Annotated in this window: 49 protein-coding genes, 3 tRNA genes, 2 rRNA genes and 1 other annotated feature (1 of these 55 running past the window's edge); of the genes, 51 read left to right on the forward strand and 3 right to left on the reverse strand. The window is 43.4% G+C overall.

What is annotated here, in order from left to right; genetic code table 11:
• The 3 genes from BO225_RS08450 to cls all read left to right on the forward strand — a co-directional run.
• A 23S ribosomal RNA gene (locus BO225_RS08450) occupies positions 1-86 on the forward strand; the annotation flags it as partial.
• A gap of 92 nt (positions 87-178) precedes the next feature.
• Positions 179-292 (forward strand): 5S ribosomal RNA (rrf, locus tag BO225_RS08455).
• A gap of 110 nt (positions 293-402) precedes the next feature.
• Complete coding sequence (gene cls / locus BO225_RS08460) at positions 403-1,938, forward strand: cardiolipin synthase (protein WP_076341801.1); 1,536 nt, start codon at positions 403-405, stop codon at positions 1,936-1,938.
• Between the two features lie 30 nt (positions 1,939-1,968).
• On the opposite strand, the gene BO225_RS08465 is transcribed toward cls, so the two are convergent.
• Complete coding sequence (locus BO225_RS08465) at positions 1,969-3,342, reverse strand: class II fumarate hydratase (RefSeq protein ID WP_076341802.1); 1,374 nt, start codon at positions 3,340-3,342, stop codon at positions 1,969-1,971.
• 91 nt (positions 3,343-3,433) lie between these two features.
• Between BO225_RS08465 and pulA the strand changes: the two genes are divergently transcribed.
• The 16 genes from pulA to holA all read left to right on the forward strand — a co-directional run bounded on the left by pulA (position 3,434) and on the right by holA (position 21,903).
• Positions 3,434-5,539 (forward strand): type I pullulanase, encoded by a 2,106-nt coding sequence (gene pulA, locus BO225_RS08470; protein WP_076341803.1) that lies wholly within the window; start codon positions 3,434-3,436, stop codon positions 5,537-5,539.
• 66 nt (positions 5,540-5,605) lie between these two features.
• Complete coding sequence (locus tag BO225_RS08475) at positions 5,606-7,117, forward strand: IMP dehydrogenase (protein ID WP_076341804.1); 1,512 nt, start codon at positions 5,606-5,608, stop codon at positions 7,115-7,117.
• 63 nt (positions 7,118-7,180) lie between these two features.
• Positions 7,181-8,266 (forward strand): MarR family transcriptional regulator, encoded by a 1,086-nt coding sequence (locus tag BO225_RS08480; protein WP_233120313.1) that lies wholly within the window; start codon positions 7,181-7,183, stop codon positions 8,264-8,266.
• Positions 8,253-9,467: an ATP cone domain-containing protein gene (locus BO225_RS08485; protein ID WP_076341806.1), complete on the forward strand. Its 1,215-nt coding sequence runs from the start codon at positions 8,253-8,255 to the stop codon at positions 9,465-9,467. The genes BO225_RS08480 and BO225_RS08485 overlap by 14 nt, the downstream gene beginning before the upstream one ends.
• A gap of 54 nt (positions 9,468-9,521) precedes the next feature.
• Positions 9,522-9,608: transfer RNA gene (locus BO225_RS08490), tRNA-Leu, on the forward strand.
• Between the two features lie 58 nt (positions 9,609-9,666).
• Positions 9,667-10,833, forward strand: coding sequence for a tRNA 2-thiouridine(34) synthase MnmA (gene mnmA / locus BO225_RS08495; protein WP_076341807.1), 1,167 nt, complete (start codon positions 9,667-9,669; stop codon positions 10,831-10,833).
• Complete coding sequence (recD2, locus tag BO225_RS08500; RefSeq protein WP_076341808.1) at positions 10,820-12,943, forward strand: SF1B family DNA helicase RecD2; 2,124 nt, start codon at positions 10,820-10,822, stop codon at positions 12,941-12,943. The genes mnmA and recD2 overlap by 14 nt, the downstream gene beginning before the upstream one ends.
• A gap of 31 nt (positions 12,944-12,974) precedes the next feature.
• Positions 12,975-13,163: a binding site (T-box leader), on the forward strand.
• 32 nt (positions 13,164-13,195) lie between these two features.
• Positions 13,196-15,823, forward strand: coding sequence for an alanine--tRNA ligase (gene alaS / locus BO225_RS08505; protein WP_076341809.1), 2,628 nt, complete (start codon positions 13,196-13,198; stop codon positions 15,821-15,823).
• A 98-nt stretch (positions 15,824-15,921) separates the two neighbouring features.
• A complete protein-coding gene (locus tag BO225_RS08510; protein WP_076341810.1) occupies positions 15,922-16,173 on the forward strand; it encodes an IreB family regulatory phosphoprotein in 252 nt (83 codons plus the stop codon).
• Positions 16,174-16,175: 2 nt separating this feature from the next.
• Positions 16,176-16,601, forward strand: coding sequence for a Holliday junction resolvase RuvX (ruvX, locus tag BO225_RS08515; RefSeq protein ID WP_076341811.1), 426 nt, complete (start codon positions 16,176-16,178; stop codon positions 16,599-16,601).
• A 28-nt stretch (positions 16,602-16,629) separates the two neighbouring features.
• Complete coding sequence (locus BO225_RS08520; RefSeq protein WP_076341812.1) at positions 16,630-16,881, forward strand: DUF1292 domain-containing protein; 252 nt, start codon at positions 16,630-16,632, stop codon at positions 16,879-16,881.
• Positions 16,874-17,965: an endolytic transglycosylase MltG gene (mltG, locus tag BO225_RS08525; protein ID WP_158023820.1), complete on the forward strand. Its 1,092-nt coding sequence runs from the start codon at positions 16,874-16,876 to the stop codon at positions 17,963-17,965. The genes BO225_RS08520 and mltG overlap by 8 nt, the downstream gene beginning before the upstream one ends.
• Positions 17,966-18,015: 50 nt before the next feature.
• Positions 18,016-18,489, forward strand: coding sequence for a transcription elongation factor GreA (gene greA, locus BO225_RS08530; protein WP_076341814.1), 474 nt, complete (start codon positions 18,016-18,018; stop codon positions 18,487-18,489).
• Between the two features lie 84 nt (positions 18,490-18,573).
• Complete coding sequence (locus BO225_RS08535) at positions 18,574-19,059, forward strand: ComEA family DNA-binding protein (RefSeq protein WP_083632160.1); 486 nt, start codon at positions 18,574-18,576, stop codon at positions 19,057-19,059.
• Entirely contained in the window at positions 19,056-20,909 is a 1,854-nt protein-coding gene (locus tag BO225_RS08540; protein ID WP_076341815.1) for a ComEC/Rec2 family competence protein, read from the forward strand. Before BO225_RS08535 ends, BO225_RS08540 begins: the two co-directional genes overlap by 4 nt.
• A gap of 31 nt (positions 20,910-20,940) precedes the next feature.
• Positions 20,941-21,903, forward strand: coding sequence for a DNA polymerase III subunit delta (gene holA, locus BO225_RS08545; RefSeq protein WP_158023821.1), 963 nt, complete (start codon positions 20,941-20,943; stop codon positions 21,901-21,903).
• Between the two features lie 67 nt (positions 21,904-21,970).
• On the opposite strand, the gene rpsT is transcribed toward holA, so the two are convergent.
• Complete coding sequence (gene rpsT / locus BO225_RS08550; protein ID WP_076341817.1) at positions 21,971-22,237, reverse strand: 30S ribosomal protein S20; 267 nt, start codon at positions 22,235-22,237, stop codon at positions 21,971-21,973.
• Between the two features lie 130 nt (positions 22,238-22,367).
• Between rpsT and fmt the strand changes: the two genes are divergently transcribed.
• The 23 genes from fmt to BO225_RS08665 all read left to right on the forward strand — a co-directional run bounded on the left by fmt (position 22,368) and on the right by BO225_RS08665 (position 47,564).
• Positions 22,368-23,300 carry a methionyl-tRNA formyltransferase gene (gene fmt, locus BO225_RS08555; protein WP_076341818.1) on the forward strand — a complete coding sequence of 311 codons (933 nt, stop codon included), beginning with the start codon at positions 22,368-22,370 and terminating at the stop codon, positions 23,298-23,300.
• Positions 23,301-23,308: 8 nt separating this feature from the next.
• Positions 23,309-25,111, forward strand: coding sequence for a translation elongation factor 4 (gene lepA, locus BO225_RS08560; RefSeq protein WP_076341819.1), 1,803 nt, complete (start codon positions 23,309-23,311; stop codon positions 25,109-25,111).
• Positions 25,111-26,208, forward strand: coding sequence for a radical SAM family heme chaperone HemW (gene hemW / locus BO225_RS08565; RefSeq protein WP_076341820.1), 1,098 nt, complete (start codon positions 25,111-25,113; stop codon positions 26,206-26,208). The genes lepA and hemW overlap by 1 nt, the downstream gene beginning before the upstream one ends.
• Before the next feature lie 86 nt (positions 26,209-26,294).
• A complete protein-coding gene (gene rpsO, locus BO225_RS08570; protein WP_076341821.1) occupies positions 26,295-26,561 on the forward strand; it encodes a 30S ribosomal protein S15 in 267 nt (88 codons plus the stop codon).
• Between the two features lie 72 nt (positions 26,562-26,633).
• The gene (pnp, locus tag BO225_RS08575) at positions 26,634-28,802 is read left to right on the forward strand and encodes a polyribonucleotide nucleotidyltransferase (protein ID WP_076341822.1); all 2,169 of its coding nucleotides are present in this window, start codon (positions 26,634-26,636) and stop codon (positions 28,800-28,802) included.
• A gap of 77 nt (positions 28,803-28,879) precedes the next feature.
• Complete coding sequence (gene pepV, locus BO225_RS08580; protein ID WP_076341823.1) at positions 28,880-30,268, forward strand: dipeptidase PepV; 1,389 nt, start codon at positions 28,880-28,882, stop codon at positions 30,266-30,268.
• Positions 30,269-30,273: 5 nt separating this feature from the next.
• Entirely contained in the window at positions 30,274-30,909 is a 636-nt protein-coding gene (gene trmB, locus BO225_RS08585; RefSeq protein ID WP_076341824.1) for a tRNA (guanosine(46)-N7)-methyltransferase TrmB, read from the forward strand.
• Positions 30,910-30,917: 8 nt separating this feature from the next.
• Positions 30,918-31,259 carry a thioredoxin family protein gene (locus BO225_RS08590; protein WP_076341825.1) on the forward strand — a complete coding sequence of 114 codons (342 nt, stop codon included), beginning with the start codon at positions 30,918-30,920 and terminating at the stop codon, positions 31,257-31,259.
• Complete coding sequence (locus tag BO225_RS08595; protein ID WP_076341826.1) at positions 31,253-31,921, forward strand: hypothetical protein; 669 nt, start codon at positions 31,253-31,255, stop codon at positions 31,919-31,921. The genes BO225_RS08590 and BO225_RS08595 overlap by 7 nt, the downstream gene beginning before the upstream one ends.
• Positions 31,921-33,255, forward strand: coding sequence for a UDP-N-acetylmuramate--L-alanine ligase (locus BO225_RS08600; RefSeq protein ID WP_076341827.1), 1,335 nt, complete (start codon positions 31,921-31,923; stop codon positions 33,253-33,255). Before BO225_RS08595 ends, BO225_RS08600 begins: the two co-directional genes overlap by 1 nt.
• A gap of 91 nt (positions 33,256-33,346) precedes the next feature.
• Positions 33,347-33,817, forward strand: coding sequence for a hypothetical protein (locus BO225_RS08605; RefSeq protein WP_076341828.1), 471 nt, complete (start codon positions 33,347-33,349; stop codon positions 33,815-33,817).
• Positions 33,801-34,499, forward strand: a complete 699-nt coding sequence (locus BO225_RS08610; protein WP_076341829.1) for a hypothetical protein — start codon at positions 33,801-33,803, stop codon at positions 34,497-34,499. The genes BO225_RS08605 and BO225_RS08610 overlap by 17 nt, the downstream gene beginning before the upstream one ends.
• A gap of 19 nt (positions 34,500-34,518) precedes the next feature.
• Positions 34,519-35,532: a LacI family DNA-binding transcriptional regulator gene (locus BO225_RS08615; RefSeq protein WP_076341830.1), complete on the forward strand. Its 1,014-nt coding sequence runs from the start codon at positions 34,519-34,521 to the stop codon at positions 35,530-35,532.
• A gap of 76 nt (positions 35,533-35,608) precedes the next feature.
• Positions 35,609-36,064 carry an rRNA maturation RNase YbeY gene (gene ybeY, locus BO225_RS08620; RefSeq protein ID WP_076341886.1) on the forward strand — a complete coding sequence of 152 codons (456 nt, stop codon included), beginning with the start codon at positions 35,609-35,611 and terminating at the stop codon, positions 36,062-36,064.
• On the forward strand, positions 36,045-36,413 hold the full coding sequence (locus BO225_RS08625; RefSeq protein ID WP_076341831.1) for a diacylglycerol kinase family protein: 369 nt from the start codon (positions 36,045-36,047) through the stop codon (positions 36,411-36,413). Before ybeY ends, BO225_RS08625 begins: the two co-directional genes overlap by 20 nt.
• The gene (gene era / locus BO225_RS08630; RefSeq protein ID WP_076341832.1) at positions 36,403-37,305 is read left to right on the forward strand and encodes a GTPase Era; all 903 of its coding nucleotides are present in this window, start codon (positions 36,403-36,405) and stop codon (positions 37,303-37,305) included. The genes BO225_RS08625 and era overlap by 11 nt, the downstream gene beginning before the upstream one ends.
• Positions 37,302-38,036: a DNA repair protein RecO gene (recO, locus tag BO225_RS08635; protein ID WP_076341833.1), complete on the forward strand. Its 735-nt coding sequence runs from the start codon at positions 37,302-37,304 to the stop codon at positions 38,034-38,036. Before era ends, recO begins: the two co-directional genes overlap by 4 nt.
• 85 nt (positions 38,037-38,121) lie before the next feature.
• A complete protein-coding gene (locus tag BO225_RS08640; protein ID WP_419185478.1) occupies positions 38,122-39,504 on the forward strand; it encodes a glycine--tRNA ligase in 1,383 nt (460 codons plus the stop codon).
• A 15-nt stretch (positions 39,505-39,519) separates the two neighbouring features.
• Positions 39,520-41,265, forward strand: a complete 1,746-nt coding sequence (gene dnaG, locus BO225_RS08645) for a DNA primase (protein ID WP_076341834.1) — start codon at positions 39,520-39,522, stop codon at positions 41,263-41,265.
• A gap of 4 nt (positions 41,266-41,269) precedes the next feature.
• Positions 41,270-42,508, forward strand: coding sequence for an RNA polymerase sigma factor RpoD (rpoD, locus tag BO225_RS08650; protein ID WP_076341835.1), 1,239 nt, complete (start codon positions 41,270-41,272; stop codon positions 42,506-42,508).
• Positions 42,505-43,152 carry a tRNA (adenine(22)-N(1))-methyltransferase gene (locus tag BO225_RS08655; RefSeq protein ID WP_076341836.1) on the forward strand — a complete coding sequence of 216 codons (648 nt, stop codon included), beginning with the start codon at positions 42,505-42,507 and terminating at the stop codon, positions 43,150-43,152. Before rpoD ends, BO225_RS08655 begins: the two co-directional genes overlap by 4 nt.
• 117 nt (positions 43,153-43,269) lie before the next feature.
• On the forward strand, positions 43,270-46,794 hold the full coding sequence (gene nifJ, locus BO225_RS08660; protein ID WP_076341837.1) for a pyruvate:ferredoxin (flavodoxin) oxidoreductase: 3,525 nt from the start codon (positions 43,270-43,272) through the stop codon (positions 46,792-46,794).
• A gap of 74 nt (positions 46,795-46,868) precedes the next feature.
• A complete protein-coding gene (locus tag BO225_RS08665; RefSeq protein WP_076341838.1) occupies positions 46,869-47,564 on the forward strand; it encodes an HAD family hydrolase in 696 nt (231 codons plus the stop codon).
• Here the strand turns inward: BO225_RS08665 and BO225_RS08670 are convergent.
• Positions 47,556-48,467: a helix-turn-helix domain-containing protein gene (locus BO225_RS08670; protein ID WP_076341839.1), complete on the reverse strand. Its 912-nt coding sequence runs from the start codon at positions 48,465-48,467 to the stop codon at positions 47,556-47,558. The genes BO225_RS08665 and BO225_RS08670 overlap by 9 nt on opposite strands.
• 143 nt (positions 48,468-48,610) lie before the next feature.
• Here BO225_RS08670 and BO225_RS08675 point away from each other — a divergent pair, with 143 nt between their 5' ends.
• From BO225_RS08675 to BO225_RS08715, 9 genes are all read left to right on the forward strand, one after another.
• Positions 48,611-50,377 (forward strand): Na/Pi cotransporter family protein, encoded by a 1,767-nt coding sequence (locus tag BO225_RS08675; protein ID WP_076341840.1) that lies wholly within the window; start codon positions 48,611-48,613, stop codon positions 50,375-50,377.
• A gap of 66 nt (positions 50,378-50,443) precedes the next feature.
• Complete coding sequence (locus BO225_RS08680; protein WP_076341841.1) at positions 50,444-51,316, forward strand: peptidase U32 family protein; 873 nt, start codon at positions 50,444-50,446, stop codon at positions 51,314-51,316.
• On the forward strand, positions 51,304-52,509 hold the full coding sequence (locus BO225_RS08685) for a peptidase U32 family protein (protein WP_076341842.1): 1,206 nt from the start codon (positions 51,304-51,306) through the stop codon (positions 52,507-52,509). The genes BO225_RS08680 and BO225_RS08685 overlap by 13 nt, the downstream gene beginning before the upstream one ends.
• A gap of 17 nt (positions 52,510-52,526) precedes the next feature.
• Positions 52,527-54,218 (forward strand): proline--tRNA ligase, encoded by a 1,692-nt coding sequence (locus BO225_RS08690; protein ID WP_076341843.1) that lies wholly within the window; start codon positions 52,527-52,529, stop codon positions 54,216-54,218.
• Between the two features lie 198 nt (positions 54,219-54,416).
• On the forward strand, positions 54,417-56,114 hold the full coding sequence (locus BO225_RS08695; RefSeq protein ID WP_076341844.1) for a hypothetical protein: 1,698 nt from the start codon (positions 54,417-54,419) through the stop codon (positions 56,112-56,114).
• Positions 56,115-56,204: 90 nt separating this feature from the next.
• Entirely contained in the window at positions 56,205-56,894 is a 690-nt protein-coding gene (locus BO225_RS08700; RefSeq protein ID WP_076341845.1) for a Bax inhibitor-1/YccA family protein, read from the forward strand.
• Positions 56,895-56,979: 85 nt separating this feature from the next.
• A tRNA-Cys gene (locus BO225_RS08705) sits at positions 56,980-57,053 on the forward strand.
• Between the two features lie 4 nt (positions 57,054-57,057).
• Positions 57,058-57,145 (forward strand) — tRNA-Leu (locus BO225_RS08710).
• 197 nt (positions 57,146-57,342) lie between these two features.
• Positions 57,343-57,671, forward strand: the 5' portion of a protein-coding gene (locus BO225_RS08715) for a hypothetical protein (RefSeq protein ID WP_076341846.1). Its footprint extends 289 nt past the window's final position; 329 of the gene's 618 nt are visible here — the first part of the coding sequence; its start codon is at positions 57,343-57,345; its stop codon lies beyond the right edge, outside the window.

The following is a 57,671-nucleotide window of genomic DNA, read 5'->3' on the forward strand; positions in this document are numbered from 1 at the left end:
TGAAGACGACAAGGTGGATAGGCCGGGAATGGAAGGGCAGCGATGTCCGGAGTGGACCGGTACTAATAGGCCGAGGACTTGATCAGAAAAGAGAAGAGAGGACGCCATGACTTGAAACAGACGAAAGGGTTGTGTCTGAAAGATTTTTCCGGTTTTGAGGGATCGATCGAGGAGAAGATCCGGTGGTGACAGAGAAGTGGAAATACCTGTTCCCGTCCCGAACACAGAAGTCAAGCACTCCATCGCCGAAGGTAGTTGGCTTAGCGCCTGCAAGAATAGGACGCTGCCGGTTCTAGAGAAGCTAGCAAGACAGACTTGCTGGCTTTTTTTTGTTATAAATATTCTAATTGTTTCTTAAGAATTGGAATGAAAAGAGTATGCTATAATTTCGACGAGGTAGTTATGAGAAGGATATTTAAACTCTTAAAACAAAAAGCATTTTATATCGTCGCATCCCTATTGATCCAGGTGATCTGTCTAGGTGTGATCGTGACCTATTTTTCAACCCGTTTTACATTTTTCTATGTGATCATGGTCATCTTAAGCATTATCATGGCCATCCACGTCATCAACCGTGACTCCGATTCGAGCTCCAAACTGCTCTGGGTCGCCTTGATCTTAGCGGTCCCTATTTTTGGAGGACTTATTTACTTGCTCTTTGGGAACCGCAAGATCCCTAAAGCACTTATGGCTCAAGATCGCCAAGCGTATTCCGATTATAAAAAATATGCCATGCAGAACATCCAGACGCTCGAACAAACAAATGGCGAAGACCATATATTGGACCGAATGATCTCGTTGGCATGGTCCAACGGCTATTTTCCAGTCTATGAAAACTGTAAGACAAAATACTTCGATACAGGGGAAATCATGTTCGAGTCGATCAAAAAAGATCTCAAAGAAGCGAAGAATTACATTTTCTTTGAAACCTTTATTTTAGATCAAGGCCATATGTGGGACACGATTTTGAATATCCTCCTTCAAAAAGTAGAAGAAGGAGTTGATGTGCGATTGATCTATGATGATTTTGGAACGATCACGCATCTTGAAAAAGATTATGAAAAATACTTAAACGAACGAGGAATCAAAACCTATACATTCAATAAGATCCGACCACAGCTGGCAGTCCAGATGAATAACCGCGACCATAGAAAAATGATCATCATCGACGGACTTAAGGCCTATACAGGAGGCATCAATATTGCCGATGAATATATCAACACAAAAGAACGCTTTGGGTATTGGAAAGATATGGGGATCCGCATCGAAGGAAAAGGCGTAGAAATGTTCACGATCGCTTTTTTACAGATCTGGAACTATCAATCCAATGAAAACACCCAATACGATTCCTTTTTATTGCCAGAAAAAGACTACGAAAAAATCAAGGGACAAGGCTACATCATCCCATTTTCAGATTCACCAACCGATGACAACAATACCGGCAAAAATATGCACCTGAATATGCTGAATATGGCCAACGACCTTTTCTGGATCACTACACCGTATTTGATCCTCGATACAGAAATGGTCAACGCCCTCACGCTTGCCGTGAACAACGGAGTGGATGTTCGAATTGTCGTACCAGGCATCCCCGATAAAAAACTCGTCTATGAAGTGACGAAAAGCAATTATGAATTGCTCATTAAAAAAGGTGTCAAAATTTACGAATACACTCCCGGATTTATCCATGGCAAGGTTTGCCTATCCGATCAGGAAAGTGCTTTAGTAGGAACTGTAAATATGGATTTCCGCTCCTACTACATCAATTACGAATGCGGGATCTGGCTCTATAAAACGAGCTGCATTCCGAACATCAAGCATGACTTGGAACAAATCTTTGAACAATCCCACCTTGTGACATTAAAAGAATGTCAAGAAACAAATCCGATCGTTCGCAATTTTCGAAATATTCTTAGAATCTTTTCACCACTCATGTAAAAGAGGAAAGCCACAGCTTTCCTCTTTTATCTATTCTTGGATCATTTTTTCTGGCACCACAAATTCATCAAATTGCTCTGCGCTCAAAAAACCAAGCTGCACGATCGCTTCTTTTAAAGTCAGATCTTTCTGGTAAGCATATTGAGCCGCCTGTGCCGCTTTTTTATAGCCGATCACTGGATTCAAACACGTGACAAGCATTAAAGAATCATGCACATTCGACTCCATTTTCTCTTGATTCGCCTTTAAACCTTGCAGTAGATGCTCACTAAAAGAAATCATCGCATCCGCTAATAAACGCGCGCTTTGATCTAAATTGTACGCGATCAAAGGCATATAGACATTCAACTCAAAATTTCCTTGACTCGCTGCGATCCCAACAGCGCCATCGTTTCCCATTACTTGAACACAAACCATGCTAAGCGCTTCGCACTGGGTAGGATTGACTTTCCCTGGCATGATCGAAGAACCTGGCTCATTGGCCGGGATCACGATTTCGCCGATCCCGCACCGAGGCCCGCAAGCAAGCCAGCGAATATCGTTGGCAATCTTTAGAAGATTGGCAGCCAAGCTTTTCAAAGCGCCCGAATAAAAAGCACACGCGTCTTTGCTTGTCAAAGCATGGAATTTATTTGGATCAGGAACAAAAGACTCTTTTAAAAACTCGCTCAAAAGATCATCCACCATTTGATCAAATCCTTTCGGACAATTGATCCCAGAGCCAACTGCGGTGGCCCCGCACGCTAATTCCCGTAAAAACGGGAGGACAGCTTCGAGTTGGGCTTTACTGTGTTCAAGCATCGACCGATAGCCGCTCAACTCTTGCGAAAAATAAAGGGGTGTCGCATCTTGAAGATGCGTTCTTCCAATCTTGATGATTCCTTTATTTTCATCTTCGAGCCGTCTAAAATCGCTGATCATTCGATCCAAGGCAGGAAACAATAGATTCTGGATCTCCATCACACACATGATATGGAGAGCTGCCGGAAACGTATCGTTCGAAGACTGAGAACAATTGACCACATCATTTTGGTGCAGGATCTCTTCATGGGCCCACTCATTGCCAAGCATCGTGATCACTTCATTCACATTCATATTGGTTTGGGTTCCCGAACCCGTCTGCCACACACTTAAAGGAAATTGATCAAGATAGTTGCCTTTGAGAACTTCATCACAAACATGCACGATCGCCTCTTTTTGAAAAGAAGAGATCAAGCCAAACTTTTCGTTCGCCAAAGCGCACGCCTTTTTTAAATACATAAAACTCATGATGAGATCCTTAGGCATCTTTTCTGAACCAATCTTAAAATTCTCTAAACTCCGCTGTGTTTGGGATTTCCAATATTTATCGCTTTCAACTTCGATTTCACCAAGAACATCGCTTTCAATTCTCGTTTTCTTCATATAAGTCTCCTTCTTTGAAGGTATTTTAGCATCTCTAGAAACAAAAATGAAAACTCCATGTTAAAATAAAAAAAGGAAGGCGGTTTTTTTTATGCGAATGAAAGACCCTTACGAGGCGTATATCGATACATACAACACGATAAACGTCTATATGTCAAAGAATTTTTACGATGGACAAAGCAAAAGCTTCCATCTTGAAGATCTAGAAGGAAATATGATCCCATTAAGCGTGCAGCAACGCTCGGATCTCTATAACGGATATACTCATTATCGACTCTCGATCGATCAGCCACTAACGATTGGCACCGAATATTATGTATACAGCGATTCTTGCCGGAAAACACCAGCCAAGTACGCTCACATCGTGAAAACAGCCGAATTTGCCCGCGAATTCACGAATATCACTGAACAGCTTGGCGCCCATTATACAAAAGATAAAACGACTTTTGCTTTATGGGCCCCGACAGCTGTAAGGATCGTGCTTTGCCTCTATGAAGGCGAGCAAACCAAAACCTATGAATTGAAACGTGAAAACCAAGGCATCTTTAAAGTCGAGGTCCAAGGCGACCTGCATGGAGTGCCTTATACTTTTTTAGTCCGCTGCAATGGGGCATGGACCCCGTGCATCGATCCTTATACGATGTTTTCTACGACGGATGGGCAAAAAAGTGTCGTGATCGACGAAACGACACTTGCTTTACCAGAAAAAGTAGAAATGGAACCCCAACAAAGCAATACAGACGCGATCATTTATGAAGTATCGATCCGCGACATGACAAGTCATAGCGATATTGGCGTCTCGCATCCCAAAAAATTTGTCGGCTTCATCGAAGAAAACGAGATCACGCGTCTAAAGAATACGGGATTCAGCTATATCAAAGATCTAGGCATCACGCATTTGCAGATCATGCCCGTCAATGATTTTGGAAGCGTCGACGAATTCCATCAAGACCTCTACTACAATTGGGGCTATGACCCGATGCAGTTTCGAGCGCTGGAAGGTAGCTATTCTCTTGATCCAGCCAACCCTGTATGTCGGATCCAGGAATTCGCGCGGCTCGTCAATACGTGCCATAAAAACGGGATCCGCGTCAACTTGGATGTTGTCTTTAATCATGTGTATGATAAACAACGCTTTGCTTTGGAAACACTTGTTCCAAATTATTATTTTTTGATGAATCAAAATGGCGAGTTTTCAAATGGGAGCGGCTGCGGGAACGATATCGATACCCAGCCGATCATGTCAAAACGATATTTCCTCAATACATGCCGCAAACTCATCCATACATTCGATATCGATGGGCTTCGATTCGATTTGATGGGGATCTTGGATATCAATTTTATGAATGAAGTCGCGCAGACTTGCCGCTCGATCAAACCCGGTTTTATGATCTATGGAGAAGGATGGAACATGCCAAGCTTCTTGCCAGAGAACCAAAGAGCGAGTCAGCAGAATCAAAGCCAGATGCCGAATATCGGTCATTTTTCTGATCGGTTCCGCGAAGTGATCCGAGGCTCCAACAGCGACTTGCACCAGCGAGGCTACGCCAGCGGAAATATCCAGAAGATCAATGAAGCGATGCAAGTCTTGGCCGCTAGTTGTCAAGATTTCGTCTTCAATTCGCCACAAAAAGTCGTGAATTTTGTCGAATGTCATGACAACCATACACTATGGGATAAAAACAGGGTCGCTTGCCAAGGGGAAGGAAGAGATCTAAGAGAGAAGCGGCAGATCTTAGCCAACGCGATGGTGTTGTTGGCGCAAGGAATCGCATTCATTCATTCCGGTCAAGAATTTGGTCGAACAAAAAACAACATCGGCAATTCATACAATCAGCCGGATGCCGTCAATAGCATCGACTATACTAGGCGGAATTTCCATCAAACGATCATGAAAGATACCAAAGAGTTGATCAAGATCCGCAAGGAACACCCTTCGTTCCGCTTGAAAACAAGCGAAGAGATCGCGAACAATGTCAGCTTCGAAATGATCGAAAACCAAGTGCTCGTTTATAAAACCAACAAAGACAACGATCGGAATTACGTATTTTTCAATCCGACCAGCAACAGCTTTCAATACTTTATGAACGAAAAAGGGAAAGTCATCTTCGATAATGGAAATTCGAACGATCCATACAATCAAAACTTGATCATCGCCCCTTACAGTGTATTGATCTACCATCTAGGACAAGAGTAAACGAAAGACTCGAGGTTGAATGCCAATTTCGGTGTGATATAATGTTAGAAAATATTTGGAGGAACTATGGCAAAATTTTTCAAAGAACCATCTAGAACATTTAGCGAATACTTGCTTGTGCCAGGCTATTCTGGACCCGATTGTACACCCGACAACGTCTCATTGAAAACGCCTTTGGTCAAATTCAAAAAAGGAGAAGAACCCGCTTTATCTTTAAATATTCCTATGGTTTCCGCTGTCATGCAGGCTGTCAGTGGCGAAGAAATGGCTTGCGCCCTTTCTAGAGAAGGGGGAGTCAGCTTTATTTATGGCTCGCAGCCAATTGAAAGCCAAGCGGAAATGGTCCGAAATGTAAAAGCGTCGAAAGCAGGATTTGTCGGCAGTGATTCAAACCTTTCTTTGGATAGCACGCTTGCCGATGTTCTCGCTTTGAAAAAGAAAACGGGTCACTCGACGATGGCCGTGACAGATACAGGAAAAAGAGATGGAAAGCTTGTGGGGTTGGTCACTTCGCGCGATTTCCGCGAATCTCGTATGGATAAGAACACCAAAGTCAAAGATTTCATGACCGCGTTCGACAAGCTGATCGTTGGAAAGGATGGCATCTCTCTTTCTGAAGCCAACGATATCATTTGGGAACATAAACTCAATCAGCTTCCTATCGTCGATGAGAATCAGCGCTTAAAAGCGTTCGTGTTCCGTAAAGACTATGATTCCCATAAAGAAAATCCAAATGAGCTTTTGGATGAAAACAAGCGCTATATCGTTGGAGCCGGAATCAATACAAGAGACTACGCTCAACGCGTTCCAGCCCTTGTGGAAGCAGGCGTCGATGTACTCGTGATCGACTCTTCCGAAGGTTATTCCTGCTGGCAAAAAGATACGATCCAATGGGTGCGCGAACATTATGGCGACAGTGTGAAGATCGGCGCAGGAAATGTCGTCGATGGCGATGGATTCCGCTTCTTGGCCGAGGCAGGTGCGGATTTTATCAAAGTCGGGATCGGTGGAGGCTCGATCTGCATCACCCGCGAACAAAAAGGAATCGGTCGTGGACAAGCGACAGCGACCCTCGATGTAGCTAACGCGCGCGATGAGTATTTCAAAAATACCGGAATCTATATTCCGATTTGTTCGGATGGCGGGATCGTACACGATTACCATATCACTCTCGCTTTAGCCTTCGGAGCCGATTTCGTTATGTTAGGTCGTTATTTTGCACGTTTTAAAGAAGCGCCAAACAAACGCGTGAGCATCAATGGAAACTATATGAAAGAGTATTGGGGCGAAGGTTCTGCCAGAGCGCGTAACTGGCAACGTTATGATGTTGGTGGAGAAGGAAAGATGTCTTTTGTCGAAGGTGTCGATTCGTTTGTACCTTACGCTGGGTCGCTTCGAGACAATGTCGCTTTGACCTTATCGAAGATCAAACATACGATGTGCAACTGCGGATGCTTGACGATACCAGAACTTCAACGAGATGCCAAAGTCACGCTCGTTTCTTCAACAAGTATCGTCGAAGGCGGGGCTCACGATGTGGTTGTCCGGGATGAAAATGTGGATGCTAAAGTTCAGTAAAAGAAGGGTCGCCTTCTTTTCTTTTTGATGATGAAACAAGAACACGCGCATAAAAGCGATATCATGATGGATATCAGCATCTTGTATCGAAACACCCAAAAGTATTTCGACCGCAAGCTCGAACCATTGAAACTGACATACGCCCAGCTTCCCGTTTTATTCGCAATTTATGAAGAAGAAGGGATCTCGATGCAGCGCATCGTCGAAAATGGCCAATACGATAAAGGGACCGTTACCAAGAACGTGCAAAAGCTCGAAAATCTAGGCTATATCAAAACTGTGCCCTCGAAAGTAGATAAACGTCTAAAGCATCTATATCCAACCAATGCGTGCGCGCAAATCATGCCGACCATATATCAAATGCGGGCTGATTGGTGGACTAAGGTCACAACAAGCATGGATAGAGAACAACTAGATGTTTTTCAAAACACATATTCTCTTTTGAGTGCCAATGTCAGCGCGTTTGCGGCTTGGAAACTCGATGAATTTCGATTTTATGATTTAGATCCTTTATGTGTTGGTCATGAACCAGGAAAACTGAGCGCTTGTCTCTATACAGCTGGATGTAATCTTCGTTGCCCAGATTGTCCAAGAAAAGATCTAGTCTATCTCAAAGAATCCAAAACACCTCTAAAAATGGAAAAAGTCAGCGCGTTTTTAGAGGAGAGAAAACACTTTTTATCAGCGCTTTGCATTCAAGGAGGCGAAGCGTGCTTGAATCCAGAACTCTCACATTTCTTTATCTATGTCAAACAGATGGGGTATACGATCATTTTAAAAACCAATGGAACGAAGCCAAAGGTTTTGAAGCAATGGATCGAAGAAAACGCAGTGGATAGAATCTGGTTCAACTTTAAAAGCCCCCCTCGACTCTACGCGAAAAAAACAGGGATGGACTTCTTTGACTTCTCGCTGATCGAACAAACATTGCAGATCCTGAAAACGATCCCGGATCGTACGGTCGTTGAAACAAGGCTTGCGCTTGATCTGTTTGAAGGCGGACTTGAAGAGATGGCGGGCTATCTTGATAAATCGTTCAAATGGATATGGCATGTTGATACATCGCTCCAAAACGAAACGATTCTCGTAGAAAAAGAGCGCTGTCAACACTATGTGAAAGAAATAGAGATCCGATATGCAAATACTTAAAGTCGAAAAAAGAGATGGGACGTTCGTCGATTTTGATCTAAAGAAGATCATCGCCGCAATCGAAAAAGCGTTTCAATCTCAAAACACGATCCAAGATCCTCAAATTATCGAACTTTTAGCTTTAAAAGTGAGCGCCGACTTCAAAAACAAGATCGAAGATGGCTATATTCAAGTCGAACAGATCCAAGATAGCGTGGAAAGCGTTTTAGCCCAAAGCGGATATGTGCAAGAAGCCAAAGCGTTCATCTTATATCGTGTTCAACGCACGAATGTCCGGAAACTTTCTTCTGAGAGAATCGAAGGCACATCGATGGATCTAGAAAGTTTGAAACAAAAGATCGTCGCCTCTTATGTGAGCCGTTTTTGGAGCAATGATATTTTTGATGCTTCCATACGAGAGGCTATGGAAAATAAAGCATTCGAATTTATCGATGACAACGATCTAAAGCTAGGCAAGCTGTCCCTTTCTTTAGGAAAACACTTCGCCACGGATTCGATCGAAACATGCATCGACTGGATCGCCTCCCTATCTAAAGAATGGTCCGCTATCGACTTGTATGATCTTGAATCGGTGATTCATTTAAATGATGATCTAAAGAACTTGCTGTTAGTACTAGAAAACCTAGATTGTTGTTTTTCGATCGTTCTCGAAGAAAAAGAATGGATCTCAAAAATAGAAGAGATCAGCGAACGGATCGAGTGGAGATGGAAAACGTCGAGAGAAGCCATTTGCGAAATCGGACAAACTACAAAAATGACGCCGATCTATTCGATCGATCAAGAAAAAGAAATCGTCTGTGCTTCTTTATGGTTGAAGGATACGAATCAAATCGAACTGGCTCAACGAGCTTTGATCACGAAAAAAGAAGTTTTTGAGCAGCTGTATCGAACCGGCTTTTATCCGAAAACGAAGCAATTGCTCAAGGATACCTTTGATCCCGTTTGTCAAATCTTTTCAGAAGAGATCCAGAACCAGCCTCTTCAAAACAAAAAGATCCATGTGATTTACCGCAAAGATTTCCATGAAAGCGATCTTTTTTTGATCCTACATTCCTTAGAGCAGATTCAGGTGCCTTCGATCTTGCGTTTTTATACGGATCTTGTCGATATCGATCCTGACGCTATCGAAGTTCTCCTTAAAAAAATTGGGGAAAGCGTGAATCAACCATTAAAATTTCAACTTTTTTTAAAAAAGTGTTGAAAATCGATTCTCTGTTTGCTATTATGAATAGGCAATCAACGAACAGAGATTCATGCCCGGGTGGTGAAATTGGTAGACGCAGTGGACTCAAAATCCACCGGTAGCGATACCGTACCGGTTCGAGTCCGGTCCTGGGCACCATTTGCAATCATCAAGCAGCCGAGCTGCTTGTTTTTTTTTATAAAATTAGGAGGAAAGCATGAAAGTCTTATTAGGGTTGAGCGGCGGGGTCGACTCTGCCATAGCTGCGTATCTTTTACAAAAGCAAGGATATGACGTAACTTGCTGTTTTATGCGAAATTGGGATAGTTTTGCCAACAACGATATTTTAGGGAATCCATTGATCCAATCGGATATTTGTCCTCAAGAACAAGACTATCTCGACGCCAAAGCGGTCGCAGAACATCTAGGCTTGACTTTAGATCGAGTCGATTTTATCGAAGACTACTGGAATAAAGTCTTTTTGACATTTTTAGAAGAATATAAAAAAGGAAGAACGCCCAATCCTGATATTTTATGCAATCAATACATTAAATTCGACGCTTTTTTCCAATACGCGATGGATCATGGGTACGATATGGTTGCTACCGGGCATTATGCGAGCACTCAACAAAAAGATGGCTTTACCTATCTTGCACGGGCAGCCGACACAAATAAAGATCAAACGTATTTTTTATGCCAAGTAGCGCCGGAAGCGATCGCTAAAACGCTCTTTCCCCTTGGCAATATCACAAAGTCGGAAGTCCGCAAGCTCGCCGAAGAGCTTGATCTAGAAAGCGTGATGAAGAAAAAAGACAGCACCGGGATCTGCTTTATTGGCGAGCGGAACTTTCGAGAATTCTTGAGCAACTATTTGCCATCCAAACCTGGAGAAATCATCGATATCAACACCGGAAAAATTGTCGGAGAACATATAGGTGTATTGTATTATACGATCGGACAGCGCAAAGGACTTCACATCGATCACGAAAAAGGCCCATGGTTCGTGATCGGCAAAGATGTAGAAACGAATCGTCTATTTGTCACGCACCATACGCAAAAACAATGGCTTTCTTCCGATCAAGCGCTTATCAAAAACATCAACTGGATCGTCGAGGATAAAACATCGATCCCGCAAGAGCTTACATGCAAGTTTCGATATCGCCAAAAAGATCAAGACGTAAAACTCAAGTGGATCACGAACGACAGCGTGCTGCTTTCTTACCCTCAAGGAATCGAGGGCGTCACGGAAGGGCAAGAAGCCGTCCTTTATGATGGCGAGCTGTGTCTTGGAGGAGGCGTGATCGATGTCGTATATAAAGAAGGGAAAATCCTTCACGATACGATCTTGCAGCGTTATGAGGAATTGAGACATGGGCGAGACTAAGCTCAAAGCGAAACTCGTTTCCATACGCTATACGAGTCCGGATCAAATGTTCATGGTCGGAACCTTTTTGCAATCCGATACGTATCATCGCTTTGTAGGGGCAGGGAAGCTTAGTGCGCCTGAAGTCGATTTTGAATATGAATTGATCGGGCACTTCGGGGAGCATCCTCGATATGGGACTCAATTCATGATCGAAGGAGCGCAAAAGATCCTTCCTACGCAAAAGGAAGCGATCATCGCTTTTCTTTCTTCTTCCCGTTTTCCGACGATCGGGAAGAAAAGCGCCGAAAAGATCTATGAGACGTTTGGCGAAGACACGCTCAGTCGACTAAGCGAAGATCCGAGTTTATTAAAGCAGCTGGATGGCTTCCCAAAAAAGAAGATCGAGATCATTGAAGAAGGCTTAGCGGCATTTGCTGGATTTTCAAAGACGTATTTGGAACTAGTAGAACTCGGACTTTCTGAACGGCAGATCCAGACGCTTGAAGAACAATACGACAATGTGCTAGATGTTCTTCAGGATGATCCTTTCACTCCATATTACGAAGTCTATGGTTTTGGATATAAAAGTTCAGAAAAAGTCGCCGATCACCTCAATATAGATCTTCGTGATTTTCGAAGGATCGACGCGAGGATCCATGAAGCGATCCAAAGCCACACGATGAAGAGCGGGGATACATTTATCGAGTATGCGCCGCTTCGAGCCATGTTTTCAGGGTTAAATCAAGAAGATTTTGAAGAATCGCTCCAACGGCTGATCGAAAAAGAACGCCTAGAGTACGATCGAGGCAAGTTTTATCCATATCATTTATTAAGCGAAGAAAAAACGATCGCCCGTTCGATCTTAGAACATCAATTCAAAGTGGAACCGATCGATGAGGCCATCCTCGAGGAAAAAATCGAAGAAGTCGAATTCGCCTACGCCATCGAATACGATCCAACGCAAAAAAAGGCGATCAAGGAATTTTTCAATCATTCTTTTATGATCTTGAATGGCGGACCAGGAACTGGGAAGACAACGATCGTCAAAGGGATCCTCGCGCTGCTGAAATCTTTATTTCCGAGCGCTATCGTGCAGTTATGCGCGCCGACAGGCAGAGCGAGCAAACGATTGTATCAATTGTCGCAAAACGACTCGAAAACGATCCACTCACTTCTGCAGTGGAATCTAGAAGATAATTCGTTCAAGAAAAATGAAAACGATCCTCTCGATATTGACTTTTTGATCGTCGATGAGACCTCAATGGTCGATACTCACGTATTTTCTCAGCTTTTACTCGCACTACCTTCGCATACGCGGATCTTGTTGATCGGAGACGAGGATCAGCTAGAAAGCGTTGGCCCGGGAAAAGTGTTCAATGACTTGATCGATTCCAAGCAGTTTCCTTTGATCCATCTCGAAAAGATCTTTCGACAGTCCAGCGGATCGGGAATCCCGCTCTTAGCTCAAAATATTAGAGAAGAAACAAGATGTCATTATGAAGATGGTGTCAAGTTTCAGGCATGCCGTTCATATGATGTGATGTCAATGATCACGCAATATCTTCAACGTATGAACCGCTTCGAAAGAGAAAAAGTGCAGATCATCGCGCCAAAATACAAAGGGAGCGCAGGCATAGACGCGATCAATCAAACTTTGCAGCTTCTTTTGAATCCACCTGCCCCCGATAAAAAAGAATGGAAGATCGGGACCTATTTGTTCCGGGAAAATGATAGGGTGATGCTTTTGAAAAACATGCCCGAAGACGATGTCTATAATGGAGATATGGGCGTGATCGTTCAAATTGAAAACAGTGTGATCAGTGTGGATTTTGGAGAACAGATCGTCGATTTTGATCAAGATATTTTATATTATTTGACACTCGCCTATTGTATCAGTGTTCATAAATCGCAAGGAAGCGAGTATTCGAATGTAATCTGTGTAGTCGCCGATCAAGCGAACTTCATGATGAATAAGCGCTTGCTGTATACCGCTATATCCCGGGCGAAAAAAGAACTTCTTCTTTTGGGAGATCAAAGGCTCTTTGAAGAAAAAGTGCGTCAAGCCAACACTTCGATTCGAAGGACTACCTTGCAAGAAAAGTTGGATCCAAAGCTTGCCCTGGATTGATTTTAGGATTCTTTTTTGTTAAGATACGAGTAGTTTGACAATGAAAAAGAGGAGTAGAAGATCAGATCTTTGCAGAGACAAGGTGGCTGGTGAAAACCTTGAAGATCTTTTTTTTGAAGGCTGCTTTGGAGTTGAACCGCTCTTCGCGTTATCGAAGAATCAAGCGCATTCTTTATTGAAGAATGAATTAGGATGGTACCGCGTGATCAACGTTCCTAAATTTAGGGACGTTTTTTTTATGGGAGGAGAACAATGAAACAATTAACAGGAAATCAAGTTCGACAAATGTTTTTGGATTATTTCGCGTCCAAAGGACATATGATCGAACCTGGCGCGAGCTTGATCCCAGACAATGATCCAACGCTTTTATGGATCAATGCTGGAGTCGCGGCTCTTAAAAAGTATTTTGATGGTTCGCAAAAACCACGCTGTAATCGGATCGCCAACGCGCAGAAAAGTATCCGCACCAACGATATTGAAAATGTCGGAAAAACAGCAAGACACCATACGTTTTTCGAAATGCTCGGAAACTTTTCGATCGGTGATTATTTCAAAGAAGAAGCGATCCCATTCGCTTGGGAATTTTTGACTAGCGAAGAATGGATGGGCATCGATAAAGATCGTCTTTATGTTTCTGTCTATACAGATGATGAAGACGCTTATCGGATCTGGACAGAAGTATGCAAAGTTGATCCTAGCCATATTCTGAAAACAGATGAGAACTTTTGGGAAATCGGAAAAGGTCCAGGAGGCCCGGATTCAGAAATATTCTTCGATCGTGGCGAAAAATACGATCCAGAACACTTAGGAGAACGGCTCTTTTTTGAAGAGCTAGAGAACGATCGTTATGTCGAAGTGTGGAATGTCGTATTCTCGCAATTCAACTGCGATCCTGCGATCGACCGCAAAGAATATAAAGAACTTCCACAAAAAAACATCGATACAGGGATGGGATTGGAACGTTTGGTCGCTCTTATACAAGATGGAGAGACGAACTTTGATACAGATCTTTTCTTGCCAATCATCCACGCAACCGAGAAATACGCCAAATACCCTTATGAAGGAGAATATAAAATGGCTTATCGGGTCATCGCCGATCACATCCGAACGATTGTATTCGCTTTAAGCGATGGCGCCAATTTCTCCAACAGCGGACGAGGCTATGTACTGCGCCGTGTGCTTAGAAGAGCGGCTCGTTATGGATTGAAGCTCGGGATCGATGAACCATTCCTCTATAAGCTTGTTCCCGTTGTCAACGAGGTAATGAAAGATTTCTATCCATATTTGCAAGAACATACTTCGATGAACGAGAAGCTCATCAAAAATGAAGAGGAAACATTTAAAAAGACATTGAAGGTGGGCCAATCGATGCTTGATGAAGAGATCAAGAACGCAAAAGATGGCAAACTTGGTGGAGATGTCGTCTTCACTTTGTACGATACATATGGCTTCCCATTCGAGTTGACACAAGAAATCGCCGAAGAAAACGGATTGACAATCTCGCGCCAAGAATTCGACGCCCACATGCAAGAACAAAAAGAAAGAGCGCGGAACGCACGAAATACGAAAGATTCATTCAACGCGCAAAACGAAGCTTTGATGAATTTTACGACACCTTCTGAATTTGTCGGTTATGATACGCTTGCTTGTCCTGGACAAGTGATTGCTCTATTCAAAGAAGGAGAAATGGTTGATTCCCTGCAAGGAGAAGGAGAAGTGATCTTTGATCAAACTTGCTTCTATGCAGAAAGCGGCGGACAAGTCGCGGATACAGGTGTGATCGAAAATGAAGAAGTCAAAGCGGATGTCGTCGATGTTCAAAAAACACGCAACTCGCAGCACTTATTGAAAGTTATTGTCCAAGAGGGGACATTGCATACGGGAGATATTCTCGAACAAAAAGTCGACGCGAAGCGCCGCATGAAGACGACAGCCAATCACTCCTGCACCCATTTGCTTCAAAGTGCTTTGAAAAAAGTGCTCGGCGAGCATATCCAGCAAGCTGGAAGCTTTGTCGGGCCTGATTATTTGCGCTTTGATTTCCGTCATTTTGAAAAGATCACACCAGAACAGCTTCATGAAGTCGAAGCGATCGTCAATAGCTATATCGAAAACGCATATCCAGTCACGAAAGAGATCATGGCGATCGAGGACGCGAAAAAATCGGGAGCTACCGCGCTATTCAACGAAAAATATGGAGATACGGTCCGCGTCGTAACAATGGGGGATGCTTCGAAAGAGTTTTGTGCTGGTACCCATGTCAACAACACTTCGGCTATTGGTGTCTGCAAGATCATTGGCGAAGAATCGATCGGTTCCGATTCGAGACGGATCAGCGCGAAGACAGGATTTGCCGCTTATCAAGAGTTTGCCAACGAGCACCAGCAATTAGAAACGATCGCGGACGCTTTAAAACAGAAGAGCATCAAAGAGATCGATCAAAAGGTGATCTCAACGATGGATTCATACAAGGAACTTCAAAAAGAAGCTGAAAAGATGAACAATCAAATCTTGTCTTTGAAATCCAACGAATGGATCAAAGATCAAGAAGAGATCAACGGCTTCCATGTATTGATCAAAGCGATCAAAAACCTAGATGGGAAAGAGATGAAAGAAATCGCGACCGATCTCAAAGGCAAGGACGCGAATTTGATTGTCTTCTTCTACGCGATCAACAACGATAAAGTCGTCTTTGTTTCTGGTGTCGGAAAAGAAGCGATCGCCAAAAAAGCGAATGCTGGCACGCTTGTCAAATCGGCGGCCCAGATCTGCAAAGGAAATGGTGGTGGAAAGCCGGATCTAGCACAAGCAGGTGGTAAAGACGCTTCCATGATTCAAGAAGCGATCGATTTTGTGAAAGCAAGTATTCAATCTTTATAGCCAAAGTGGCGAAAATGCCCAATTTTTTGCGAAATGAAAACACTTTTCTTTTTAAAATAGATAGTATACAATGACAATATGTTAGGAGTGTGATGGGAATGAGAGACGTTACAGCAACGATGACTTTCACGACCGAAGAGATTCGACGCGAAAATATCAAAACGATTTTGAAAGAGGTAAGCCAAGCTTTAGAAGAACGCGGCTACAATTCGGAGAATCAGATCGCTGGTTATTTGATCAGCAACGATCCTGCTTATATTTCTTCACATAAGAACGCGCGGAATCTGATCCAACGTATTGAACGTTACGAGATCATTGAAGAGCTCGTCCGCGCTTATCTGGAAAAGTAGAGATGGCGAAGATCATTGGTTTAGATCTTGGCAGTAAGACTTGCGGTATCGCGATCAGCGATGCTCTGCAAATGATCGCCCGCGCTTTGACGACCGTCCGTTTTGAATCGGATGATTATGAAGCGTGTTTGCAGGAAGTCTTGAAGATCTTGCAGGAACAGAAAGTAAAGGAAGTCGTCCTCGGCTTGCCAAAGCACATGAATGGCGATATTGGGGTCCGTGGACAGATCTCGATCGATTTTTCGAAAATGTTGGAAGAACACGGGATTCAAGTCAAATTGTGGGATGAGAGGCTAACGACTGTAAGCGCAGAGAGGTTGTTGATCCAAGGGGATGTTTCGCGTAAAAAGCGAAAGAAGATCATCGATCAAATGGCGGCAGTTCAGATCTTGCAAAGTTATTTAGATCATAAAGGCGGGGGATTTTAACTTCCGCTTTTTTTGAAAGGAGAATACAATGTTAGATTCAAATTGTTTATATGTAAAAGATGAAGAAGGAAACGAAGTCAAAATGACGATCTTGTTCACATTCGATGCGCCCGATGGAACGCAATACGTCGTTTTCCAAAGAGCGGACGATGAAGAAGGAGAAGTTTACGCTTCCCGTTACAACGATCAAGGCGAGCTTTTGCCAATCGAATCGGATGAAGAATGGGATATGGTCCAAGAGGTGATCAATACATTTATCGAGGATGAAGAGGATGCCTAAAAAAAGGCGGCGAGTGAAAGTCGGAAGGATCATTTTAGGGATCCTTATCCTGCTTCTCATTACGGCAGGAAGCCTCACCTTTTATGCCTATTCGGCTTTGCGGCCAATGGGTCAAGGCAATATCGAAAAAGAATTCGAGATCCAAGAAGGGGAAAGCTTGTCAACTGTTTTAGAAGATCTGCAAAAGGAAGACTTGATCAAAAACTCGACGATCGCCTCTTTATACGCGAAAATGAGCGGACATGAAACGCATTACGCTGGGACCTATTTATTAAAAGATAATATGTCGGTCCAAGAGATCTTAGCTTATATCGCCGATCCTTCTAATATCATGGCAGAAACGATCCACTTTACGATCCCGGAAGGAACATGGGCGAAAGAGATCGCGGCCAACCTAAGTCAAGTCATGCCGTATTCGCAAGAAGAAATCTTGCAATTATGGAACGATCCAGCTTATATTCAAGAGCTTTCCAAGACGTATTCATTTATTGATCCAAGCATTTTGGATAACGAGCAGCTCAAAGTGAAGCTCGAAGGGTACTTGTATCCAGAAACGTATTATTTGGATAAAGATATGAGCTTGGATGCGATCACGCGGGCGTTCTTGGATCAATTCAATATCGTGTATCAAGAAAATAAAGAAGCCTTTGAGCAGAGCGGCATGAGTGTCGAGCAAGTCGTAACGCTAGCGAGCATCATTCAATTTGAATCGGGCAGCGTGGAAGATATGAAGACGATTTCTGGCGTGTTCCATAATCGTCTACAACAGAATATGAAGCTAGAATCTTCGGTGACCGTTTGTTATGCGCTCTATGAAGATTTTAAGGACGCGAGCGATTGCGAAACCCAATACGATGTCGATTCGCCTTACAATACCTATCAAGTTGAGGGACTTCCGCCTGGACCGATCTTGAATCCTGGAAAAGAGGCGATCTTGGCCGCTCTTTCTCCTGAAGAGAACGACTACTTGTTCTTCGCGGCAGATATCCATAACGTAAAATCAAATCCAGGAAAAGTCTACTATTCGAAAACGTATGAAGAGCATGAACAGATCGTGAAAGATTTAAAGCTAGTGATTGAATAAGCGATTTGGAATTGCTATAATTTCAAAAGCAATCAAGGAGCTGATATATAATGGCAAATGAAAAGTTTTATGTGACCCAAGAAGGGTACGATGATTTAAAACGGGAACTTGATGAGCTCGTCCATACAGTTCGTCCTCAAGTGATCGTAGAACTACAAGAAGCGCGCGCGCAAGGCGACTTGTCCGAAAACGCCGACTATGACGCAGCCAGAGAACACCAAGCGCAAGTCGAAGCCCGTATTCATGAAGTCGAAGCGATTTTGAAGCAAGCGGAAATCATCGAAGAAGATGAAAGCGCCAAAGAAATCGTCCGCATCGGATCGGTCGTGACGCTTAAAGATCTTTCCGATGGGGAAGTGGCGACGTATACGATCGTCGGAACGACCGAAGCAGATCCTTTTGAAGGCAAGATCTCAAACGAATCGCCAGTCGTTCAAGCGATACTCGATAAAAAGGCGGGGGATGTGGTTACAATCTCAAAAGCGGCAATTCCTTACGATGTCGAGATCCTGGAAGTCAAGTAAACGAAAAATAGAAACGCAAAAGAACAGCGATGGGCTGTTCTTTTTTATGTTGACCAATCTTGAAAGCTCTAGTATTGTAGAAGCATGAAACAAATTAAGTACATGCTTTTATGGATGTGTCTTTTTTTGTTCTTTCTTTATTCCTTCTATGGCCGGAGCACGCCGATCGACTTGTCGAATTCTATTTCATCAACAATCCAAGTCGAGATCAAAGGAGCGATCCAACAGCCTGGCTCTTATTCATTAGAGCGCAATTCCACCCTCACTATGCTTCTTGAACTTGCTGGAGGCCCAAGCGAAACGGCCGATCTTTCCAGTTTGTCCATGAATCGGACGTTGGCCAACCACGATATGATCGTGATCCCTGAAAAAAGCGAAGAACAAAAGATCTCCATCAATTCCGCTTCAAGCGAACAGCTTCAATCTCTTCCTGGTATTGGTCCCTCGATTTCTCAAAGGATCATCGAATATCGCGAGCAGGCGACTTTTCAAAATCTAGAAGATATCATGAATGTCAAAGGTATCGGCGAAAAGATGTTCGAAAAGATTAAAGAAAGGATCTGCTTATGAATTTTTTCGTATTGGCGCTCTGCTTCTATTTAGTAACTATTCCGGACTTGTATTATGCATTTTTTCTTTTTGTCTTTCTGATCCTATTTTTATGGATCCGTTTTCATCAAAAAAAACTCCTCTTTCTATTTTTATCTCTTTTTTTGCTCAACTCGGTTTCTAAACTCCCGCCTCCTGCTCTTGATCTCTCTAAAGATTTTAGTGTTGTTACGATCAAGAAAGGCTATGCGCTAGCTAGCAATAGGAGCGGTACGATCGTTTTATATGAACCAGAGAAGCTGCACTATCAAGATCAGATCCGGGTCCACTCGAGTCGGGCGATCGAATCGCTAGGGAATTTTACCCTATTTTCTTTTGAGAAGCATATGGCCAGTCAACGCATTTATGAACAGGCAGACGACTATACCATCCTCGCTCAAAAAGATTCGATCAAAAACCGATTGTATGATAATTTCAAATCAAAAAACGATCCGTTTTTTATGTCCGCCCTGTATGGGATCCACGAAAAAGAGTCTATGATCGCAAGCTTAGGGGTGCCCGTTTTAGCGTTGCTCAACATGGTTCGATCTACGATCAAAAAAAGATGGGACCCACGCAAAGCGCAATGGATCACGCTCGTTTTGGCTGTATGGTATGGATCCTTGTTCGTGCTCTCTTCTTCTTTGATCCGCTATATTTTGCATACGTTTGGCAAACTTCTCTTTGATGATTGGAAGCATCAGTTTTCCTTTTTCGTGATCGTATATTTGTTGATGATCCCGTATGGCTCCTTAGATCTTTGTCTTGTCTTTCCAATGCTTTCCATCTTGCTGTATCGAACCGGGAATCAAGTCTGGCAGCTATGGATCAACACCCTTCTTCAAGCCTTTTATTTTCGTTCGATCGATTTCTTTCAACTTCTTTTCTTCTCGTTTCTTCGCAAGATCTATGGATTGTTGTTGATCGGAAAGCTGCTCGTCCCATTCTCTCTTCATGTAGAATTGCCCTCTTGGCAATGGAAGGTCTATCCTAACGTTTTGATTTTCGCTTTGTTTTTGTTTTGGCTTTTCCACTGGTGTATAGGCAAGAAAAGGCATCAAATTCAACTAGCGCTTATCATTACTGTTTCCTTACTCTTTGCGCCTTATATATCTCCATTTTTTCATGTTTTTGCGATTAATATAGGACAGGGGGACTGCTTTTTGCTGGTGGAGCCTTTTAACCGTTCGGCGACGATGATCGATTGCGGACAAAATCTCTATCGGGACAATATCGAGGAGATCGTTTTTCCTTTTCTTGAAGACCGCGGAATAAGCAAGTTGGATCTTTTGCTGCTGACTCACGATGATTTTGATCATAGCGGGGGACTGGAAAGTCTTCAGAATAAGATCGAAATCGAGCAGATCATCACCGACTCATCGCAGAAGCTCCCATATCCATTCATGCAAAATTTACTGATCGACCGCGTGGCGGAAGATGAAAACGAGACTTCATTGATCACCTATATTCAATATGACGGTTTTCGTTATCTTTTCATGGGCGATGCGAGCGCGAATATCGAGCAACAGCTGATGGACCAATATACAAGCATTCCATGCGATGTCTTGAAAGTCGGACATCATGGATCCAATACGAGCTCATCGAAGCGCTTTATCGACTGGATCGTCCCAAAGTTTTCCATGATCAGTGTGGGTAAGGATAACCGATACCATCATCCAAGTCCCGAAGTGATCGCGAATTTGAACGATGTTTCGTCGATCATCCTTCAAACCCAAGATGTCGGCGCGCTTCATTTTATGACATGGAAAAATCATTTGTTCCTTGAAACAGACGCTGGATATTATGGTTATCAATACAATGGAGACACTTGAAGTTTTGGGCATGATTCAAGATAATAAAACTATGCATATGATCATTTATGGAAAAGACGCTTCTAGAATGGATCTGAAGCTAGAAGAAATCAAAAAGAAATATAAAGACTTGGAACGGAAGAATTTTGATCTCAAAGAAGATGAACAAGGGACGGTCCTGAATGCGCTTGATACACGTTCATTGTTTGAAGAAAAGAGATTGTTCATCATCAAAAACGCGGATTTTCTTGGCAAGAGCCAAAAGGATGTAGATTATGAAGTCAAGGCGAAAGAGTGGATCGAACGCTTAGAGACGGAGGATATCCTTGTCTTCTTGCTCGCTCAAGATCAACTTACGAAAAAGAAAGAATGGCAGCCGTTTTTTGAACAGGCGGCGTTGCTCGCCTGTAAAAGCTTGGATGCGAAAAATCAAAAAGCATACGTGTTGGAACAGACCAAAAAAGTCTCGCTCTCGATCGATCCCGATGCTTTGCAGTGGTTCATCGCCCATATTGGCACCAACTCGAAACGGATCCTTGATGAAATCGATAAACTAAGCCTTTATCCTGGAGAGATCCATTTAGAAGAGGTTCAAAAGCTCGTTTCCAGCGAGCCGATCGAAGATGTTTTTAAAATGAGCGATGCGCTGTTTGAAAAAAACGGTTTAAAATTGATCGCTTATTATCGCAATTTTCGAGCCCAGAATATGGAAACGCTCCAAATCATCGCATTGCTCGCTTCACAGATCCGCTTCTTATTTCAGGTCCGCGTATATATGGATGGAGGGTATCCTAAAGAGAAGATCATCGATCTTACCAAAGCGCACCCCTATCGCATCCAGCTCATGATGAAAAAAGCGTCTCGTTTTGAAGCCGATGAGCTTCTTCATGAGCTAAGCCAGCTGGCTAGATTGGACTATCAGTTAAAAACGGGAATGATCGATCGGGATGAAGGGTTTGAAAACTTCGCTTTGTCGCTCATGCCAGAATTTCAAACGAAAAGCCTCCTGATCTAGGAGGCTTTTCGGGTATAAAAAAAAGGCGGCTATTCACCGCTATTTTGAGCTCAAATAAGAATCAGGATTATTCCTCGATCGAGTTGATTAGTTTTGCCAAACGTGATTTTTGACGAATCGTGTAGTTTTTGTGGCGAAGTCCTTTGGCAGCAGCTGAATCCAATTTTGAAGTGCATTCAGAAAAAGCTTTGACTGCGGCTTCTTTATCTTTCGCTTCCACAGCAGCACGTACTTTTTTGATCGATGTTTTCAAAGCCGATTTCTTTGAAACATTGCTGTCGTGCGCCTTTTGGTTTGTTTTAACACGTTTCATCTGTGATTTGATTTGTGGCATTGGTGTACACCTCCTGACATAAATGCATTGAGATTATAGCAAAATTAAAACTTGAAAGCAACACAAGAGTTGAGAATTCGTGTATAATCCATTGTAGAGCGTTTTTAGAACCAAACGAGAAAGGATATTTATGAACCAAAAACATATCATATTCATGGGAACTCCTGCTATTGCGGCCGAAGTTCTTCAAGCTCTGATCGATTCCGATGTGAGTGTCGATCTTGTCGTGACACAGCCAGACAAACAAGTCGGTCGAAAGAAAAAGATCGTGTTCAGCGAAGTCAAAGCGCTCGCTCAAGAACATCAAATCCCAGTCTTTCAGCCTGCACATATAAAAAAAGATCATCAAGCCATATTGGATCATCCATGCGATCTGATCGTGACTTGCGCGTATGGACAAATCGTTCCACAAACAGTTCTTGATCATCCTAAATCCGGATGCGTCAATCTGCATGCGTCTTTGCTGCCAGAATATCGAGGTGGTGCTCCTATTCAAAGAGCCATCATGGATGGAAAAAAAGAAAGCGGAATGACCTTGATGCAAATGGTCCAGAAAATGGACGCCGGGCCGATCTTCGCTCAAAAAAAAGTGGAGATCCTGCCAACCGACAACGCGAGCTCGCTCTTTGAAAAGATGGGCGATGCCGCTTCTTCTCTTTTAAAAGAAAATTTAGAGGAACTGTGTTTAGGCAAGGTGCACTTTCAAGAACAAAAGGAAAGTGAAGCAACCTATGCCCCGATCATTTTAGCGGAAGAAGAAAAGATCGATCTTGCCCAAAGCGACGAGCAGATCGTCAATCAGATCCGCGCCCTGTCCGATGAGCCAGGCGCTTATGTGCTCGTCGATGGAAAAAAGCTCAAGATCACACACGCCCTTTATATTCCAAAAGAAAATGTGGAAACAGGACGTTTTTCCCAAACCAATAAAAAAGAATTGAATCTAGAACTCCATCATGGATATTTGTCTTTGAAGCAAGTCCAGATGGAAGGAAAACCAAGCATGCCCATCCAAAATTTCATCAACGGACAAGGAAGAGCGCTTCTTGGAAAAACAGCCGAATAGGAGGTATTATGGATCAATCACACATTCGTAACTTTTCGATCATCGCCCATATCGATCATGGAAAATCGACATTGGCGGATCGTATCTTAGAAATGACGGATACTGTCGAAAAGCGAGAAATGAAAGAACAGCTTCTCGATTCGATGGATCTAGAGAGGGAAAGAGGGATCACGATCAAGCTCAATGCGGTCCAGCTCGTCTATCATGCAAAGAATGGGGAAGACTATATTTTTCATTTGATCGACACCCCAGGACATGTCGACTTCACGTATGAAGTGAGTCGCTCGCTGGCTGCTTGTGATGGAGCGATCCTCGTGGTAGATGCAGCGCAAGGTGTCCAAGCCCAAACATTAGCCAACGTCTATCTTGCTTTGGAAAACGATCTTGAGATCTTGCCAGTTCTCAACAAGATCGATCTACCAAGCGCTCAGCCAGAGCTTGTAAAAAAAGAAATCGAAGATATGATCGGCTTAGATTGTTCGGACGCAGTCGAGATCTCCGCAAAATCGGGCCAAGGCGTCGAGGATGTGCTCGAGCAAATCGTCGCCAAGCTGCCAAGTCCTTCAGGCAAACCAAACGCGCCTCTTCAAGCGCTCGTCTTTGATTCTTTATATGATCCATATCGTGGTGTTATCGCTTTTGTCAGCATTAAAAATGGGACGATCAAGCCCAAAGACAAGATCCGCTTTATGGCTAGCGGCGCCGAGTACGAAGTCATCGAAGTTGGAGTCCGCACGCCCAAAGAAGTCCAAGAAGATGAATTATCGACAGGCGATGTTGGCTGGATCAGCGCCGCGATCAAAAATATCGAAAACGTTCGTGTCGGCGATACGATCACCCATGTTGAAAATCCTGCCGAAAAACCGCTCGAAGGATATCGGCAAATGCAGCCGATGGTGTATTGCGGACTGTACCCAGTGGATAATGCCCGTTATGACGATTTGAAAGACGCTTTAGCTAAGCTCAAGCTCAATGACGCTTCCTTGCAGTATGAACCTGAGACATCACAAGCGCTCGGTTTTGGATTTCGATGCGGCTTTTTAGGCTTGCTTCATATGGATGTGATCGAAGAACGGCTCGAACGAGAATACAACTTGAATTTGATCGCCACAAGTCCTTCAGTTATTTATCATGTCTATAAAACCGATGGCGAAATGGTTGCGATCGACAATCCAGCCGCTCTCCCGCCCGCTCAAAATATTGACCGCATCGAAGAACCTTACGTCAAAGCGGAGATCCTCGTACCGAAAGAATATGTTGGAGCGATCATGGATCTTTGCCAAAAGAAAAGAGGAGAATATGTCGATATGCAAGTGATCGACGAAGTTAGAATGCAGATCGTATACGAACTCCCTCTTTCCGAGATCATTTATGATTTCTTCGATAAACTTAAATCCTCGACTAAAGGATACGCAAGCTTTGACTACGCGTTTACAGGATATCGGCCAAGCAAGCTTGTCAAGATGGATATCTTGCTCAATGGACAAATCATCGACGCCCTCTCAACGATCGTCTTCAAAGATTTCGCGTATCGAAGAGGCAACGCGATGACAATCAAGTTAAAGGATCTCATTCCAAAACAACAATTCGAGATCCCGGTCCAAGCAGCTATTGGCGGCAAGATCATCGCCCGCACCAACATCAAGGCGCTTAGAAAAAATGTCCTCGCCAAATGCTATGGGGGCGATATATCCCGAAAGAAGAAGCTGCTGGAAAAACAAAAAGAAGGAAAGAAGCGCATGAAAATGGTCGGCTCAGTCGAGATCCCGCAAGAAGCCTTCATGGCTGTCCTTTCGATGGATGAAGAATAATGTCTCTTGCTTGCTATATCCACGTGCCTTTCTGCAAGTCGATCTGCCCATATTGTGATTTTTGCAGGATCTTATACGATCCAAAACGCGTCGATCCATGGTTGGAAACGATCCAAAAAGAAATCGAAAGCGCTCTTTCTTGGATCCGAAAGCAAGATGGCTTGCGTACCCTTTATCTTGGGGGAGGGACCCCGAACATCTTAAGCGAAGATCAACTGCAAACACTCGTATCGCCTTTGATCCCTTATTTACATGAAGATTATGAATTTACGATCGAATGCAATCCGGAAGCGCTTAATGAAGACAAGATCAAAGCGATGAAAAAACTTGGCGTCAACCGTGTTTCTTTAGGTGTTCAGAGTTTTCAAGACGACATTCTTAGAAAACTTGGAAGAAGGCATACGAAGGAAATGATCGAACGAGCGATCGAATCGCTCAAACGAAATGGAATCGAGAATATCTCGATCGATCTCATGTATGCTTTGCCATTTCAAGACCAACGCGACTTAAAAAAGGATATCGAAGAGTTTTTGAAACTTGATATCATGCATCTTTCGATCTATTCACTGATCTTGGAAGAAAATTCCGCGTTTGGCAAAGCCCATATGCAGCCTCTTGATGAGGATCTAGAAGCCGACGAATATGAATGGATCGTCAAAACGCTCAAAGAGCATGGTTTTGACCACTATGAAATCAGCAGTTTTGCGAAAGAAGGCGCTTATTCCAAGCATAATCTTGCTTATTGGATGGATGAAGATTTTATCGGAATCGGCGCAGGAGCGAGCGGAAGATTTTTAGGGGCGCGCTATCACAATACAAAGGATCTCGATACGTATATTCGTCTAGGACCATGCAGGACAGAAGAAAAAACAGATGGGCCTTTCGAAGCCATCATGATGGGATTAAGAACGAGCTTTGGTGTTGATCTAAAAGCGTATGAGGAAAAATATCAGATTGATCTAGAAAAGAAAGCTCGACCGCTTATGAAAAAATATGAAGGAGAGCTGATGATCCAGGAAGGCGCCTTAAAATGTGATGAAAGAGGTCGGGAAAAATTGAATAGTATTTTAGTTGATTTTTTAGACCTTTACGCATAAAATAGAATAGGTTTTTGACTGTGTGGTTCGGACACTCCGACCATCCACCCGGTGAAAAACGACAAGAAATAAAGGAGAAAAGAACGATGTTATTGAAAGCAGAAAAACAAGCGATCATGAAAGAATTCGCCCGTCATGAAGGAGATACAGGATCGCCTGAAGTACAAGTTGCTGTTTTGACAGAACAGATCAACCGTTTGACTGAGCACTTCAAAGAACACAAGCACGACTATCATTCGATGCGCGGTTTGATGAAGATGGTTGGACGTCGTAAAAAGCTTCTCGCATACTTGAAGAGAATCGACAACGAACGTTATAAAACGTTGATCGCACGTTTAGGTTTAAGAAAGTAATCGTTTTCACGATTGCTTTTTTTTTGCCACTATTCGTGGTATGATTTCATTTGTGAAAAAAGAGGTGAAGAAATGCCGAAACAAGAGTTTCATTATGAATTAGGTGGTCGCAAGATCACGATCGAAACAGGAGAAATCGCAAAACAAGCCGATGGAGCTGTGATCGTCCGTTATGGGGATACGGTCACATTATCTACGGCGGTTGCAAGCAATACACCGAAAGAAGGGATCGATTTCTTTCCGCTGACTGTCAGCTTCGAAGAAAAGCTGTATTCGGTTGGAAAGATTCCAGGCGGATTTTTACGCCGTGAAGGCAGACCTAGCGAACATGCCACATTGAGCGCTAGGATGATCGACCGTCCGATCCGGCCGCTTTTCGCGGAAGGATTCCGCAATGAAGTGCAAGTCGTCAATACGATTTTGAGTGTCGATCAAGACGCGAGCGCCGAAATGGCGGCGATGCTAGGCGCTTCCTTAGCGCTTTGTATTTCCGATATTCCTTTCAATGGACCAATTGCTGGAGTCAAGGTAGGCCGGATCGATGGGGAACTGATCGTCAATCCAAGCGCTGAGCAAAGCGAGAAAAGCGATATCGATTTAACGGTCGCTGGAACAAAATACGCGTTGAATATGGTCGAAGCCGGCGCCAAAGAAGTCAGCGAGCAAGAAATGCTCGACGCCTTGATGTTTGGCTTTGAAAATGTAAAAAAGCTATGCGAGTTCCAAGAAACGATCATTGAGAAGATCGGGAAACCAAAACGCGATATTCCTCTTTTCCAATTCGACGCCGATGTGGAAAAAGAAGTGCGCGAAAATTTCGAACAGGCGATTCGAGAAGCGGTATCGATCGAAAAGAAGCTAGAACGCTACGAAAAAATCGACGAGATCACAGCCCAAGCCGTTTCGTCGTTTGAAGAAAAAGAATATGAAAACGAAAAAGAGAAAGCCGCGATCTTAAAACAAGTTGCCGCGCTTTGCCATCAAATCGAAGCCGATGAAGTGCGTCGCTTGATCATCGAAGACAAGATCCGCCCGGATGGAAGAAAGATCGACGAGATCCGCCCATTGGATTCCCAAGTCGATTTGCTCCCACGAGTGCATGGAAGCGCACTATTTACGCGCGGCGAGACCCAAGTGCTATCAACGACGACTTTAGGGGCCTTGAATGAAAACCAGATCATTGACGATTTGACGGAAGTCGAATCCAAACGTTTCATGCACCACTACAATTTCCCTCCATATAGCGTAGGCGAAACAGGTCGTATGGGAAGTCCTGGACGTCGTGAGATCGGTCATGGGGCTTTAGGAGAAAGAGCGCTTTCCCAAGTACTTCCTAGCCAAGACGAGTTTCCTTACACGATCCGTACGGTGGCGGATGTTTTAGAAAGCAATGGCTCTTCCTCGCAGGCGAGCATTTGCGCTGGATCGATGTCATTGATGGCAGCGGGCGTTCCGATCAAAGCACCAGTGGCGGGGATCGCCATGGGATTGATCATGGATGAAGAGTCTGGAAATTATACGGTATTAACCGATATCCAAGGAATGGAAGATCACTTTGGCGACATGGATTTTAAAGTCGCAGGAACCGCAGAAGGGATCACCGCTTTGCAGATGGATATCAAAGTCAACGGGATCACGAAGGAGATCTTTGATGAAGCGCTCCAACAAGCTCATAAAGCTCGTTTGGAAATCTTGAAAAACATGGAAGGCGCGATTTCTAAGCCTAGAGAAGAATTGTCCAAATACGCACCGAAGATCGCTATGATGCAGATCGACCCGGACAAGATCAAAGATGTGATCGGACCAGGCGGTAAGATGATCAATCAAATCATCGCAGCTAGCGACAATGTCAAGATCGATATTGACGATGATGGCAAAGTCGTGATCTATCATACGGATCAAGCGGCGATCGATCATGCCAAAGAAATGATCCAAGAGATCGTGCGCGAAGCCAAGGTCGGGGAAGTCTATGCGGCAAAAGTTGTTCGTCTTGAAAAGTTTGGCGCATTTGTCAACTTGTTCGGACACACGGATGGTCTGCTCCATGTCTCCAAGATCTCGCATAATCGTGTCGATAAAGTCGAAGATGTCTTGAAGGTTGGGGACATTATCGATGTGAAAGTGATCGAGATCGACAACAAAGGACGGATCAATGTCTCAGCCAAGGCACTGCTTCCAAAACCAAAAAAAGTCGAGCATCCGCATCATAAAGAAGAAAACGAAAAACCAAAAGAACAATAAGATTCTGCCGTCTGTATGAACAGGCGGTTTTTTTTCATGTCCAATCTGTGTTAAAATAATCCGTAAGAGGTGGAACTATGGACTTTTTAAATCTTGCGAAAGAATATGAATCTAGTTATCTAGAAGATCTAAATACACTAGTCTCGATCCATTCGATCAGAGACTTATCAACCAAAACCAATTCAGCCCCTTTTGGCCAAGGTCCGCGCCAGGCGCTTGACGCTTTTTTAGAAATGGGCAAAAGAGATGGCTTTGATACAAAAGATATCGATGGCTATGCTGGCGTGATCAGCTATGGAGAGCAAAAAGATACCGTTGGCATCTTAGGGCATCTTGATATCGTCCCGATCGGCGAAGATTGGAGCAAAGAACCTTTAAAGGTCACACTCGATGATGGGTATGTGTTTGGTCGAGGGGTCATGGACGATAAAGGGCCTACCTTGGTTGCCTATTACGCGTTGAAATTGCTCAAGGATCATCGCGTTCCTTTAAAAAAACGCGTCATGCTCATTGCAGGATGCGATGAAGAATCAGGGATGGAATGCATCCAATATTATAAAAAGCATGCAGAGATCCCGCAGACCGGTTTTGTTCCGGATGCGGATTTCCCGGTGATCTATGGAGAGAAAGGGGGCGCCCATGTCACTTTGAGCTCGAAAGATGATACGGTGATCAAAAAAATGAAAGCGGGAACGCGTCCCAATATCGTGATCGGGAAAGCGGATTGCATTGTTCCTTCGATTACCGATCAGCAAAAAGAACAATTCGAATTCTACTTGAAAACCAACGATTTGAAAGGCTCGATCCAAGAAGTCGAAGAAGGAATCCAGCTTCATATCGATGGGATCTTTTCCCATGCCGCTTGGCCATATAATGGCGTCAACGCGGCTCTCCATTTATTGAATTTTGTCGGATGCGCCTTTAACGACACGCTCTCTAGCGATCTGTATTCTCTGCTCAAAGACTGGCAAGGAAAACCGGAACACCTCAATATCGATGGCGAATATATGGGCTTTTTAACGATGAGTACTGGGATCGTCGATATTGAAAACGATCAAACGAGTGTATTGATCGATATCCGCTATCCAAACGATATCGATGCTAATACGATCGTCGAGCGATTTGAAGATGCGTGTAAAGCGCTCAAATCAAACATCGAAGTGCACTTGGATTCGGACATGGTGCCTATGTTTGTCGATCCATCTTCACCTCTCGTGACTGAATTGATGAACGTGTATCAAAAATATACGAAAGATATGTTCCATGGGCCAAAGACGATCGGCGGCGGCACCTATGCTCGTATGTTCGATAACTTTGTCTCCTTTGGGCCAGAGCTTCCTTTTGAAGAAAAGAGCACGGAGCAATTTGTTGGCGGTCCGCACCAAAGGGATGAAGGTGCAAAGCTAGCGAATTTGATCCAAGCGATCGCCATCTACGCGGATGCGATCCTCGCTTTGGCAGGGTAGTCGAAATGCGGATGCGAAAAGTGCCGTGGGCTGTCGAGTATTTAGAAAAGAGCCAGCGGTTGGAAAAAGAGCCAGCAAAATGGAAAGGGAAATGGCATAACCGTCTTCATACAAAAGATCTACATGTCGAGATCGGATGCGGCAAGGGGCAATATTCGCTCGATATGGCGAAGATGTATCCAGAAAGCGGCTTTATCGCCATCGAAAAAAACGAAAGTGCCAGCGGGATCGCCGCTAAAAAATTCGATGAAGATCCAGCTGAGAAAAAACTGGCTCTGATCGTAGAAGACGCGGCGGATCTTGGCGAGTGGTTCAAGGAAGGGGAAGTGGATGTCATTCATTTAAACTTCTCGGATCCGTGGCCAAAAAAACGCTACGCCAAGCGTCGGCTTTCTTCCGATTCCTTTATCCGACAATACCTTCAAGTGCTCAGCGATTCGGGAAGGATCGAAATGAAAACAGACAATGGAGCTCTTTTTGAGTACTCGGTTTTGATGTTTTTGGATTATGGATTCCGATTGAAGGATTTTCAAGTCGACTTTCGAAAAGAAGAGCATCCAGAGGATGCGATCACGGAATACGAAGCGAAATTTATTGAAAAAGGACAGCCGATCTATCGTGCTGTCTTCCAAAAGAAATGAGAATAGATATGAAATCGATAGAAACAATTGAACAGTTTGAACAAGTTTTAAAACAGCCAGGGATCCATGTGTTCCTTTTTACAGCCAATTGGTGTTCTGATTGTGTATATATTAAGCCATTCATGCCATCCCTTGAACAAAAGTACGAAGAGGCTATGGATTTTTACAGTGTTGACCGCGATCAATTACTTGATCTTGCGATCGAGCAAGGAATCATGGGGATCCCTAGTTTTATCGCTTATAAAGATGGAAAACGAATCGCATCTTTCATTTCTTCTCTTCGCAAGAGCGAACAAGAAATCGATGCGTTTTTACAGGATACACGCAACAAGGGGGAAAAAGAATGTTAAAAGATTTAATGCATGCGATCTTCAAAGAGGATGTTGAAGATGAGTTGGATGAAAATGGAGAAGAGACGATCCATGAAGAAATAGAAGAAACGCAAGCGCCACTTCAAGAAGAAACGCCGATTTTGCATACTCCGCCAATCGTAGAACAGCCAATCGTCGAAAATATCGAAAACGTCCATGAAACCTATGTCAATAAAGAAGAAGCTAAAGAAGAAGCGCCTGCTTCGCCAGGCTTATTCGAAGGCTTGGATGTAGATTCGATCGCTTCAAAACCAAAATCAAGCAAAAATCCGTATCATTTCGATCGTTCTAAGCTTGGCCGCAAACGCAAGCAAGTCGATGAGATGGAGTATCAAGCGGTGATCTCTCCAATTTTTGGAAACATGGAGGATTCTCAAAAACAATTCGATAAAGTTCATGACGCTATCCAGCTTCCTAAACCGGAAAACGACACCGATCTTGTCGAGATCATCTCGCCAATGTATGGAAACAATATTCCTGCGCCTAAGCCTGTGGAATCGATCCCAAGCTATCAAGAAGTGAAGAAGAAAAGCGAGAAGCCGAAGATGAATCTAGATGATATGCTCGCTCCAGCAAAACAAGAGACGACAGAACTTGAGCTCGATGAAAGCGTGAGCGCGAAAAAGAAGGCGAAGCAATAATGGCATATCATTTTATCGGAATCAAAGGAACAGGCATGGCTGCGCTAGCTGAGATCTTGCACGATGAAAAGAAAGAGGTGCGCGGCAGCGATATCGAAAAATATATTTTTACCCAAGATGGCCTAGAACAAAGAGGGATCGAGATCCTTCCGTTTTCCAAGGACAATATCCAAAATGGCGACACGGTGATCATCGGACTCTCTTTCGATGAAAAGCATCCGGAAGTCAAGGCGGCATTGGATAATCCTACAGTCAAAACGTATTATTATAATGACTATCTTGGCCATTTGCTCGAACGATATACATCCATCTGTGTCGCAGGAACCCATGGAAAATCGACAACGACCGGGATCTTGTCGACTGTATTAGCGAAATCTGAAAGTACGGGCTTTTTGATTGGTGATGGTCATGGCCATATGCCTGAGGACGCAAAGAATTTTATTCTGGAATCTTGCGAATTCAAGCGTCATTTTTTAGCCTATAGACCTGATTATGCGATCATAACGAATATCGAGCTCGACCATATCGATTACTACAAAGATATGGACGACTATTTAAGCGCGTTCCAGTCGTTTGTCGATCAAATCAAAACATGCGCCGTCATTTGCGGAGATGATCCGTATTTAAAGAAGCTGAATTATCCAGTCAAGACAATTCGATATGGCTTGTACGAAGGCAATGATTTTCGAGCGTTGAATGTCTATCAAGGAGAAGATGGGATCGAATACGATGTCTATCACGATGGAAAGTTGCTTCAGCATGTGTCTTTATCGGAAACAGGCTATCCATTCTTGATCAATTCGCTTGGCGTCTTCGCACTGAGTTATACGCTCGGTATGAAGCCGGAAGTGATCGAGGAAGGCTTGCAAGAATACAAAGGAATCAACCGCCGATTCGTGGAAGAAAAGGTTGGCGCTTCGGTTTTGATCGATGATTACGCCCATCATCCTACGGCGATCGAATATATGATCGATGCTGCACGCAAGCGCTATCCGTCTTTAAAAGTCGTCGCTTTGTATAAACCGGATCGGTATTCAAGACTGCAATACTTTTTAGATCGTTTCGCAAGCGCCCTCTCGAAAGCGGATCAAGTTTGTCTGCTTGATTTTCCTGCCAACGCGAAACGGGAAGATGAGACGATCACGGTTACGATCCAAGATCTTCTCGATAAGATCGAGAACGCCAAGCTTTTAAAGATCGATGAAGAGAGCGCCGCAGTTCTTAAAGAAATGGGGCCGGCTGTCTATTTGTTCATGTCGAGCAAAGATATTTATTTATTGAAGGATCTGTTAAAAGAACAGCTCGAGAAGGAAGTTCAAGAAGAAGCGGAATAAGATTTCGCTTCTTTTCATTTTTTTGAAAATTATTTCAAAACAGTTTGGTTCATACCATTGGCATGCTATAATTCACATTGAGGTGATGAGGATGAGTATAGATGCATTGTTTTCGGCCATCGCAAAAGTAGCCAATTATTTGCTTCCCGTCCTTGGGGTAATCCTTCTAATTTATTTGATCATGCTCATTCGTACTGTGATCGATACGCTGAAAGACTTATCTTTGACATTATTGACAGCGGAAAGTGAAATCAAGAAATTAGACGGTCCACTCAATACAGTGGATTCTTTATCAAAAACAGTCGATGAAGTCCATGAGAGAACAAAAGAGATGGTAAGCAAAGCCAGCGAGTCCTTGAGCAAAGATATGGACGCAGCGAAAGATTGGATTTCGAAAAAGAAGACCGAACTGGAAGAAAAACAAAAGCAATCCAAAGAACAAGTGCAGGAAAAAAAAGTACAGGCACAAGAAGAAGCTGCATTTGTTAAAAATGAAGTTCTTGTAGACGCGCTGCAAGAACAGCCTGTAGAAGAGGAGATCATATATGCCAGAAACGAATAATGAAAAAGAATTGTATCAAACAGAAGCTGAAAATGTCGAAGCAGGTGGAAGCCGCGAAAACGACGAGAAGGAATTGTATCAAACGGAAGCTGAAAATGTCGAAGCAGGGGATATCGACCAGATCATTACCGATACCGAAGAAAAATCTTTATATGAGCTCACAACTTTGAAAGAGGCCAACAACGCGGAAAATGACAAGATCATCAACGACGCTCAAGCACAGATCCGTAAGATCTTTTCCGATCTTCGCGATTGGCTCAAACAAAATAGCGAACCAGAAACGATCAAACAAAATCTTGAAAACGCGAAAGAACAAACGATGAAAGTTCTTGAAAACGCAAGAAATAAAGTGATCGAAGTCTCTAATAGTGACGAGTTCAAGAATACGGTCGAAGCGGGTAAAGATTTCTTGAAGGGAACTGGCGGATTGATCGCGCAAGGCTTTAAAGATCTGAAAGACGAGCTCGAAAAGAATCCAACGATGAAGAAGATCTTCGACAATACGGACGAACAGATCGAAAAGCTTAGAACGAATGAGAATTTAAAAGGAGCGGTCGACAAAGTGCATGAAGTCGGCACAAAGATCGGGGACGCGATCTTTGATTCCATCAACAGTTTCTTCAAACCACATGAGGAAACGAAAAACGATGAAAACAACGGTGACAACACCAACCAGCAGTAAAGATAGGGAGAAGCAAACGATGAAGAGAATAACGATCTATGATGTAGCCAAAGAAGCGGATGTGTCTTTAGCTACAGTAAGCCGAGTCATCAACGACAGCAATGTCGTTCGGGAAGATACACGCATCCGGGTTCAGGAAGCGATCGAAAAGCTCGGATATAAACCGAATGCGATTGCCCAAGGGCTTGCCTTATCCAAAACGACGACGATCTCCATCGTAATGTCTGAAAAATTGTTTTCCTATAATTCGAAGATCTTGAATGGCTTGATGGATGTCGCAAAGATCTACAACTATAATATCATGCTCCATACTACGAGCAAAGGAATCTCGAAGATGCAGGATGTGATCGAATCGATCGTAAAATCTCGCGTGGACGGTGTCATTTTATTCAACGACAACTTTTCTGAAGAAGAGCTGGAGGTCCTCCATTTGTATCAGATCCCGATGGTTGTTGTCGGCAGCAAGATCGAAGATAAAAAAGATGGAAATGTTGGAAACGTATACATCGATTTCGAAAAACTAGCCTATGAATTCGTGAACTCGTATTTTGAAAAAGGCATTACGGATATTTCGCTCGTTGAAGACAAGCTGAATCTCTCGATGATGCATCAGCTTCGTCAAGGTGTCGAAAAAGCATATCAAGAAAAAGGAATGAAATTTGAAAAATATATCACGTATGATGATACGTATCGTTCTTCGTACGACTTCTTGACAGAATACTTTGAAACCACAAAACCAAGCGAATTGGTGATCACATTCCGTGATTCGCAAGCGATTGCTTTTATCAACGCGTGTCATGAAGCGGGTATCAAAGTTCCGGAAGAAACGCAAGTCGTCGCGATCCTGGATGATAAATATTTACGTATGGTTCGTCCGACGATCTCTTCGTTCAATTTTCCGGATTACGACATGGGTGCAATCGCGATGCGTCTATTGACCAAGATGCTGGTCAACGATGAAGCGGTCAAAGAAAACAAAGACATCGAGATCGGATATACCTATATTCAAAGACAAACAACACGATTGGATTGACCGATCGTGTTTTCTTTGTGTAGGCTAGAGGTGGCTTTACGTTCCCATTCCATAAAAATTGTATTATACTGAACTCATGGAAATCGTAATTATCGACCAAACGAACAATGAAGAACTTTTGAAGCTGGATTCGTATTTCGAACGGATCGCCGATCGAACGAGCCGTCTTCTTGAACGCGCCAAAGACGCATCTCTTTCCGTGATCTTCGTTACGCCTGAAAAGATCCACGAAATCAACACCGCATATCGTAAGATCGATCGGCCTACCGATGTCATTTCCTTTGCGATGCAGGACGATCCTTCCAACATTTATGTAAGCGAAGAAGAAAACGAGCTGGGTGATATCTTCATCAATGTCCAAGCGATCGAAGATCAAGCCAAAGAGTATGGCCATTCCCCATTGAGGGAAGCGTGTTTTTTATTTACCCATGGACTGTTGCATCTGCTTGGCTACGACCATATGGAGCCGGATGATGAAAAAATCATGTTCAGCCTGCAGGACGAGATCTTAGATGAAGTGGTTCAGAGATAGGTTCCGCTACGCGTTTGCCGGTATCCGTTATGGCGTGCTCAAAGATCGAAGCATCGTTTTGCAGATCGTTTTTGGATGGATCGCGATTGTGGTGGCTCTCGTTTTAAGGTGCACCTTTTATGAGTGGTTATGGATCCTTTTGTGTATCACGCTAGTGGTAGTTGGTGAGATCTTTAACTCATGCATCGAACAGTGCGTCAATTATATTTCTCTAGAGATCGATCCTAGAGCGAAAAAGATCAAAGATATGGCGGCCGCGGCTGTTTTTTTAATCTGTGTTTTCGCAGGGATCGTTGGCTGTTTGATCTTTATTCCAAAAATCGGGGAGGTAGTTTTTTATGGATTATAAATCAGGATTTATAGCGATCGTCGGACGACCAAACGCTGGAAAAAGCACGTTGCTGAATGCGCTGATCGGTAAAAAGATCGCGATCATGACCGATACGCCGAATACGACTCGAAACAATATTGCGGGGATCTTGACGACACGATCAGCTCAATATGTGTTCATGGATACCCCTGGGATCCATAAACCACAACAGCAATTAGGACGGGTGTTGAATAAAAACGCGTATACCGCGATGGAAGATTGCGATGTGATCGCGTGGATCATCGACATCACGCAACGTTTTGGACCGGGCGATGAATTTATATTGAAACGGATCCAAACGCTTCATAAGCCCGTTTTGCTTCTTGTCAATAAGATCGATAAACTTCCTCGCGAAAAAGTGCTCCAAGCGCTGATGGATTGGCAAAAGCGTTATGATTTCAACGAAATCATTCCAATCTCGGCAAAAGATCATCAAAACCTAGACGAGCTGTTGAACGTTTTCAAAAACTATTTGCCGCAAGGAGCTCCGCTCTATCCAGAAGAAATGGTGAGCGATCATGATGAGAATTTCAGGATCTGCGAGATCATCCGTGAAAAGATCCTCAACCGGACAGAAGAGGAGATCCCTCATAGTATCGCAGTCGTGCTCGAGCATAAAGAAATGGAAGAAGGAAAACTTCATTTAATGGCGATGGTGATCGTCGATCGCGATTCGCAAAAAGGAATTTTGATCGGAAAGCAGGGCTCCAAGATCAAAGACATTCGGATCGCCGCCCAACGGGAACTAAAAAAGATGCTCAATGTCCCTGTCGACCTTGAACTTTATGTTCGAGTGGAGAAAAATTGGCGCAACAAGGAGCAAAAAATTAAAGAATTCGGTTTGGATGAGCTTGAACAAGGCGTGCAATGAACCAGTTCGAGGGTTTGGTGCTGCAAAGCCAAGAATATAAAGAAAACGACGCGATCGTACATGTGTTGGGTGCAGATCGAATCTTGAGCGTATACGCAAGAGGCGTTCAAAAACAGACATCCAAAAATCGCAGGATCATCTTGCCTTTCTCGCTCGTTAAGTTGATCGTCGATCACAAAGAGCAACGCGAGATGGATCTTTTGATCAAAGGCGAGCTGATCGAATATTTCTATAAAGTCCAAGATTCCTTGCTTGGGCAAAGCTTATGCTTTGTATGTAATGATCTGCTTATGCGAACCAAGATCTTGCCTTACTACCAATCGCTCATGCTCGCTCTTTATCGTTCGATCGAAAACAAGAGCCAAGACATGTACTCGTATGTTTGTTTTTTGATCGCTTCCATCTTGAAGGAAGAAGGGCTCGCTCCTGAAGTCGATTGCTGCGTGATCGATCAGCAAACTTCAAGGATCGAGACATTTTCAATCGAAGAGGGCGGTTTTTTATGCAGCGAATGCAATGGAAATCGGTATCCGAAGTGGAAAAAAAGCGAATTGATCAAGATCCGATCGCTCTTTAAGGCCCAACCAAAAGATATGGACTATTTGTTTTCGAAACATCAATACGATTTAGAGGATGTGCTTCTTCTGCTGCGCTGGTATGAAAGGCATACGCAGATCGAATTATCAAGTGTCCGCTTTTTGAAATCGATCCATACGATGGAGAGAGCCTAATTGGCTTTCTCTTTTTTTTGTGATACAATGATACAGTCTATCCTTGTCTATAAAAAGGGTATCCGTAGAGAAAAAGGAGAATATCGTGAACGAAAAAACATTCAATGACGTAGTTGCACTCATGAAAACTTCAGGGTTCGTATTTCAAGGTTCTGAGATCTATGGCGGTCTTGCCAATACTTGGGATTACGGTCCTTTAGGCGTCGAATTGAAGAATAATATAAAAAATGCGTGGTGGAAGAGATTCATCCAAGAAAGCGAGCACAATGTTGGTATCCAGAGTGCGATCTTGATGAATCCAAGTGTTTGGGTCGCCAGCGGTCATGTAGGCGGTTTTTCGGATCCGCTCATGGATTGCAAAGCGTGCAAAGCGCGTTTCCGCGCCGATCAATTGATCGAGGATGCAACGAATGGAGAAGTCAATCCAGCCGGGATGAGCAATGAGGAAATGGAAACGTTCATCAAAGAGCATGAGATCGCTTGTCCTAAATGTGGCGCGCATGATTTTACCGAGATCCGTCAATTCAACTTGATGTTCAAGACGTTCCAGGGCGTTTTAGAAGATGCGAAAAGCACGATTTATCTACGTCCGGAGACGGCGCAGGGGATCTTTGTGAATTTTAAGAACATTCAAAGAACGATGCGCAAAAAGCTTCCATTCGGGATCGGTCAGATCGGAAAAAGCTTCCGCAACGAGATCACGCCAGGCAACTTTATTTTCCGCACGCGCGAATTCGAGCAAATGGAACTTGAATTTTTCTGCAAACCTGGAGAAGATCTGAAATGGTTTGATTTTTATACGAATCGCTGCATGCAGTTCTTAAAAGATCTTGGTCTGAAAGAAGAAAACATTCGGCTTCGAGCGCATTCCGCCGAGGAGCTTTCTCACTACTCCAACGCGACAAGCGATATCGAGTATCTATACCCGACACCGATTGGATGGGGTGAATTGTGGGGGATCGCGGACCGGACCGATTTCGATTTAAAAGCGCATCAAACCGAAAGTAAGCAGTCTCTTGAATATTTCGATCAAGAAGCTAATGAAAAGTACTTGCCATATGTGATCGAGCCGAGTGTCGGTGTTGAGCGTTTGCTTCTTGCTTTAATGTGCGAAGCGTATGATGAAGAAAAGATCAGCGATAAAGAAACTCGTCTTGTCCTTCGCTTGCACCCTAGCCTTGCTCCGTATAAAGCCGCTGTTTTACCGCTTTCTAAAAAACTGAGCGAACAAGCCGATCGTGTTTTCCATCAGCTCGCAAACCAATTTTCGATCACTTATGACGAGTCGCAAAGTATTGGAAAGCGCTATCGCCGTCAAGATTCGATCGGTACACCATATTGTGTTACTGTCGATTTTGAGACGGAAAACGATGGATGTGTCACTGTTCGTGATCGGGACACGATGGAACAAGTGCGCGTTCCTCTTGAAAAGCTCAACGCTTATCTTGAAGAAAGAGTTCGTTTCTAGAAACGGGATCCAGTTTTGATCAAAGAAGAAGATATTCAAAACATTCGACGACAAGCGGACATTGCCGATATAATTTCACATTATATCGATGTCCAAAAAAACGGAAGAAATTATAAAGCCGTTTGTCCATTTCATGATGACCATGATCCTTCGCTATCGATTTCGAGGGAAAAGCAGATTTATAAGTGTTTTGTTTGCGGAAGTGGCGGTAACATATTCACGTTCGTGCAAAAGTATGAAAATGTCTCGTTTGCGGAAGCGGTCTATCGGGTGGCGGAGTGGATCGGATATCCGCTGGAGCGTCAGGCGTTTGAAAAAAAAGAAGTGGTCGATCCTTTCGTTAAGGAACGCCGCGTCTTAGACGAATATACGAATTTTCTGACCTATGAACTCGCATCGATTGAGGGACAAAGGGCGCATTCGTATTTATTGTCCCGCCAATTCAGCAAAGAGCTGATCGATCGCTTTCAGATCGGCTATGCGCCTGAGAAAGAGGCTTCTATGCATTTTTTCAAGGCGAAAAAATTTGAAGCCGAAGCGCTCGAGAAAGCTGGGCTCGTCAACGAGGGACGGGTTATCTTTTCCGAGAGGATCACGATCCCGATCCACGATCAAAACGGAAAGATCACTGGCTATACCGCTAGGCGATTGTCTGATGAGGACGATCGACCAAAATATATCAATACGGCAAACACGCCTCTATATAATAAAAGCCGCTTGATCTTTAATTATCATCGCGTGAAATCGATCGCTAGAAAAAGCGGTTATGCGATTTTGTGTGAAGGCGCGATGGATGTTTTAGGTCTAGAAAAGGCAGAAATCCATGAAGGACTCGCCTGTTTAGGAACGGCGATGAGCGATGAGCAGCTGAATATGCTAGAAAAACTTAGGGTCCCGATCCGCGTGTGGTACGATCAAGATCAAGCGGGGAAAAAGGCGACCTACCACTTTGGAAAGCTTGCGATGGCACATGGGATCCCTTTTACGATCGTCAAAAACGAAAAAGGGAAAGATCCTGACGAGATCTTTTGTCAATATGGGCAAGAGGAAGTTCGCCGAAGCGTGGAATCGACGATTCCATACGTCGAGTTTTTATTTTCCTATTTACCCGATGTGTACAATCTTTCTAATTATGAGGAGAAAAAACAGTTTGCTAATGAGATCAAGGATGTTGTTTTGACTTTATCCGATCCAATCGAACAGCGGATGTTTTTTGAGCAGCTCAAATCGATTACGGGTTTTGATTTTCTGCCTATGCTCACCCAGCCCGCTACTTCGAAACGAAAAGATCGGCAAACAAAAAAACAAACGTGCTATATCCCTCTTTTAACGGATGGAAGAAAAAAAGCGGAAAGTTATGCCTTGTTTTCCATGCTTCATTCTAAACAAGCCTCCAAGCGCTTTAAAGAAGAGATTGGGTTTTTTAAAGAAGAGAAGTACCGCTCTCTTTCTCTATATATTTATGAATATTACCGAACCAAAGATGTCATGGACGAAAACGAACTGCTCCTTCTTTTGGAAGATGAGCAGCTTCAAAATGAACTCGTCTCTTTAATGGAAATCGACGATTCGCTCTATAGCGAGGAAGCCTTTGAAGATTGTCTTTGGAAAATCAAAGAATGTGCGATCTCTGAACAGATCGAACTCTTGAATCATGAGATCTCGCTTCTTCTCGACCCTTTGAAAAAGGTCGAATTTGCGATGAAGAAGAAGCGGTTGATCGAAGCGCGCAATGAGATCAGACATCGAAAGGAAGGTTGACGAGATGGCAGCTCAAGATTTAAGTTTAAAAAAGAAAAAATTTACTTCGCTCGAAGAAGCGAAAGCGTTTCTCGAAATGGCGAAAGCCCAAAACGAAGATATTCCCCAACAAGAGTTGATGGATTCACTTTCCAATCTAGGATTGGACGACGATACGACAGATGAACTATTCAACTGGTGCGAAGAAAACGGAGTCAATCTTGTCGTCGACAGCGACGAATACGAACTCGAAGGAGATGACGACCTCTCTGACGATCTAGATGATGAAAACTCCATCGAAGATGAGATTTCTCAACTTGAACAAACATTCGCCAATGCTTCGCACACCAAGATCAACGATCCTGTCAAAATGTATTTGAAAGAAATCGGGCAGATCCCGCTCCTCGATCCAAAAGAAGAGCCCAAGATCGCAAAACGCATCCAAGATGGAAGCGAAGCGCGGAAAATGCTGGCCGAAAATCCGGATCTTGATGAAGAAAAGAAAAAAGAACTAGACCGGATCGCGGAAGATGGAGAACAAGCCAAACAGCTCTTGATCTCCTCGAACCTTCGTCTTGTCGTCTCGATCGCTAAAAAATATGTAGGTCGAGGAATGTTGTTTCTCGATCTGATCCAAGAAGGAAATTGCGGCTTGATCAAAGCCGTAGAAAAATTCGACTATACGAAAGGTTTCAAGTTTTCGACCTACGCGACTTGGTGGATTCGTCAGTCGATCACGCGCGCGATCGCCGATCAGGCTCGAACGATCCGTATTCCTGTCCATATGGTGGAAACGATCAATAAACTGACACGCATTCAGCGACAGCTTGTCCAAGATCTTGGACGTGATCCGCTCCCCGAAGAGATCGCCGAAAAAATGGAAGGGATCACAGCGGATAAAGTGCGAGAGATCCAAAAGATCGCTCTCGATCCAGTTTCTTTAGAAACGCCGATCGGGGAAGAGGACGATTCTCATCTTGGCGATTTTATCGAAGATAAGGAAACGCTCTCACCAGATGATTATACGAACAATCAGCTACTCAAAGACGAGATCAACAACGTTCTTCAAGGCTTGACGGAAAGAGAAGAAAAAGTGCTTCGCTTGCGTTTTGGGCTTTTAGACGGACGCACACGGACATTGGAGGAAGTAGGAAAAGAATTCAATGTCACTCGTGAGCGGATTCGTCAAATCGAAGCAAAAGCGCTTAGAAAGCTCAAACATCCAAATCGTTCGAAGCGTTTAAAAGATTTCGTGAAGTCATGATCAAGCTTTCAAAACGTCTTCAAGCGATTTATGATCTAGCAAACGGAAATGTGATCGCGGATATTGGATGCGATCACGGGTATATTCCGCTAAAGCTCGATCAAAAGAAACATAAAAAAGTCTACGCATGCGATGTAGCCCAAGGGCCTTTGTCCAGAGCGCAAGCGTTATTTGAAAAGGAAAACGCCAAAATCGATACGATCTTGATGGATGGCATTTCCGCTTTACCTGAGGATGTGGATCAAGTGATCATCGCGGGCATGGGGGGGAAGCTGATCGAGTCGATCCTTGAAAAAGGAAAGGACAAGCTCGTCAATGTCGATTCTTTGATCCTTTCTCCGCATCGAAATGCGGAATCGCTTCGTTCTTACTTGATCAAGAATCACTTCAGGATTGAAAAGGAGCGCTTAGTATTCGAAGAGGATCATGCGTATTGGATCATGTATTGCCGAAAGGGAAGCCAGACACTTTCGGATTGGCAGGTCTGGTATGGGGCCCATGTGAAGGAAGACGACGATTATCGAAAGTATCTGAAAATAGAAAAATACAAGTGGGAAGATCTTCAAAACAAGGTTCCCGCTTCAAGATTCGAGGAAGGAAAAGCCAGGTTGAAATGGCTGGATTCCAAGATCTCACAAAGCTGAAGAAATCCTTCAGCTTTTCTTTATAATCGTAAAAAACGCTTTCAAATATAACGGAAAAGAATTATAATAAGGAATGTATGAATTATGTATAGACATACCGAAGGAGGAAAAACTTTAATGGCTAAACATTTTCAGTCTATGGACGGTAATACGGCTACTGCCCATAACGCATATGCTCTTGCTGAAATGAGCTGTATCTACCCAATCACTCCATCATCGCCAATGGCAGAAGTCATGGACGTTTGGGCAAGTCAAGGAAGAAAAAATGCCTATGGTGAAGTTGTGAAGATCGCAGAACTTCAATCAGAAGCAGGTGCTTCGGGTGCCGTTCATGGTGCTGCCCAAGCTGGTGTTCTTCCAACGACATTCACAGCATCGCAAGGTCTATTGTTGATGATTCCAAACATCTATAAATGGGTCGGCGAAAATCTTCCAGTTGTATTGCACGTAGCCGCTCGTTCTTTGGCGAGCCGTTCGTTGAATATTTTTGGTGATCACGAAGACGTATATGCAGTTCGTCAAACTGGCATTCCTATGCTTTCTTCTCATTCTGTTCAAGAAGCGATGGATCTTGCCGGCATTGCTCACTTAGCAGCAATCAAATGTCACGTACCTTTCTTGCATTTCCACGATGGTTTCCGTACTTCACATGAAGTGGACAAAATCGAAGTGTTCGATACGGAAAAGTATAAAGAATTGATCGATTGGGAAGCATTAGACGCATTCCGCAAAAACGCGATGCAGCCACACACCAATCCAGTAACACGTGGTGCAAACGAAAACGACGATATCTTCTTCCAAGGCGTGGAAGCTCGCAACAAACATTACGAAAATATCCCAGATGTCGTTGCGGATTATATGAAGCAGATCTCTGAGATCACAGGTCGCGACTACAAACCTTTCAATTATGTAGGTGCTCCAGATGCAGAGCGCGTCATCGTAGCGATGGGTTCTGTTACTGAAACAGCGACAGAAGTCGTAGAAGATCTTATGAAGAACGGAGAAAAGATCGGTTTGATCAAAGTTCATCTCTACCGTCCTTTCTCGACAAAATACTTGACAGACGTTCTTCCAAAAACTGTAAAGAAGATCGCTGTTCTTGACCGCACGAAAGAAGGCGGCGCTTCTGGAGATCCTCTCTACTTAGATGTCCTTGCTTCTTTGAAAGACAAAGATATCGAGATCGTGGGCGGACGGTATGGTCTTGGAAGCCACGATACTGAACCAAACCAAATCAAAGCGGTCTTTGATGAATTGAAGAAAGATGAACCAAAGAACGGCTTTACAGTTGGTATTGAAGACGATGTTACATTCACTTCGCTTCCAATCGACAAATCGTATAAGATCGACAGCGATGCGACAGAATGCTTGTTCTGGGGACTTGGTTCCGATGGAACTGTTTCGGCGAACAAATCTTCGATCAAGATCATCGGCGACAACACGGATATGTTTGCACAAGGATATTACGCTTACGACTCGAAAAAAGCCGGCGGTGTAACTCGTTCTCACTTGCGTTTCGGAAATAGTCCGATCCACTCGACTTATTACATCAACAACGCTGACTTCATTTCTTGCTCGCTCGATTCCTATATGTTCAAATACGATTTGGCCCGCAACTTGAAGCAAGGCGGAACGTTCTTGTTGAACACGACATTCACACCAGAAGAAATCGTAAAACATATGCCAAATCGCTTGAAGAAAGAATTGGCAGATAAAGATGCGAAATTCTATATCATCGACGCGACGAAGATCGCAGAAAACATTGGAATGGGACGTCGCACAAACACGATCCTACAATCCGCATTCTTTGCCTTGAATCCACAAATCATGCCATTAGATAAAGCTGTTGAGCTTATGAAAGCCGCCGCTAAAAAATCATATGGCAAAAAAGGTGACGCGGTTGTAGAACTCAACTACAAAGCGATCGATGCTGGTAAAGATGGATTGGTAGAGATCCCTGTCGACAAAGCTTGGTCTGATCTACCAGTAAGCTCGCTCCGTAAAGAAACTGGCGATCCATATTGGGATGAATACGCAGCTCGTATCAACCACCTTGAAGGATATGACATGCCAGTAAGCGCATTCACGAAAAATGGAGTGCTCGATGGGACGATGCAGAATGGTATCGCGTTCAAAGAAAAACGTACGATCGCCACGAACGTTCCTCAATGGAACCCAGACAACTGTATCCAATGCGGATTCTGTTCGTTCGTTTGTCCGCATGCGACGATCCGTACTTTCGCATTGACTCCAGAAGAAATCGCGAACGCTCCAAAAGAATTTGAAGGATTCGCTACGCTTCCATTGATGGGTAAACCAAACACGGATCTTCGTTTCCGCGTGCAAGTTTCTCCAAGCAACTGCGTAGGTTGCGGACTTTGCGCGAACGAATGTCCAGGAAAAGCCGGCAAGAAAGCACTCACGATGGTGGATGTCAACTCGCAGCTTTACCTTGATCCTCTTGCGGATTACCTTTATAAAGAAACAGAATATAAAACGGATCTCTTCCCTAAGACTACGATCAAAGGAAGCCAGTTCCAAATGCCATATTTCGAAGTTCCTGGATCTTGCCCAGGATGTGGTGAAACTCCATACTATCGTTTAGCTTCGCAATTATTCGGTAAAGATATGCAGATCGCAAACGCGACTGGATGTTCTTCGATCTATTGCGGTGCTAACCCATCCACTCCTTTCGTTAAGGATAAAGATGGAAACGGAACAGCATGGGCGAACTCTTTGTTCGAAGACAACGCTGAATTCGGATATGGTATGGCTCTAGCCAATAACTACACCGCAAGCAAAGTCTACAAGATCATGGAAGACAACTTGGATAAAGTGACTCCAGAATTGAAAGATCTCTTCGAACAATATCTTGCGGCTGGAAACGACCGTGAAAAACAACGCGAACTTGCTCCAAAAATCAAGGAACTCGTAGCGACAGCTGATGTTGAAGAAGATGTCAAGACTTTGGCAGAATACGACCTCGTTCATAAATCCAACTGGATCATCGGTGGTGACGGATGGGCTTATGACATCGGTTACGGTGGATTGGATCACGTTCTAGCCAACAATGTCAATGTAAACGTTCTCGTTCTTGATACGGAAGTTTACTCGAATACAGGTGGTCAATCTTCTAAATCTTCGCAGCGTTCGTCTGTAGCGAAATTCGCGGCTGGGGGTAAAACAACAGCGAAGAAAGATCTTGGTCAGATCGCCATGACTTATGGTCATGTATATGTAGCTCAAGTATGTATGGGCGCAGATAAGATGCAGACATTAAAAGCGTTCCAAGAAGCGGAAAGCTATGATGGACCATCTTTGATCATCGCTTATGCACCATGCGTTGAGCACGGTATTAAAGGCGGACTTGGAAACCATCAACAAGTACAACGCGAAGCGGTAGAATGCGGATATGTTGACTTGTATCGTTACGATCCAAGAAAAGAACAACCATTGACGATCGATTCTAAGAAAGAACCAAACTATGACAAGATGGAAGAATTCATGCTTAAAGAAGCACGTTTCGCTCAACTTGTTAAGTTAAAGGGTCCTGAAGCTTCTGAAAAGATGTTTGAAAAAGCGAAAGCGGATGCGAAAGCACGTCGTAAACGCCTTCAAGCGATCGAAAAAGAAGGAATCTAACCGAACAGACTAAAGAGACAGGTGATCCTGTCTCTTTTTTGACTTTTTAGAGCAATCGAAGTAAAATGAATGTTATGAAAATGAAATTACTTTTTGATTGTGATGATACTTTATACGATTTGTCCTGGCCATTCGAAATGAGCGTAGAGAGAATGTTCGATCCAGCGCTTTTAAGAAATACAGATCGAGACCAGTTTTACGCGGATTATCGAAAAGCGGGTGATGTGATCTTCGACCAAGTTCAAAATGGAACGATTTCGATCGATGAATCGGGTATTTATCGAATTAAAGAAGCTTGCAAAAAACATGGGATTCCCATCGATGATAAGAAAGCGCAAGACTTTCAAAACATGTACCGCAATTATCAATCCAACATTACCATGACAGATGATTTAAAAGCGTATTTGATCGATTCCGACGCGATGATAGGCGTTCTGACAAATGGAGAACATAGCCATCAATACGCAAAACTCAGCGCTTTAGGCGTATTTGATTTCATCCCATCGACTCGGATCTTCACGAGCGGTAAGATCGGATATGCAAAGCCAGATCCTCGCTCCTTTGAACATGTCATGAAAACGTTCAACGATGACGCGATCAACTGGTATTATATTGGCGATCATTATCGAAACGATATGGTAGGAGCCAAAAAAGCCGGAATGAAGACGATCCATTTCAATCGACATCATCAAGAAGAAGGCGACGCGAGCGATTATGTCGTCTATACTGAAAAAGAATTGATCGACCTATTAAAAGAACTCTCAGCTTAAGCGAGAGTTCTTTCTATATTTCAAGGGAGTCATGCCCTTGGCTTCTTTAAATTGACGAATAAAATAAGAGACGTTCTGAAATCCGCACTCCAAACCAACGTCTAAAACCGAACGATCGGTCTCCTTCAATAGTTGTGCCGCCTTTTCGATCCGGTATTGAATCAAATAGTGGATCGGAGAATCGTGATGAAGCCGCTTGAACAGCATATTCACATACGATTGATTCGATGAGATCAAGTTCGCAAGATCGCTAAGCCGGATCTCTTCTTGATAATGCTCTTCGATATATAAGATCATCGACTTATACTTTTCGATACTTTCATATTCTTCACCCAATTGTCTCGATTCTTTTTCGATAAAAAGATTCAATTCATAAAAATTCAAAAACAAAGTATAGAGAGCGAGCTTCACCTCGTAATAAGCATAGGGTGTATTTTTATGCATGACCCTGATCATATTGAGGATCAAATCGTGAATGAGACTATATCCAAGACGATCTTCCTTGATCAAAAGCGGAAATCCGATCTTTTTCTGCAAATAAGGAGCGATGATATCCGTATCGAACGCATCCGCAAGAGAGGCTTGAAACAGTTTAGGGTCAAAGATGATCGCATGATGGATCGTGTCGGGACCGACCCCTTGAAGTTGATGGAGCTCTTCGGCATCGATCATGCAAATATCGTTTTCGCGTAAAAGGATCGTATCGAAATTGTGTTCTAAATACAATTCTCCTTTTTCCACATAAAGGATCTCGCATTCGGGATGCCAATGACGAGCCACAAAAAAAGAATCATTCACAAGAACGAGGGGATCGTTTCGAGAATCAAAATATAAATACTGGATCGGTTTTTCGGGCGTTCCATGCACGGCTTTTTCTTTTAACTGCAAATAATCGTTCTTCATAATCTTATATTCATTATACATGAAAAATCAGCCGTATCTTTGACCATATACTCACGATTTGTCAAGAAATTGTAAAAGAGATGTAAAAGATTATAAAATTTTCTATAATAGGGATAAACTTTTTGAGACTGAGGAGCAAAACAATGAATATCAATACACTTATCCTTATATTGACATTGATGAGCGGTATCGCTCTTTTCCTTTATGGAATGATGGTCATGGGAGATGGACTCAAACAAATGGCCGGGAACAAATTAGAATTGATCCTGTACAAATTGACCAACACTCCGCTGAAAGGACTTATGTTAGGAGCAGCCGTTACGGCCATCATTCAATCCTCTTCCGCCACGACAGTCATGGTCGTCGGATTCGTCAATGCAGGGATGATGAAAGTCACCCAAGCGATCGGAATCATCATGGGAGCCAATATCGGAACGAGCATCACAGGCTGGATCTTATGCTTATCCTACATCGATGGAAAACAAGGGATCGCGCAATTGCTTAGCACCGCCACGTTGTCTGCGATCGTGGCAATCGTTGGTATCATATTCCGGATGTTTTTAAAAAAAGATTGGCAACATGCCCTAGGCAATATCATGCTAGGCTTTGCGATCTTGATGATCGGCATGCAGACAATGTCAGGCTCAGTAGCGCCATTAAAAGAATCGGAAGTGTTCATCAACGCACTGACTTCTTTCAACAACCCGATCTTGGGAATCGGTTTTGGGATCTTGCTGACGGCGATCATCCAATCCGCCTCGGCTGGAGTCGGAATCCTTCAAGCGCTCTCAGTGACTGGGGCGATCACCTTTGGTTCTGCCTTTCCAATGATCATGGGAATTGGGGTCGGAGCCGCTTGTCCGGTTTTGTTGTCGGCGATCGGAACCAATAAATTTGGTAAACGGACAGCCTTGGTCTATTTAGTCAACGACATGTGCGCCATGATCATAGGCACGATCTTGTTTTATTCAGCCAACGCTCTTCTTCATTTCGATTTCTTGAATATGAGTATGAGTCCTGTGTCGATCGCGCTGATGAATACAGTCTATCGTGTCTGCGCGATGCTGATCCTGCTGCCATTTGTCAAAGTGATCGAAAAGATCGTGACCTTTCTTGTGCCAGGCAAAGAAGAGGAAGATGACGAAGATGAAGACTTTGAGCTTCTAGAAGAGCGCTTTCTTGCCTATCCAGCTATCGCGATCAACCAGTGTCATCGTTCAATCGTGATGATGGCGAAAAGCTGCCGCAAAAATTTGTTCCGTTCTTTAGCTTTGTACGGTGATTATTCCGAAAAGACATTCAACAAGATCAAAAACCGCGAAAAGAAAGTCGACAAATACGAAGACAAGATTGAAGATTACTTGATTTCCTTGACTGGAAAAACATTGACCGAGATCCAGTCTCGGGATGTTTCCGAATATCTTCATTGTATCAGCGATTTTGAGCGCACTGGCGATTATGCCTATCATATCGCCAAGATCAATAAAGAACTTCACGAAAAGGATGTCCATTTTTCTTCCCAAGCCGAATATGAAGTTTCCGTCGTAGAAACAGCGACCAAAGATATTCTTCAAACCGCGATCGATGCTTTTGAAAATCAAAACTTGACTGCTGCTAAACACGTAGAGCCTTTAAAGGATCTCATTAGCATTTTATGCGACGAATTGAAGATGCGTCATATCCAGCGCTTGCGGGATGGGATCTGTTCGCTTGATCAAGGAATGTATTTTGCCGAACTGCTCAACAATCTAGAACGCACAGCAGACCATTGCTCCAATGTCGCTGTATGCTTGATCGAAATGGCTTCCTCCGATTACAATTCACATGAATATTTAAGCCAATATCGACGTGAAAAAACCGGAGAATACGCGACCTATTTTAAAGAATACGATCAAAAATATCGAGTATAAGTCAATGACCAAGAAGTGTTTTTCTTGGTCCTTTCTATGTTACAATGATAAATCGGAGGTAGATTTATGTTGATCGCAACGATACAAAATTTAGAGAATCTAGCTGCTTTCAAAAAGAGCGGAGGCGATGGTGTGCTTGTTGCTCTTGAACCTTTTTCGATCCGAAACGAATCGGTGATCGAAAAAGAGCAGCTGATCGAGTGGAAAGATCAATGCCGTGCTTTGGATCTTCGTTTATTTGTGAATATGATGCGAATGATCCATGAAGAAGATCTCGACGCATTGGCTCACTTCCTGCGGTATTTAAAAGAAATCGACATTGATGGGATCTATTATGCGGATGAAGGGGTCTATGAGCTTGCTAGAGAGATCGGCATTGAGGATCGGCTGATCTATCAGCCAGAAACGCTTGTCACTAGCTGGGCGGACGTGCAATTTTATAAACAGTTAGGAATTCAAAGCATTTGTCTTGCCCATGAACTTTCGCTCGAAGAGATCGAAGAGATCGCGCAAAAAGAACAAGACATCGAGATTTTGATCGATGGCTATTTTTCGATCCTTTATTCTCGAAGGCATTTGATCAAGAACTATATGCATCACTTAGAAAAAAAGACCGATCAAAAAAGGTTCGATCTAATCGAAAATACACGTGAGGAGCGGCTTCCCGTTCTCGAAGAAGAAAGCGGGACCTTCGTTTTTTCCCCAAGACCGATCCAGTCGTACAACCAAATTCAAGATCTTCAAAAAGCGGGCGTGCATCGTTTTAGGATCGATTCGATCTTTTCAACCGATGCGGAAACGATCGAAAAAGTGCAGATCTATAAAAAATTACTCGATGGGGAACGTATCGAAGCCAATCTTGAATCGCAAATTGGCTCAGATCGATGGTATCATGAGCAAACTGTACGCAAAAAAGGAGATAAAGCATGCAAAAAATAGAACTGTTGGCGCCTGCTGGCAATTTAGAAAAAGCGAAAACAGCTATACGATATGGAGCGGATGCCGTCTATATTGGCGGTAAACAATTTTCTTTGCGATCAAGAGCCAGCAATTTTTCTTTAGCGGATATCCAAGAATTGACGGATTTTGCGCATCGGCATGGAAGCAAGGTCCATGTGACGGTCAACATTCTTCCGCATAACGAAGACCTTGAAGGATTGAAAGAGTATTTGCTTGCCTTGGAAGAGGCTCAGATCGATGCGATCATCGTCGCTTCTCCTTATCTCATGAAGCTGGCAAAATCGCTTCCTGTCTCGTATCAAGTTCATGTTTCGACCCAGCACTCCTCGACAAATTCAGCTTCAGTCCGTTTCTGGCAAAAAGAAGGGATGGATCGAGTCGTTTTAGGAAGAGAGTGCACCCTCGAAGAGATCGAAGCGATCGCTCAGCATTCTACGCTTCCTTTAGAAGTATTCATTCATGGAGGAATGTGTATCGCCTATTCGGGAAGATGTGTTTTGAGCAATCATTTAACGATGCGGGACGCGAATCGGGGCGGCTGCGCGCAAAGCTGCCGCTGGAAATATCATTTGATGGATCAGGAACAAGAAGTCTCAGATCCTGATGATCTGTTTTCAATGTCTTCGAAAGATCTGCAGGCGATCCCTTATGTACAAAAACTCATAGAACTTGGAATTGCTTCTTTGAAGATCGAAGGGCGGATGAAATCCGCATACTATTTGGCGACGGTCGTCAGCAGCTATCGGCGGTTGATCGATACGATCTATGAAAAGGGAAGCGTGAGCGCAGAAGAAATGAAGGCGATCGAAAAGGAGATCCGGAAGGCGGAAAATCGTCAAACGGGTCCTGGTTTCTTAAATGGGATCCCGGATGATTCGGTACAGCTTTATCGAGATCATGACGAGATCGTCACTCAAGAATATGTAGCGGATGTGATCGGGTATGATCCGATCACAAAGACGGCCAAGCTTTTGGTTCGCAATTATTTCCAACCGCATTCTGTTTTGGAGATCTTCGGGCCTAAGATCATCAGTACGCCTGTCAAGATCGAAGAAGTTTTCGATGAAGAGGAAACTTTGTTGGAAGTCTGTAATAAACCGATGGAAATCGTGTATACTAAATGGGATGGACCTATCGAGATCGGCGCGATGGTCCGTAAGATCAAAGAATAAGGATAGGTGAATACACTGTGAAATTAAGCAATAGTTTTTTTTATACATTGCGTGAAGACGCGAAAGACGAGGATTCGATTTCGAGCAATCTTCTAGTTCGAGCAGGAATGATCAAAAAATCATCCAACGGAATGTATATGATCATGCCAATGGGAAAAAAGGTGCTTTCGAAGATCGAAGGGATCGTTCGTGAAGAGATGGATGCCAAAGGCGCACAAGAATTGTTGATGCCAGCTCTCATTCCTGAAGATGTTTATATCCAATCGGGAAGAAGGGACGCGTTTGGAGCGAATATGTTCTCGATGTACGACCGCTATCAAAAACGGTACGTCCTTGGGCCGACGCATGAAGAGCTGTTCGCGATCGCGGCCAGCATGGATGGAAAATCGTACAAAGATTTTCCTTATAATTTGTATCAGATCCAAACAAAGTTCCGCGATGAGACTCGGCCTCGTTATGGCTTGATCCGAGTCCGTGAATTTATCATGAAAGACGCATATACATTCGATATCGACGAGGCGGGTCTCGATGTTCAATACCAAAAAATGTATGAGGCGTATTGTTCGATCTTTGATCGTCTGCATTTGAATTATAAGATCGTCAAGGCCGATACAGGCGCGATGGGTGGTCTTCTTTCTGAAGAGTATCAAGCGATCTCAAATATTGGCGAGGACATCGTGGTTGGTTGCGAGAATTGCGATTTTTCCAGCAATTTAGAGATTACAGAGGTCGTGGATACTTTGGAAGAAGATCAAAGCCCAATGCTAGAAATCGAGTTGAAGGAAACACCGAATGCCAAGACGATCGAAGAAGTGGCCGCTTTCTTTGGCAAAGAGCCTAAAGATTTTGTGAAGACGCTTTTATATGAGGCGGATGGCAAGATCGTCGCTTTCTGCATTCCAGGGAATCGGGAATTGAATGAGACGAAAGCGCAAAAAATATTGAAGGCGAATTCGATGGAAATGGCGAATTTTGAAGATGTGGAAAAAGCGACAGGCGCGAAAGTTGGTTTTGCTGGACCTGTTGGACTTGATGTGCCTGTGTATTTGGATCGTCAAGTGCTGAAGATGAAAAACTTTATCGTTGGTGCCAATAAGACAGATCATCATTTGATCAATGTGAATGTGAAAGATTTTGAACCGGTCGAAGTCGCCGATCTGACGCAAGTGATGGAAGGGGATATTTGTCCGAATTGTCATCAAAAGCTTGTTTTCCATCGAGGCATCGAGGTCGGAAATCTTTTCAAATTGGGTACGAAGTACTCCAAGACGATGAATTTAATGTATACAGATGAGAATAATGTTCTCAAGCCTGTCTGGATGGGTTCTTATGGGATTGGCTTGGAGCGCTGTATGGCGGCTGTGGTCGAGCAGCACCACGATGAGCATGGGATCATTTGGCCAAAGGAAATCGCACCATTCAAGCTTGCGATCGTTCCCATTTCTTTAAAAGATAACGAGCAAGTGGGAGCGATGGAGTCTTTGTATTCGTATTGTCAAGAGAACAAGTTTGACGTGCTTCTTGATGATCGAAATGAACGTCCTGGCGTTAAATTCAAAGATATGGAGCTGATTGGAATTCCATACCGGATCACGATCGGAAAAGGGATCAAGTCTGGATTGGTCGAATGGGTCGATCGTGCCACGAAACAGAAGGAAGAAATTTCTTTGGAAGATGCGAAGACGCGGATCCAGCAATTATATCAGTAAGAATGAGAGCACGATTGTTTCGTGTTCTTTTTTCTTGATCATATGCCTTTGAAATATAGACATTTTTGTGGCATAATACATATTGGCTGAATCACGAATTTGGAAAAGATGAAAACTTTTGTCTCACTTTCATAAAGTCGATTTTACTTTTCATTTTTTTTCATGTATCATAAGCCGTATATGGGAGGAGAGTTAAGAATGCAGAATAAAATTCATATTGGAAGTAGTCAGGTCATCCTCAACTACAATCGCGCATACCCGAGAAATCGAGAATCCCTTTTGGGATCTGAGCCTTTTAAACGATTTTTAAGGCATGTGATCGAAACATCGAAACAGAATAACGCGAAGTTATTCGATTATGTAACGATGAATGGAAAGTTCACGATTGAGGAAGCGACGGATAACTTTACAACTTTTTTGCGCATCTTAGCCATTTTTAGGATCGATGAAGTCGATAGTGAATATTTGAATGATCGAGTTTCGCTTTTGGCTTTCGTGAATATGGTCTACGATTCTTGGCGTTCTTTGCAGCGTTTCGGATATATGTATTCGGAGAAGACCAATGATTTTGGGATCAATACTTTAGTGAAGCGCGACAGCGATCTGAACGATTTGATCTTGAGAACGTATCGTTTGTTTGAAGAGAAGATCCAAGAGCGTCCAAATTTGGTGTATCGTCAAGTCCAAGCAGGAACGAACGCATGTTTCTCGGTGCATCATGTCAAGGACTCGTTCGCGAAAGAATATGAAAAGTTGAGCGATATTCCGGTGATCGATACGGTGATGCTTCGAACACCGATGATCTTGCATCCAAAATCAAGTAAACGGACGGGAATGTTTGAAGAGACAGACCACAACCCGATCGATTCGTTCCACTATGATCCAGAAGATTGGTTCTGCTTCCCAATGAAGGTGGGCAAGCTTTTGTGTTTTGTCTACTTTAATTCGAAATATATGGCTTCGGCGATCTCGCTGGCCAACTTATTTGAATTGGCGACTTTTGAAGAATCGAAGGAAAAACCGGATCTGATCGTTTTATATGGTAACGAAGACAACAAGAATCAGACAGTTTTCTATCACGATACAAAGAACAATATTTGGCTCGGTTCGATCTCGGATCATCCTAGAGTTGAATATTTTGGCTATATGAAAAAGATGGCTTTGACGCTTCACAATTTAGCGATGATGCATCAAGGCTGGTTGCCGATCCATGGCGCTTTTGTCAAGATCACGCTCAATGATGGTCGTACAAAAGGGATCATGTTGATGGGTGATTCGGGTGCTGGAAAATCCGAGTCGATCGAAGCGATGAAAGTCGTAGGTAAAGATGTCATCAAAGATGTAGAAGTTATTTTTGACGATATGGGTACGATCCATATCGAAGATGGTGTTCCATATGGTCAAGGCACGGAAATTGGCGCGTTCATTCGTTTGGATGATCTGGATCCAGGAACTCCATATCGGGATATGGACCGTTCGATCTTCATGGCGCCGGAAAATCCAAACGCCCGCATGATCGTACCGGCATCTCCTTATCAAGATGTCATTACGAATCATAAGATCGATCTCTTCGCTTACGCCAACAACTATACAGATGAGTATGGCTTGAAGGAATTGAGCGTGGACGAAGTCAAAGAGACTTGTAAAATGGGAAAACGGATGGCGCTAGGAACGACGCAGGAAGTGGGTATTTCGACAACGTATTTTGCCAATCCGTTCGGTCCTATGCAGCAGCAAGATGTTTGCGAGCCTCTGATCGACGATGTTTTCCAATCGCTCAAAGACAATGGTGTCTTCGTGGGCGAGATCTATACCCATTTAGGATTCGATAAATTGAATCGTCAAGGACTGCACGAAGCAGCTACAGAGCTTCTTGAGTTCATTCGGAAAGATTAAAGAATACAAGCTGCCTTTTTGGCGGCTTTTCTTATGTAGGAAAGAAGGAGTTGTGATATAATACTTGATACTTAAGAAAGGAGGGCAAGGATGCCTGAATATTATAATGCCTATTCTCCGGCGCAAGAGAAGAGAAACGGCTTGATCAAAACGTTTTCTTGGATGTTTTTTGGCCTTCTCATAACGGCTGCGACTTCTTATATATTGTATGCGACAGGATTGTTCTATACGCTTTTATCAGGGCCGATCCCGTTATTGTTGGTGATCGCCCAATTTGGGATCGTGATCGCGTTTTCGAGTTCGATGCAGCGAGCGAGCGCCTCGACAATGAAGCTTTTATTTATCGCGTATGCGATCACGTTAGGTGTGAGCATGACCTCGATCTGTGTTGTTTATGGATTAGGGACTGTATCGATCGCGTTCTTGGTGAGCGCCGTCTATTTCGCGTGTCTAGTGATCATTGGTTTTACGACAAAAAAAGATCTCAGCAAGATTGGTACGCTTTGCATCGCTGGCTTGATCGCTTTGATCCTTTCACAAGCGATCATGCTGCTCTTTAGAGTGCCAGGAACAACACGTTTGTTGAGCATCGTTGGTTTGTTGATCTTCACGGGTTTAACGGCTTGGGATGTGCAAAGAGCGAATCAGCTGATGAACAATACGATCGGCGAGACGCAAGAGAAGTTCGCGATCTTCATGGCTTTGGAACTGTATTTAGACTTTATCAATATTTTCTTATATATCGTTCGTTTGATCGGTTCCAACAGCAACCGCAACTAACAAGAACCTCCCTTGAAAGGGAGGTTTCTTTTTTGAAAAAAGTATTGATTTTCATTAAAAAAGATGTTTTAATATATAAGTAATCGGTTCCGTAGCCAAGTGGTAAGGCAATAGACTGCAACTCTGTGATCATCGGTTCAAATCCGATCGGAACCTCCAATTCGGGGTCGTGGCGAAATAGGCAGACGCAACGGACTTAAAATCCGTTGGGAGTTAATCCCGTGTGGGTTCAAGTCCCACCGTCCCCACCATTTGAAAATCAGTCCTTGAAAGAGGACTTTTTTTATGTGTTCTTCTTTGTTTCGAATAATAGCTTTTCATATCCGAGCGCACATTTTGCAATAAAATCACATAATATCGAGAAATATATTATTTAAGTAAATATAAAGTAAATAGTTGAAATCCTATGTTCTAAACAGTATCATACTTTTATAGAAAGAGGAAAACTATGAAACTACATACTTTCGTCTCGAACATGAAAAGCAGCGACCCAAAGGCGTTCGAACATTTTATCCAAACCTTTTCGACTCCACTTTTTGTCCATGTACGACAGTTTGTAGAAGATGAAGAACAAACTGGAAGCTATGTCAAAATGATCCTTTCAAAATGGCTGAAAGAAATCCATACTCTAGAAAGAGAAGACGATATTCGGGATTCTTTGATCCAACTCGTCTATGAAAACGTTCCAGAAACGATGATCGCTCGAGCTTTTGATCCAGCGATCGATAGCGATTTCGATAAACTTCAACTCAACTTCGCAACATTATCGTATCTACA

This window comes from Dubosiella newyorkensis, assembly GCF_001945605.1.
Taxonomy (GTDB): Bacteria; Bacillota_I; Bacilli_A; order Erysipelotrichales; family Erysipelotrichaceae; genus Dubosiella; species Dubosiella newyorkensis.

What these genes read in the sequence shown, in the direction of transcription:
- rpoD (WP_076341835.1), top strand. Translation starts at nt 41,270, where the DNA reads ATGGCAGCTCAAGATTTAAGTTTAAAAAAGAAAAAATTTACTTCGCTC.
- BO225_RS08615 (WP_076341830.1), top strand. Translation starts at nt 34,519, where the DNA reads ATGAAGAGAATAACGATCTATGATGTAGCCAAAGAAGCGGATGTGTCT.
- mnmA (WP_076341807.1), top strand. Translation starts at nt 9,667, where the DNA reads ATGAAAGTCTTATTAGGGTTGAGCGGCGGGGTCGACTCTGCCATAGCT.
- BO225_RS08540 (WP_076341815.1), top strand. Translation starts at nt 19,056, where the DNA reads ATGAATTTTTTCGTATTGGCGCTCTGCTTCTATTTAGTAACTATTCCG.
- BO225_RS08685 (WP_076341842.1), top strand. Translation starts at nt 51,304, where the DNA reads ATGCAAAAAATAGAACTGTTGGCGCCTGCTGGCAATTTAGAAAAAGCG.
- hemW (WP_076341820.1), top strand. Translation starts at nt 25,111, where the DNA reads ATGTCTCTTGCTTGCTATATCCACGTGCCTTTCTGCAAGTCGATCTGC.
- BO225_RS08520 (WP_076341812.1), top strand. Translation starts at nt 16,630, where the DNA reads ATGTTAGATTCAAATTGTTTATATGTAAAAGATGAAGAAGGAAACGAA.
- BO225_RS08670 (WP_076341839.1), bottom strand. Translation starts at nt 48,467, where the DNA reads ATGAAGAACGATTATTTGCAGTTAAAAGAAAAAGCCGTGCATGGAACG.
- rpsO (WP_076341821.1), top strand. Translation starts at nt 26,295, where the DNA reads ATGTTATTGAAAGCAGAAAAACAAGCGATCATGAAAGAATTCGCCCGT.
- ybeY (WP_076341886.1), top strand. Translation starts at nt 35,609, where the DNA reads ATGGAAATCGTAATTATCGACCAAACGAACAATGAAGAACTTTTGAAG.
- BO225_RS08465 (WP_076341802.1), bottom strand. Translation starts at nt 3,342, where the DNA reads ATGAAGAAAACGAGAATTGAAAGCGATGTTCTTGGTGAAATCGAAGTT.
- pulA (WP_076341803.1), top strand. Translation starts at nt 3,434, where the DNA reads ATGCGAATGAAAGACCCTTACGAGGCGTATATCGATACATACAACACG.
- era (WP_076341832.1), top strand. Translation starts at nt 36,403, where the DNA reads ATGGATTATAAATCAGGATTTATAGCGATCGTCGGACGACCAAACGCT.
- BO225_RS08680 (WP_076341841.1), top strand. Translation starts at nt 50,444, where the DNA reads ATGTTGATCGCAACGATACAAAATTTAGAGAATCTAGCTGCTTTCAAA.
- rpsT (WP_076341817.1), bottom strand. Translation starts at nt 22,237, where the DNA reads ATGCCACAAATCAAATCACAGATGAAACGTGTTAAAACAAACCAAAAG.
- ruvX (WP_076341811.1), top strand. Translation starts at nt 16,176, where the DNA reads ATGGCGAAGATCATTGGTTTAGATCTTGGCAGTAAGACTTGCGGTATC.
- holA (WP_158023821.1), top strand. Translation starts at nt 20,941, where the DNA reads ATGCATATGATCATTTATGGAAAAGACGCTTCTAGAATGGATCTGAAG.
- fmt (WP_076341818.1), top strand. Translation starts at nt 22,368, where the DNA reads ATGAACCAAAAACATATCATATTCATGGGAACTCCTGCTATTGCGGCC.
- greA (WP_076341814.1), top strand. Translation starts at nt 18,016, where the DNA reads ATGGCAAATGAAAAGTTTTATGTGACCCAAGAAGGGTACGATGATTTA.
- lepA (WP_076341819.1), top strand. Translation starts at nt 23,309, where the DNA reads ATGGATCAATCACACATTCGTAACTTTTCGATCATCGCCCATATCGAT.
- BO225_RS08700 (WP_076341845.1), top strand. Translation starts at nt 56,205, where the DNA reads ATGCCTGAATATTATAATGCCTATTCTCCGGCGCAAGAGAAGAGAAAC.
- nifJ (WP_076341837.1), top strand. Translation starts at nt 43,270, where the DNA reads ATGGCTAAACATTTTCAGTCTATGGACGGTAATACGGCTACTGCCCAT.
- BO225_RS08625 (WP_076341831.1), top strand. Translation starts at nt 36,045, where the DNA reads ATGAAGTGGTTCAGAGATAGGTTCCGCTACGCGTTTGCCGGTATCCGT.
- BO225_RS08675 (WP_076341840.1), top strand. Translation starts at nt 48,611, where the DNA reads ATGAATATCAATACACTTATCCTTATATTGACATTGATGAGCGGTATC.
- BO225_RS08695 (WP_076341844.1), top strand. Translation starts at nt 54,417, where the DNA reads ATGCAGAATAAAATTCATATTGGAAGTAGTCAGGTCATCCTCAACTAC.
- BO225_RS08590 (WP_076341825.1), top strand. Translation starts at nt 30,918, where the DNA reads ATGAAATCGATAGAAACAATTGAACAGTTTGAACAAGTTTTAAAACAG.
- BO225_RS08480 (WP_233120313.1), top strand. Translation starts at nt 7,181, where the DNA reads ATGATGGATATCAGCATCTTGTATCGAAACACCCAAAAGTATTTCGAC.
- trmB (WP_076341824.1), top strand. Translation starts at nt 30,274, where the DNA reads ATGCGGATGCGAAAAGTGCCGTGGGCTGTCGAGTATTTAGAAAAGAGC.
- BO225_RS08605 (WP_076341828.1), top strand. Translation starts at nt 33,347, where the DNA reads ATGAGTATAGATGCATTGTTTTCGGCCATCGCAAAAGTAGCCAATTAT.
- BO225_RS08610 (WP_076341829.1), top strand. Translation starts at nt 33,801, where the DNA reads ATGCCAGAAACGAATAATGAAAAAGAATTGTATCAAACAGAAGCTGAA.
- BO225_RS08510 (WP_076341810.1), top strand. Translation starts at nt 15,922, where the DNA reads ATGAGAGACGTTACAGCAACGATGACTTTCACGACCGAAGAGATTCGA.
- pepV (WP_076341823.1), top strand. Translation starts at nt 28,880, where the DNA reads ATGGACTTTTTAAATCTTGCGAAAGAATATGAATCTAGTTATCTAGAA.
- BO225_RS08655 (WP_076341836.1), top strand. Translation starts at nt 42,505, where the DNA reads ATGATCAAGCTTTCAAAACGTCTTCAAGCGATTTATGATCTAGCAAAC.
- BO225_RS08600 (WP_076341827.1), top strand. Translation starts at nt 31,921, where the DNA reads ATGGCATATCATTTTATCGGAATCAAAGGAACAGGCATGGCTGCGCTA.
- BO225_RS08475 (WP_076341804.1), top strand. Translation starts at nt 5,606, where the DNA reads ATGGCAAAATTTTTCAAAGAACCATCTAGAACATTTAGCGAATACTTG.
- BO225_RS08595 (WP_076341826.1), top strand. Translation starts at nt 31,253, where the DNA reads ATGTTAAAAGATTTAATGCATGCGATCTTCAAAGAGGATGTTGAAGAT.
- alaS (WP_076341809.1), top strand. Translation starts at nt 13,196, where the DNA reads ATGAAACAATTAACAGGAAATCAAGTTCGACAAATGTTTTTGGATTAT.
- cls (WP_076341801.1), top strand. Translation starts at nt 403, where the DNA reads ATGAGAAGGATATTTAAACTCTTAAAACAAAAAGCATTTTATATCGTC.
- BO225_RS08535 (WP_083632160.1), top strand. Translation starts at nt 18,574, where the DNA reads ATGAAACAAATTAAGTACATGCTTTTATGGATGTGTCTTTTTTTGTTC.
- mltG (WP_158023820.1), top strand. Translation starts at nt 16,874, where the DNA reads ATGCCTAAAAAAAGGCGGCGAGTGAAAGTCGGAAGGATCATTTTAGGG.
- pnp (WP_076341822.1), top strand. Translation starts at nt 26,634, where the DNA reads ATGCCGAAACAAGAGTTTCATTATGAATTAGGTGGTCGCAAGATCACG.
- recD2 (WP_076341808.1), top strand. Translation starts at nt 10,820, where the DNA reads ATGGGCGAGACTAAGCTCAAAGCGAAACTCGTTTCCATACGCTATACG.
- BO225_RS08485 (WP_076341806.1), top strand. Translation starts at nt 8,253, where the DNA reads ATGCAAATACTTAAAGTCGAAAAAAGAGATGGGACGTTCGTCGATTTT.
- recO (WP_076341833.1), top strand. Translation starts at nt 37,302, where the DNA reads ATGAACCAGTTCGAGGGTTTGGTGCTGCAAAGCCAAGAATATAAAGAA.
- BO225_RS08665 (WP_076341838.1), top strand. Translation starts at nt 46,869, where the DNA reads ATGAAAATGAAATTACTTTTTGATTGTGATGATACTTTATACGATTTG.